Genomic DNA, 57,671 nt, shown 5'->3' on the forward strand with positions numbered 1-57,671 from the left:
ATGCCATTATTAATATTAAAAAAGCCCAGTTTTTAGCCCCTCATGAGATGCGTCATATCGTCAATAAATGCTTGGAAGGTGGCAATGACAAACTGATATTGTGTGAGCGTGGCAGTGCTTTTGGTTATAACAATTTGGTCGTCGATATGCTTGGTTTTGATACGATGAAGCAGATGGATATTCCTGTATTTTTTGATGTGACACATAGTTTGCAACAGCCGGGTGGGCGTAGCGATAGTGCGGGTGGTCGCCGCGAGCAAATCACGACGCTTGCACGTTCAGGTATGGCAGCAGGGTTGGCAGGGTTGTTTTTAGAAGCACACCCAAGCCCAGAAACAGCCAAATGTGACGGTCCTTGTGCACTACGTATGAGCCAGTTAGAGCCGTTTTTACGCCAACTTAAGCAGATTGATGACTTGGTCAAAGGTTTCGAAACGTTAGACACTCATTAGTAGTACTAGCTAATAGGTCAAAGATAGGAGGATAATGTAATGGCGATTCAAACCGCACAAGTAAGTATCGAAAATATCGATGACGCGGCAGGACTAAATAGCGTGATGACGGCATTGAAGAATATCACTGGCGTAACAGCTATTGATTTAGATACCACTCGCCATGTTGCTAGTGTGCGTTATGAAGATACCGATACGAGTATCCATGCTCTGACGGCGGCAATCAGTATGGTTGATTATGTTACTCAGCCGTTTCCTATCGATGCACCACAAAACTCACATCATGATGATTAATCTTTGATATCGGGTATTATTCCTCGAATGATCCTCAGATAGTATCTGCGCATCATTTATTTAAAACAGTATTATATTAATAAATAAAAAAAAGGAGTCTCATATGACAGACCAAACTCGTGTTATAAAAATCGACGGCATGACTTGCGGTGGCTGCGTAGCCAGTATATATAACGCTACTACTGATATTGATGGCCTAGATGATATCAGTATCGAGCTGATAGACAATCAAGCAACCGTTACTTTTGACGATAGTAAAACGAATATAGAAGCCATTGTTTCAGCGATTGATGATGCTGGCTTTGATGCGACTGTCGCTAACTCATAAGTACCGTCTCTCATTTGAAAAAACCAGCTATTATGGCTGGTTTTTTAATGGTTGAAGAGTAGTGATATTAGGTTGCTTCCCAGATGGCTATAAATGAATTGAATTGATTTGAATGGATAGTAATCTGGAATGTTTTTTAATTTAGATTCATCCATCCACTGATATTTTTATGGCTCATCCAATTTTACAAACGCTATAACGAATAAATGCCATACCGAGTTTTCTTTATGAATGATATTACCCGCAGCACTAATGATAAATCCTACGATGTTGAAACTGACGTTCAGTCAAATACATCACTTACGCCGCAGCGTGCGCATCTACAACTGGCGATTGATGGTATGACATGTCAGGCTTGTGCCTCACGAATCGAAAAGGTACTTAACAAAAAGCCATCGGTATACGATGTGAGTGTGAATTTTGCAGGTGAGACTGCCAATGTCGATTATGATCCGACTCAGACCACACCAGAGCAGGTCACAGAATGGGTGAATAAAACTGGTTTTGTGGCTAATTTACAAGTAGGTGAGAGCTTATTTGAGAGAACGGACAAGGATACAGCAACTGAATACCCTTGGCGCTTGATTGGGCTATGGGTTTGCTTAATCCCATTTTTAGTCGGTATGGCAGGCATGCTGACGGGTTTTGGCATGGCGTGGATGCCACCGGTTTGGATACAGTTCCTCATAGCGACGATTGTGCAATTTGGACTGGCACTGCCATTTTATAAGAGTGCGTGGGCATCGATTAGAGGTGGTCTTGCCAATATGGACGTATTGGTCGTTATCGGTACGGTCACCATTTGGGCATACTCGACTTATCTGTGGCTCACGCATGGCGATGGCACTTTAAATAGTTTGCTGCAAGATGCTAACATGGGTGGTCATGGTGCAGGTAATAGCCCAGCCGTGTATTTTGAAGCAGGAGTGATGGTTATTGCTTTTGTTCGTACGGGTAAATACTTAGAGGAACGTACCAAAAAGCATAGTCTCAATAGTATTGATTTATTATTATCACTGACACCTGACCAAGTTGAGCAGCAGCAGTCAAATGGTGATTTTCATAATGTTGCACTCCAAGATGTACAGGTTGGTGATATTTTGCGCGCTAAGCAAGGTAGCCGAGTAGCCACCGATGGCATGGTTATAGGTGGTAGTGGCTGGTGTGTGGAGAGTCATTTAACTGGTGAGTCCGTACCGCTCAAAAAAGAAGAGGGCGATGGTCTATTGGCAGGTGCTCTAGTCGAAAATGGCAGTTTGCTATATCGAGTCAGTGCTAAAGGTAGTGATACCAAGCTAGGTGATATGGTACAAGCACTCAGTGATGCGCAAGGCTCAAAAGCCAATTTAGCGCGTCTTGCTGATAGAGTGACAGCTATTTTTGTTCCCATCGTTGTTACGATTGCATTGGTTACTTTTGTCGTCACGTGGTGGCTGACAGGTATGGTGGATACGGCACTAATGCACGCCGTATCGGTATTGGTCATTGCTTGCCCTTGTGCGCTTGGCTTGGCCACACCAGCGGCAATCATGGCGGGTATGGGTGTTGCTGCTCGTCATGGCGTTTGGTTTAAGGATGCACAAAGCCTTGAAGCAGCAGGCGACATCGATACCGTTGTCTTGGATAAGACGGGCACACTGACCATTGGCAAACCGACTATCGTTGACCATGTCATGGTGGACAAATCGCTTGCTGTTGATGACGTATTGCAGATTGCAGCGAGCGTTGAGGCACATGCTAGTCATCCATTAGCAACTGCTCTGGTCAACACTGCAAAAAACCGCAATTTGCCATTAATGAATGTTACTGATATCAGCGTGATAAAAGGCGCAGGTATACAAGCAAACATTGATGGACTTGGGCTTATTAAGGTTGGTACGGCAGAGTTTGCTAACTTGACGCTGCCAAAGTTTATGCCAAAAGCATGGCAAGTGGCCAGTACGGTTGCAGTTAGTATTAATGACGAACCTTTAGGCGCTTTTGCTTTAGCGGATGACCTAAAAGCGGATACTCCACAAGCGATTACTGCACTACAAAATGCTGGCATTAACGTGATTTTGATGAGTGGTGACAAGCAGTCTGTCGTCGATTATGTCGCAGGAAAGCTGGGTATCAAGGCGGCTTATGGCAAAATGAGCCCGAGAGACAAGGCGAGCCAGATTGCTAAATTACAAACAGCGGGTCATAAAGTTGCCATGGCAGGTGATGGTGTTAATGATGCACCAGCGATGGCAACTGCCGATGCCAGTTTTGCTATGTTTGAAGGGACAGATGTGGCCCAGCACAGTGCTTCTGCACGATTGATGGGTGAGTCATTAATGCATATCGATGCGGCACAAAAAATCGCTCAAGCAACACTGCGTAATATTAAGCAAAATTTGTTTTTTGCCTTCATTTACAATTGCATTGGCATTCCACTCGCTGCTTTTGGGTTTTTAAATCCTATGATTGCAGCTGCTGCCATGGCGCTTAGTTCCATCTCAGTATTAATGAATGCACTGCGATTGACACGATTTCAGACAGAAATTGAGCTGGATAATACAGTCTCAAACACCAATATTAAAGCAGAGCCGCTGTCTAAAGCATAGGCATTCATTCGCTTTTTACATCGTCACCGATAAAACGATTCGATAACGGCTGACATTGCTGCTCATATTTCATTTTATGGGCGCAAGTTGGTGTAAGATAAGGGAAGTTTGGCAAAATTTATGCTATGATGCCAAGCACTATAGCCAGCTATCGATACGCCAAATAAACCTTTAATCGTACTTAGAATTGACCGATTTTACAAATAGGCAAAGCTGTTTTAGGCGCACGTGCTATACGATAATTTGCTTTATCTTTTTTGTATTCTAGTTGCCGTTATTTACCCCATAAACTTGGCATGACCAAAGGAATTAACAGACATTATGTACGCTGAAGAAACCAACAACGTCACCGCAATTAAAGACATTCGCGCTCGTGAGATTTTAGACTCACGCGGTAACCCAACGATTGAAGCCGATGTTATCTTGGCTGATGGTACGATTGGCCGTGCTGCAGCACCAAGTGGCGCGTCGACTGGCTCACGTGAAGCGCTTGAGCTGCGTGATGGCGACAAAGATCGCTACATGGGTAAAGGCGTGAAAAAAGCCGTTGCCAATGTGAATAGCCAAATCCGTAGCGCTTTGATGGATAAAGACGTTACAGAGCAGCAAGGCATTGATGATGCAATGATTGCGCTAGACGGTACAGAAAACAAAGACAGCCTTGGTGCCAACGCTATGCTAGCGGTGTCACTTGCCACTGCTAAAGCGGCTGCCAAATCAAAGAACTTGCCATTACACCAGTATATTGCCAACTTGCGCAATCAGACGTCGCTCACGATGCCTGTGCCAATGATGAATATCTTAAACGGTGGCGAGCATGCGGATAATACTGTAGATATCCAAGAGTTCATGATTGAGCCAGTTGGGTTTACGAGCTTCTCAGAAGCATTGCGTGCTGGTACGGAGATTTTCCACAGCTTAAAATCTGTCCTAAAATCACAAGGCTTGAATACAGCGGTCGGTGATGAAGGTGGTTTTGCACCAAACCTACGTAGCAACGAAGAAGCCATCACTGTCATTATGCAAGCGATTGAGCAAGTCGGCTATAAAGCTGGTGAAGACATTCATCTTGCGTTAGATTGTGCAGCGAGCGAATTCTATAAAGATGGTCAGTATATCTTGGCAGGCGAAGGTAACAAATCTTTTGATAGCCAAGGTTTTTCAGACTATCTAGTTGGTTTGGCACGTCAATATCCTATTATCTCTATCGAAGATGGTCTTGATGAGTCAGATTGGGATGGTTGGAAGTATTTGACTGAGCAAATTGGCGATAAAGTACAATTGGTCGGTGATGATTTATTTGTAACCAATCCTGCTATCTTGCAAGAAGGTATTGATAAGAAAATTGCCAACGCAATTTTGATTAAGTTTAACCAGATTGGTACTTTATCAGAAACGCTAGATGCGATTTATCTGGCGAAGAAAAATGGTTATGCGACGATTATTTCGCATCGTTCAGGTGAAACTGAAGACAGTACTATTGCAGATTTAGCGGTTGGTACTGCTGCTGGTCAGATCAAGACTGGCTCGCTATGCCGCTCAGATCGCGTCGCAAAATACAATCAATTGCTTCGTATCGAGCAGCAAGTACGTGCAAGCTATCGTGGCCGTGAAGAGTTCATCGGTCTACGTGGTTAATAAGTCCAAGTTGATCAGGACTTAACGTTAAAGCTGGGCAGTATGTAATCATTGTTGTGTTTATATATTGCCTAGCTGCTTTAGCTAATTTTTACTATATCTCTGTCGTTTGGCGTTATCCTCTTATGAAATATTTTAGCCAATTTATGTTACTCGCGTTAGCCGTTGCTGTCCTGTTAGGGCTGCAATATCAGTATTGGCTAGGCGAAAATGGTCGTTTCGAGCACAACGAACTGATGACTCAGACAGAAGAGCAGCAGCGCTTGAATGAGAGCCAAGTAGCAGCAAATAATTTATTACGTACCGACGTATATGATTTAAAAAATGGTCTCGAAGCAGTAGAAGAGCATGCTCGTTTAGATTTGGGTTTGATTAAACCAAACGAGACATTTGTGCAAGTGTCCACTGCACCTACCACGCACAGCAGTCAGTAATCATTCTTAGTTTTCTAAAAAGTACTACCTGTTATTATCTAGAATAGATATTCTGTTCACCTCAATCTCTTTACCCCTCTTAGCACTTGCTTTTCCTTAGCCATATTGTCATGGGTCTCAACCATGAGGGCTGCTTGATGAGTATTATCTTATGAATACCACACCTCGTATACATGCCATGATCGTCGCTGCTGGTCGCGGTAGTCGTTTTGGTGCGTCTGTTGCCAAGCAATACACGATGCTACAAGGACGGACACTGCTACAGCATAGCGTGGCAAGGCTCGCCTGTAGTGATTATGTTGATAAGTGCTTGTTGGTCATTGCAGCAGATGACACCACTGCTCAAACACTCGATTTCGCACTTCCTATAGATTATGCCATTGGCGGCGCTGAGCGTTGGCAGTCAGTACAGGCAGGTGTAGGGGCAATCAGTCATTCAGGCGCTGACGATTCAGACTTAGTGTTGATTCATGATGCTGCGCGTCCTGCTGTACCCAGTAATGATATTGATCAAGTGATCGAAGCGGCGATGACAGAGCCTTATGGCGCTATCCTAGCAACACCTGTGGCTGATACACTAAAAGAGTCAAATGTCTATTCTACTGCTCAATCTGAGCTTACGAATGAGATTATTATTAGTAACCATAACCACGCACATTCTTATGCTAAATGCACTATCGACCGCAGTAACATGTGGCAAGCTCAAACCCCACAAGTATTTCGATTAGGTGAGTTGAAGAGGGTATTGGCTTATGTTCTTACCCATAACCTTTTTATCACGGATGAAGCCAGTGCCTTTGAATACTTAGATTTCCCTATTCGTCTAGTGATTGGCAGTCGCCAAAACATAAAGCTCACTTATCCAGACGATGCTATCTTACTTGCAGCTATTCTGACTGCACAATCGTAATTATCCTAAAGTATCTCCAATAGCTATTTCTTATTAGTTTGCTACTACCTGTATCGTATCGAATACGTCTATTTAATAGAGAGGTAGGTGTGCTTATATCTCACATATTTCAGCCAGCACCTATTTTAAAATAAAAACATAGGCTACTTCATTCGTTTAGAGTCTCCTCAATTATGAAGAACAAACAGTATTGTCAAACATAGATTGCTTTGATGACCAAACTAGCCTATGATGTAACCAACTTAATACAATTAATATAAACATTTATAAAATCAATAATATACCAGACCAATTTGATGCTTCTAAAAGTCTTGTCTCTATGTTTTTTCTAAAGTTAGTATGGTTGTTTTAGCTCCATTTATCTAAAAATAGGGAGAATCGAATTGTCAAAAATTAATGATTCGACAAATCCAGTCACAATAGATCTCTGCCAGCTTGTATATATCAGCCAAATCACTTCGACTGGTCTGTCAGGCTCTAGTACGCTTAACGACATTTCAGAGATTTCGATTGAGCAAAACCAAGCCGATAACGTCACAGGTATTCTTTGCTATGGCAATGGTTACTTCTTACAGTGTGTAGAAGGGTCAGAACAAGCGCTCACTAATTTAAAAAATCGATTACTAGTAGATGACCGTCATAAAGAACTAAAAATTCTAGATTTTTCACAAATCTCTCAACGCCGTTTTACGAATTGGTCTCTACGTTCTGTCACACTTGAACGTTGGATGACAAAAGAGCCTGAGCTGAAAAACTTTATGCCGTTCAAGCCTTACGATTGGGATTCTAGTGAATGGCCAAGGTTTGTAGATATCCTACAAGGGTATTATGAAGAACAGGCAAGAACAGGTAATATAGATACGCCACCTATTAAGTACAGTACATTAGGGGTGACCTTAAGTAAGGTGGTCGGTCAGCATCAAGCGTTCTTTTTGATTCAAACCGTACTTGGTGTGATGGTTATCATGACACTGTTATGGTTAATGTTATCAGATAAAATCTGGTAAATTTTATAAAGAAATCGTATTCGATCTAAAAAGCCAACATTCAATGTTGGCTTTTTTGTCAGTAAATTTTCGATAAAACTTTTAATATAGATGCAGCCGAAAATCAAGTTGCGTATTCATAGTACACATTACTAGCTGCATTAAATTAATAGTGATATACATTTGAAGATCTTAGGTATCGTCTTTGTGAGACAGTTAAATGCACGCATAAAAAAAAGCCCAATCACGATGTGATTGGGCTTTTCGATGGTACGCTTGTTAGTCTTAATAGATGCTTTGCGGCAAACTTGCTAACGAGTGACGCCAAATAGTGGCGTCCCCAGGGGGATTCGAACCCCCGTTACCGCCGTGAAAGGGCGGTGTCCTAGGCCTCTAGACGATGGGGACTAGTAACACAACACCTCAGCTGCTTTCACCATTTATGCCGAAGTGGTGCGTATTCTAATGGTGTCTGCGCTTGCTGTCAAGCCTTTTTCTTCGTCTTTTTAAAATTAAGTATCTTTTTTTGATTGCGCGGCGAGGATGTAAGTCTTTACGCTTTAAATGATAGCGAATCCACAAAGAAGTACAAGCGCTAATCGTCAAAGCTAGTAGCATATAGCCTATGATAGTTCCCCATAATTTGAGTTGTGGATCCATGATAAAGTCCCTCCTATCAAGCCTTATAGTATAAGCAATGTCATGCTACAAGGCAGTGTGGGCAACTTAAACCATCTATAGGATACGACAACACCGTTTTAAAGTGCATAATCATAGGTTGTCGACTCGTTTGTTAATTTTGAATGATGGCGATACCATATTCAATAATTAAACGAGAGGCTTGTTTATCATGATATCAATCATATCCCTATTGATTGTAAAATCAAGATGCCAAAGTCATCAAGTGTTAAAAGTAGCACTATTAGGAGACATGGGCAATATAGGATATGTGGCTTATTTATTATCGCCGTCAGGTAATTCATCTGTATTTGCTTCATTATGCATTGCATTAGCCAGCATGGGGTAATGGTTAAGAATATGACAAAACAGCTCGGCAGTCTTTTGCGTATCATATAGCGCTGAGTGAGCGTCTTTACCATCGAAATCTAGCCCTGCTGCCTTACAGGCACGTGCCAGCACCGTCTGACCAAATGCGAGTGCTGATAGCGTGACGGTATCAAAAACTGAAAAGTTATGGAACGGATTGTGGCTCTTGTTATTGGTACGTAGCACAGCTGCATTCAAAAACGCCAAGTCAAAATGGGCATTGTGTCCGATTAATACACATTGACGGCAGTCTTCCTCACGGCGTACTTCTTTTAGACCCTTAAAAATCCGGCGTAGGGCAGTTTTTTCGTCTTCGGCAATGGCTTTACGCAGTGGGTTTTTAGGATCAATCCCTGTAAAGGCGAGGGCACTTGGCTCTAAATTTGCCCCTTCAAAAGGTTCGATATGAGCATTGAAAGCCTCTCCAGGATAAAACACACCTTGTTCATTAAGTAGTACGGGAATACAGGCAATTTCTAGTAAAGCATCAGTTTGCGCATTAAAACCAGCTGTCTCAACATCGACGACCACAGGTAAAAACTTACGAAAGCGATCTTTTAAGCGTATTGGTGCTTGTTCATCTGTCACGGTATTGTCAGGCAAGGTGGCATCGTTTTGAGTGGTCATATCAGGTAAAATCGCTTTTATCAGTCGTAGTGTTATATTAAATGAAAAATAAGTATGTGATGAGATCTGTCACACCGCTTAAGATAGGGATATGACAGATATTATAGAATAAAATATAGAGGGCTTTATATCAGGCATGTCATCAATTGGTTCACTTAGCACTTAGTACCCTTAATTTTTACAATCTAAATGATGACATACCTTAGCGTGCTCTAGTCTCTAAGAGACCATGGTAGCGTCTCACCTGCCATAAGCGGGGTGAGAGAGCTACCATCGAAGTAAGGATAAGCGATAGGCACTTGCATAGGCGTATTGACAAGCGTAATCGTACTCTCATTTAATGGCATGCCGTAGAACTGGGCACCAAAACGACTGGCAAAACCTTCTAGCTTGTCTATTTTACCAACGCTATCAAAAGCCGTGGCATACAGTGGCAAGGCAGTCGCAGCGCTATAACACCCAGCACAGCCACAAGCGGCTTCTTTTTTATCTGTCGCATGTGGAGCAGAGTCAGTACCTAAGAAGAACTTTGGATTGCCGCTGGTCGCGACATCTAATAATACCTTTTGATGGCTTTCACGCTTCAGGATAGGCAAGCAATAAAAGTGCGGTTTGATACCACCGACCAATAGATGATTGCGGTTAAACATCAAATGCTGCGGTGTAATAGTGGCGGCAACGTGATTGCCTTGAGCCAATACAAAGTCTGCGGCGTCACTGGTAGTGATATGCTCGACTACGATTTTCAAGGTAGGGAACTTTACGATAATTTGTGCCAACACTTCATCTAAAAAGCGCTTTTCACGATCGAAAATATCAATATGATCTTGAGTGACTTCACCATGTATTAATAATGGCAAGTCGTATTTTTCTAGTGCTTCGAAGACATCAACACAAGCATTGATATTGGTGACGCCGTCAGCAGAGTTGGTGGTTGCTCCAGCAGGATATAGCTTAACGGCCTGTACGATACCTGATTTTGCTGCCATTTCGATGTCTTGTGCAGTCGTTTTATCCGTCAGGTATAAGGTCATACGGGGGTCGAACGCCGTTTTGCGCTCTGTGCTCAAGCTACTAGCTTCTAGATGTGACATGATACGCGCGCGGTAAGCACGTGCATCGTCGACATTTTTGACGGGCGGTACTAGGTTTGGCATGCAAATCACACGATTAAAGCTATTTGCGGCATGTGGTACTGTCGTACTCAATGCTGTGCTGTCACGTAAGTGGATATGCCAGTCGTCTGGTTGAAGGATGGTCAATTCTCTAATCGAATCAGTCATAATGTCGTAGCGCTCTGTGTCGTCATATATGGGAATAAAACGGAGTGGTGTTATGTGGCTATCATAACAGATTTGCCCACTTGACTAAATATGCGACTAACGCTCTGTACATAATTCATTGGTCGCACTGTAGAAGGTTTTGAGTATTCTGCTAGCATTCTATGGCGAATAATGATTTTTAAATGTATAAAATGGTCTGGTTTATCATGATTAGATAACAATCTCATAGAGATAGCATATATCCATTGGCTCACCATTCAACCAAAAGCTCACTCCTTATGGCCGTGGCACTTTTGCCTATAGTAAATATGATGTACACTGAGTAAGTAGTTTACCTTTCGATTGAATCTTAGCGCTTTTACCAAAATTAAATTCTCATAATAGGAGTTATTCATGGCTCAACTTGATCCGAAAAATATTAATAAAATCGTATTGGCATATTCAGGTGGTCTTGATACCTCAATCATCGCTAAATGGCTGCAAGAGACTTATGATGCAGAGGTTATTACCTTTACCGCAGATATTGGTCAAGGCGAAGAAGTTGAGCCAGCACGCGCTAAAGCAGAAGCCATGGGTATCAAACATATTCATATCGAAGACTTGCGCGAAGAGTTTGCCCGTGACTATGTGTTCCCAATGTTCCGTGCCAATGCTATCTATGAAGGCGAGTATTTGCTCGGTACTTCTATCGCACGCCCACTAATCGCGAAGCGTTTGGTTGAGATTGCTAAAGAACATAATGCTGATGCCATTAGCCATGGTGCTACGGGTAAAGGTAATGACCAAGTACGTTTTGAGCTGGGTGCTGTCGCCTTGTCACCAGATGTAGTCACCATTGCCCCTTGGCGTGAGTGGGACTTGTCTAGCCGTGAAAGCTTGATGGAATATGCGAAAGAGCACAACATTGCGATTGATTATGCGGGTAATAAGAAAAAATCTCCATACTCAATGGATGCTAACCTGCTACATATCTCTTATGAAGGCGGAATCCTAGAAGATCCATATGCTGAAGCAGAAGATGATATGTGGCGCTGGTCAGTCAGCCCAGAAGAAGCGCCTGACGAAGCACAGTATCTAGAGCTAGAGTATCAAAAAGGCGACATCGTTGCTATCGATGGCGAAGCACTTAAGCCTTTCGAAATCATGATCAAGCTCAATGAGATTGGCGGTAAGCATGGTATCGGACGTTTAGATATCGTAGAAAACCGTTATGTTGGCATGAAGTCACGCGGCTGCTATGAGACACCAGCGGGCACGATTATGCTAAAAGCGCATCGCGGTATTGAGTCATTGACCTTAGACCGTGAAGCCGCGCATTTAAAAGATGAGCTAATGCCACGCTATGCTAAAACTATTTACAACGGCTACTGGTTCAGTCCTGAGCGTATGATGTTGCAAGCGTTGATTGACAAATCACAAGAATATGTCAACGGCACGGTTCGCGTGAAGCTATATAAAGGTGCGGTGAGCGTTGTCGGACGTAAGTCTGATGATTCATTATTTGACGAAAAGATCGCAACTTTTGAAGATGACGCAGGCGCTTATGATCAAAAAGATGCAGAAGGCTTTATCCGTCTTAATGGTCTACGTCTAGCTATCGAAGCCAGCCGTGGTCGCGATTTATCTAAGTAAGATTGTCAGATTATTCGTAATCAATTAGAAAATTAAATCGCACAAAAAAGAGGCCTTAGATATAGGGCCTCTTTTTTATTGCTGATAGTTTGTGATTAAATACTTATGACAACAGCCACATTTAAATCACTGCTTTTTTCTACTCAGCTTCAGCTGTTTCTGCAACATCTTCATCGTCTACCATCACGATTGCGACATCCTGCTGCTGACGTTCTTCGAGAGTCTTTTGTTCTAATAGCACTTCTTCTGTTGCCAACATAGCACCGTCAGACTTTTGCATCTGATATTTGAGAGTTGCCAATCCACCCAGTATACTAATGACCAGAATGATAATGATAATGACGGGGTTTTTCCAAAGCGGCGTGGCGGCTTCGTATTCAATCGGTTTTTCACTGATCGTTGCGGGCGTGTTGTCGCTATTGCCACCGATGAGTCCCAAGCTAACCAAAGGTGGCTTGGGCGGGGTAGCAGGTTCAGAATTTACGCGCAGTCGATTGCGACTGAGATAGATGTCTGATATTTTCGCGAGTTGTAATAACCAACGTTGATGTGGCAATGCAATATCATGCATTTCTGCAAACACCAGCATGTCATTGTGGCGCCCTTGTTGCAAGTTATCAGGTGAGCGGCCAATGGCTTTTAGATAGTTACCTGTGGCCATCTGCATGTCTTGCACAGGTTCATAGTTTTCAGGTTTGAATGCCGTCAGTTCGTACCAGTAAGGATCGAAAGGTGGTGGGTTGCTTGATAGCTGTTCAGTACTTAATAAGCCAACCTCTGATGGGTTTTCAGCTCCCGTGTCCACTGTGCTTTCGGCTGCTTCGTTGTTATTAGCCAGTTTAGCAGATAGCGTTTCTGGTTCACTGGCTGCGAAACGCGCTAATGACAGAAACTGTGGTTGTAGCGCAAACCATTTATTAATTTCGTTATTATCAAGTTGACTGTATTCTGCCAATATAGCCAGCTCACGGAGCACAACCACACATAAAGAGGTCAGTAAAATTTGGACTTGTTGCGTCGTTGCGTCAATTTGACTGGCAATACGATCGCTCGCTTTTATGACCCGAGCATTATCAGAGAATATGGCATCTGCCGCATCGTGACGATGATATAACGTCGCACTAATGGTCGCAAAGTTCATAGAGTTGTATTGACGGAGTTCCTTGACAGCACCACGCCCAAACAGTTTTTTACTCACTGACTGACCATCGTAACGCTGTTGGTAAGCGAGAAGGGCACTAATAATTGCCTGCAAACTGGCATCCATTGCTAAGCGGGTTTGTGGTAATGAAAGCTTTGCGGCATCTGCCAATAATGACACCATCGGTATGGTATCTTGATATAGAAAATCATACATCGACACACGTGTCGGTGAAATAGTCGTCATAATCTGCTAGCATCAAAAAGTGTGCCCCTATATTACGGTGCCCAATGCCTTGATACAATCCCTTGATAATAGAAATTTTCAATCATTTTACGAGGACGTGTTGAATAATCCGAATATAGTCACTGTGAGTGACCTAGTTGGAAGTTTAATATGTCCTAATTGCCCTAACGGTATTTTTACGAATTACTGATAGTTGGAAGCATTTATGAAAAACAGCAACAATCTTGATATACAGATAGTTATTAACATCGCTCAGCAATATCTAACGGTACACCAGCAGAATAAAGAAATAGCACGATACTCGATATCGACTGCTAAAAATGGCATTGGCAGTCAGCAAGATAGTGGCTGTACACCGCTTGGCAAACATGTCATTGCCGAAAAAATAGGGGGTAGTGTACCTAGTAACGCTGTGTTTATAGGCCGTGTGCCCACAGGTGAGATATATGATGCGGAACTCGGTAAGTCTCATCCTGAGCGCGATTGGATATTGAGCCGTATCCTTTGGCTCAGCGGTCTGGAAGAAGGCGTGAACAAAGGAGCTAATAGCCAAGGTGGTTGCGATACTTACCAGCGTTATATCTATATACACGGCACATCAGATACCGAGCCAATGGGCGCACCATTTTCGCATGGCTGTATACGTATGCGTAATGCAGATATCATTCAGCTATTTGAACAAGTCAGCGAGGGTACGTTTGTGACTATTACGGCTGAATAGTATAAGTATAGTCAATCCTCTATAAATTGGATACGGTGTCAGTCTCGCTTAGTCTACTATTTGTAGTACTTTCACTCGTCTTCCTTGTATCCAAACTATATTGAACCGACTATGGTATAAGTGGATGAAACAGAATGATAGTACAACTACATTGATTAAATCATCTATCGTAACTTTCTTGAATCAGACATTATAAAAAAGACAGCCCTCATAGAGTGAGCTGTCTTTTTTATTTTACGTTTTTGCTATTTTACGATGAATATTTTACCAAAATATCGAACGATCTCTCACTTTGGCCAAGCATTTGTCGCTGTGTTTCGTGTCATTTTTGAGTACGGCTGCAAACCAGCCTGCACCATATAGTGCATTATTATCTACAGCTGATTTTAACTGATAACGCTGTTGATATTGTGCATAGCTATGATATTTCTCTAATGGTTTTTGCGCTTTGAGCAAACACTTTAGCTGGCGTTCGGTGCGTTTTTTAGACCCTTTCTTACTTAATAGAGGTGCACAAAACTCAGTGATGTAACGCAAATCTTTTAGCTGATGCAATTCAAAGTCTGCTTGGTCATCAGTATCAAGGTTTGAGTTCGTACTTTCTAAATCAACATCTTCTAAATCAATGTCTTCTAAATCCATACTCTCGCTTTCAACATTGTTTCCCTCACCAAGCTCTTCATCGGTATGGAGCAGCTTTTTATATTGTTTGGATAAGACTTTTACAATTTTATCGGTAGCAAGCTTGTTACTTTGAGGCTCAAGGGTTGGATCACTCATAGTAAAGGCAATGAGTTCTAATAAGGTCAGCTGAAAATCAGGGACGCTGATGGCATCAATAGGCTTAGTTTTGAGAGCGTCAATATCCATCGTCCAGTTAGTCTCAGGCGCGCCATATTTTTGCAGCTTAGGGTCGATATGATTTGCTAGGTAATCTAGCTCCTGATAATCGTCAATCAGGGTAGCCGTTTGCTTTAGTATTGGCTGCCAATCAGGATTGATTTCATCAGAGAAGCTCGCAAACGCATTTAGGGCAGCCAGTAAGCGGCGAATACCTATCTGTAACTGCAAGATGTGGTCACTGTCAGTGCTACCAGCCACGATAGCACTGCTGTTCGGTAGTATTTGCAGTAGACAGTTATGTACGGCAGCCCTGACAAAAGCAGGTATGCTAATTTTTTTATTGATGTTTAGCTGGCTAAGATCAGCACTAACTGCTGGGCTATGATTTTGTCCGTTGATGAGCAATCCACCACGTTCAGCTTTGGTCACAGTAGATAGGCACAGCTTATAGCGCTGACACCAATTTTTGGCTGTCATGAATAGAAAGTCTAAATCTCCTGATATCAGCTCGAATTCTATCTCTCGGATGACTTCTCGCTGAGCATCATCATTACCATGAATAATCTCTCCATAATCGTAGGCTATCTCGATGCTATTGTTTACTTGATTATCTATTTGATCGCTACTGTCTTCTACTAGCAATCGAGTGGTGCGCTGCACATCAGTGACATACAATCGTGTCAGTGTTTTTGCCAGTTTTTTGAGCTTAAATTCAGATAATGCAGGGGCGATTGGAGTGTCTTTATAAATGGTCAAATCAGGCATGAGGGAGTTGGCATCGAGCATTGCTTGTACTTGTTCGTTATCTAATACCGCATTGTGCTCTAAGCGCGCGGCAATACCATCGCCGCCAGCTTTGATTGTCTGTACCCACGACTCGCCTTCTTTACGAATACGCAAGCCGATACCTGCTTTCGCTAGTTGTTGGTCAGGCGTATCGTAATAATGGGCAGCCAGTTGCGTCAGCTGTGAGGATTTGACTTGAGCTTGCCGCATCAAGCCTTTTAGCCGTGATTCTGGCACCAAAAACTTCAGTTCTATCTCTTGCATGGTGGCTCCCAATTATTTTAATAAACGTTAAGTGAGTACTTTAGTCAATCTATAGTCGGCTCAATATAATTTGGATACAAGGAAGTCGAGTGAAAGTACTACACATCTGTACTCGGCTACTTGGTACTTTTTTAGATTGAATCAACTCTATCGTATGAAAGCTATCATCTAATAACAAGTAATATTCTATAGAACTGCCTAGAGCGTGTCATCAATTAGCACATTAATACATTTAGTGGCCTTAAAATGGCTAAATTTTGCTAAACATCGTCAGTAATTTTGTCAATATATTCATATTAACGGCAATCCCTTCCTTGTTTATCTACAATTTTTCTCATTTTAAGCCTCACAATCTAATTGATGACACACCCTAGGTGTTCTTTCTATAAAAAATACACTTTTGTTTTATTGTCGTTATAATTGAGAAAATATTGAACAAAAGTATATTTAATATGAGAGAAATCCAGATGATATCTGCAAGCAGTCTTTTGAAAAAACAGGTTGGTTTTGATAGGCAGCACGACTCTATGATGAGTAAGCTTAAAACATCATCACAACCCAATCGTTTGTCATTAGCTATAGCAGCGGCAATGCTCGGGTCTGTATTACTGATGAGTGGCTGTAGTCAATCTGAGGAATATGCAGAAAGTGCCTCAGAGGAGCCAAGTGACTATGCGAATGAACAAGACGTTAGTGCTGATATCAATACCGTGATGTCTGAACAATCAGTTGTTGCAGAGCCAGAGGCTGACAATCAAGCCAATGGACTGACGGTTGAGAGCTTATCAGAGAGTAGTGAGCAGACACTTGCTAGTCAGACCGCTAATATCCAGATACAAGGTAAAGAGCTGCTGATTAATGCCAGTGCAAACTTTACTGTCAAAGACGTGGTCAGGAGTAGTGCTGCCATTGAGACGTTGACACGGCAGCAGGGTGGCTATGTAGCGCTCAGTAATATTAGCAACTATCCACGTAGTGATAGAACCTTTGTCCAAGGTGATAAAAATATTACGATTACAACCTATAATCGCCAAGCTGAAATGACGGTTCGGGTTCCTCGTGTCAACGTCAATAAGTTCTTGGAGCAAATGCAGCAGCAAGTGGCTTTTTTGAATGGTCAGGAGTTCACTGCACAAGACGTTACTTTGGATATTTATCGTGAGCAGCTAGCAAGTCAGCTAAATAGCGATATGGCGGATGAGCTCAGTCAAGAGCGTCTCGATAGCAAAAATGATAAAGATCAGGGTAGTAATGTCGATGCTATCACCGCTACTTATGCAGCACGTCGCCAAAAAGAATTGGCAAAGCTTGAGCAAATGGATATCGCCGATAAAGTCAAATATAGCACCATCAATCTGAGTTTTATGCAGCCAGATGTCAGTTATAAAGAAACCACTCAAAACCTAGATGTTTTGATAGATGCTGAACGTCCGAGTTTTGGCACCGAAGTCAACAAATCATTCAAAGATGGTTGGAGTATGCTCAGGTCATTTGCACTTGGCATTATACAATTGTGGTGGCTAGTGGTGCTTGGTGGTGTTTTTTATCTCATTTATAGAATGATAAAAGCGATCTATCGTAAGTTTTTTAAACACAGCCCTCGTGTAGAACACTTACGACGTAATCTGATGGGTGAAAACCAAGACGTCCATCATTCAGAGGGTATAAAGAGCAATCAGGTAGGTGATAATACCGACAGTGCTAAAGAGACTGATAGCAAGGATGCTAAGCACTAGGGCGTGTTCTCAATTCAAACGAGTGTCCTCTAAAAGAGCTAAAAATAGCTAAATTTTGCCAAACATCGTCAAATAGTTGGTTAATATCCTGATATTATCTGCGCTATTTTCCTCGTTTGACGGCAATTTATCTCATTTTTATCATCATCTTTAAAATGAAGACAGGCCCTAGAATTGAAGCTTAAAAAGCTCACAATAACAGAGTGTCAATAAACAGCCATAAAAAAGCCGCCCTACATTATGTAGGGCGGCTTTTTTAGCAATTACCTATAGATGGTCGGTGATTAGAACTGGTTCATTGTGTTCTTGCCGCCGCCAGCTTTAAGTGCGTTGTCACCAGAGAAGATTTCTTTGTGATCATCGCCTAGGTCAGAACCGGCCATTGCTTGGTGCTTAACACAAGCGATGCCTTCGCGGATTTCTTTACGTTGTACACCAGCTGCATAAGCAAGCATGCCTTCTTCACCGAAGTAGCCTTTAGCAAGTTCATGAACGCTAAGAGCAGTCGTGTGGTAAGTCGGTAGCGTGATTAAGTGATGGAATACACCAGCTTCACGTGACGCATCACGTTGGAAGTTCTTAGCAGCGACATCAGCTGCTGCATCAAGCTCAGTACCGTCATAATCAGCACTCATCAAGTCATCTTTATTGTAGCTAGAGATGTCTTTGCCTTCTTCTTCCCACTGTGCAATGACTTGCTTACGGAAGTTAAGCGTCCAGTTGAATGATGGGCTATTGTTGTATACAAGCTTCGCTTTAGGCTGTTGCTCTTTAATACGGTCAACCATCATTTTGATGTGTTCTACATCTGGAGTTGGTGTTTCAATCCATAGTAGATCGGCACCGTTTTCTAGAGCGGTCACACAGTCAAGTACAACACGGTCAATGTTTGTGTCTTCACGGAACTGATATAGACCGTTTTGCAGACGAACTGGACGTACTAGTTTGCCGTTGTGCTTAAGTAAGCTATCGTTTTCTAGAGCATTTTCTAAAGTAACTTCTTCCATTTCGATGAAGTCGATGTATTTAGAAGCTAGATCGCCTGGCTCATTTGATACTGGAATTTTTTGTGTGAGTGATGCGCCTTCAGAGTCAGTACGAGCAACGATAACACCGTCTTCAACACCAAGCTCTAGGAATGCATAACGGATAGCGTTTAGCTTAGAGATGAAGTCTTCATGCGGTACAGTTACTTTACCAGCCTGGTGACCACATTGCTTAGCATCAGATACTTGGTTTTCAACCTGAATGGCACAAGCACCTGCTTCGATCATTTGCTTAGTCAATAGGTAAGTGGCTTCTTCGTTACCGAAACCTGCATCGATATCAGCAATGATTGGCACAACATGTGAATCAAAGTTTTCGATTTTTTCTACGATAGCTGAAGTATCTTGACCAGCTTCTTCAGCAGCGTTTAGCTCACGGAAGTAATCGTTCAATACTTTAGCATCGGCTTGACGTAGGAACGTGTAGATTTCTTCGATTAGCTTAGGCACTGATGTTTTTTCATGCATAGATTGGTCAGGTAGTGGACCAAACTCAGAGCGTAGAGCTGCAACCATCCAACCTGATAAGTAGATGTAAGTTTTAGAAGTCGTGCCAAAATATTTCTTTTTAGCGTACATAGTTTGCTGTGCAACAAAACCATGCCATGCACCTAGAGACTGTGTGTACTGAGACGTATCATTGTCATAGTCTTCCATGTCTTGACGCATGATTTTTGCAGTATATTTTGCGATATCCAAGCCCGTTTTAAAACGGTTTTGTGACATCATACGTGCCGCATCGGTTTCGCTGATATTCTGCCAGTTACCGTGCTTTTGCTTCAATTCACGTACTAAGTCGATCGCTGATTTATATGCAGTTGACATCTATGTCTCCTTGGTGGGGTGTAAAAACAAATAAGTTAAGTGCTAAAATAATGACGATTGTGTATGACTGAAAAGGTATACATTTAGACTTTATATTAGTGCCATTGACATCTCATAAGGTCAGACAGAATTACAAGCTATCAGTTAAAGCCTTATTTACCCTAAACAAACTTAGTCACTAATACAAGAGAATTACTAGAACTTGGTAGTGAAAAAACAATGGGCAATGTATAAAAGGTTGCTGAGCTTATTCATATATTTCTAAAGCACTTGCGTTCTTTATTGAGTGGCGATGTCATTATCGGCAATAAGAAATGTTACAATAATAAACAGTTTGTGCGATAGATTTGGTCATTGTCTAATGACTATAGCGGTCTTTTAAGCAATCAATTCATCGTATGATGCTACCGATATAGACCATCAATATACTATATAATTGTGTCGGTCAAATGAATGTAGCCAGTCTATAAAACTAAGCTGTATCGTTTGCGTTACAAGTCATCCTATGAGACTTACTATAACTGCCTTACCAAGATTTATCTAATTTATGATTATTATCTTGGGTATTTTCTTAAGTTATAATTCATATATAACAGTACCTTACGTTAGACGGTTTGGGTTATACTTAGCAGATATCGCATAAAATCAGATAAAAAGTAGCAGAATTACACTGTTATAGACCATAAATTGTTAGAACAGCACCAAAAATGCCAAGCTTATAACGGCACTTATCCAAAGGCCAAGAGAACTATATATGAATTTGCAGCGGGTAGATTTAAACTTATTGGTACATCTAGATGTGTTGTTACGAGAGAAAAATGTCACTCGTGCAGCTGAGCAGCTTGGCATTACCCAACCTGCGATGAGCAACATTTTGCGCCGTCTGCGCAAGTTGTTTAACGATCCGTTACTGGTACGTTCTTCTGAGGGTATGACGCCAACGGAGCGGGCTTTAGAATTGCAACCTCGTATTCGTGAGATACTGGCAGATTTGACGCAAGTGTTAGAGCCACGTACTGAGTTCCGTCCTTATAGCACCTCTCGCGTCTTCCGTATCATGACGTCAGACTATGCGGAAGCGACGCTAGTTCCTAAACTGGTCAAAGCTTTACGCTCTGAAGCACCCAATGTTATCTTGGATTTCTTGACACCATCAGACGTCTCTTATCGGGATATGGAGCAGGGACGCGTTGATCTGGCAATTAACCGCTTTAACGAGATACCACAGAGCTTTCACCAAGTGTTGGTGTGGCGTGATACTTTTAGTTGTCTGTTGTCTTCTGACAGCCCTTATGCCAATCGTTTCAACTTAAAAAACTATCTGAAAGCACAGCATGTTTGGGTCTCTAAAACCGGCATGGGTGTCGGCTTTGGGGTAAATCCTGAAAAATCAGGTGGTTTGGGGTCTATCGATCAAGCGCTACAACGCCTCGGTCAAAAACGTCAAATCAGTGTTTTTACTCGTCATTATCAGATGCCAGCCATGCTTGCTGCTAATAAAGATTTGGTAGCAACTTTGCCAACTCGTGTGGCAAAAATGCAGGCAAATAACGACAGTATTAAAATGGAAGAGCCGCCATTCTTCATTCCTGAGTTTGAGCTAACGATGGCGTGGTCACCGTTATTGCAACATCATCCAGCTCATCGTTGGTTACGCCAACTTATCATGCATGTGGCGCGTCAAATCGTTGATGAGGAAGAAAACCCACCGCAGGAGATACCTGTGATGAACCATCTATTTTAAATTGATTGTTTTTTAAGACAGATAAATTTTTTATTAAACCAGCCGTAGGGCTGGTTTTTTACTGGTCTAATTTTACTCAAATACCTCATCTATAACTCAAACTGCTTACAACTTAAGCGTAATTAATAAGATAGCCACACTCTTAACATCTTATGCACACTTCTTCATATCTTGTAAACCTATCATCCAAATTACCTTGTTATGATGGCCACAGATAGAAAGCAGTGCACCAACAAGCTGATACCTATTTGAGTGATTGGTTGCTATAAGAGCTTATGACACAACAAGAACTTATTGCATAGCGTTTAGCGAGTATGCTGAGCCACAAAACAGTAACCAATGCTTATTCTATAAACTGAAAATACTAAACATAAAATAAAATATAACAAGGACAATAACATGTCAGATATCACTACTATCAACCCAACTACGGGTGAAGAGATTAAAAATTACGATTACATGAGCGTAGACGAAGTTAATAAAATTGTTGATACTTCACATGAAGCATTTTTAGCATGGCGCACTGTTAGTCACGAAGAACGTGGCCGAGCGATTAAATCTATTGGTGATAAGCTAATCGAGTACAAAGAAGAGTTGGCTAAACTGATGACAGAAGAGCGCGGTAAGCTATATAGCCAAAGCTTGCAAGAGATTGATCTGTGTAAGGCAATCTGTGATTATACTGCTGAAAACGGTGTTGAATCATTGGCTGACGATGTACGTGATATCGAAGGCATGAGAAAAGGATTGGTCAGCTATCAACCTATCGGTATCATTTATGGTATGCAGCCTTGGAACTTCCCAGCGTATCAGGTATTCCGTTATACCATTGCCAACTTGATGGCAGGTAATAGTATCCTGTTAAAACATGCTTCTAACGTAACAGGCTCTGGTTTATTAATTGAAAAAATACTTCATGAGTCTGAATTGCCAAATGATCTTTTCCGTACCATTATCATCGGTCACGACCAGTCAGAAGAATTAATCAACAACGACAAAGTACGCGGTGTGACGCTCACAGGTAGCGATAAAGCAGGTGTCATCGTTGGTCAACAAGCAGCAAAAGCTATCAAAAAAGCGGTATTAGAGCTTGGCTCAAACGATGCTTTCATCGTGTTAGAGGATGCTGATTTAGACATAGCAGTAGAAACTTGTACACAAGCACGCCTGATCAATAACGGTGAAACTTGTGTCGCCGCAAAACGCTTCATTGTAGTAGATAGCGTATACGACGAATTCCGCAAGCGTATTGTTGAGAAGTTTGAAGGTGCGAAATATGGCGATCCTATGGATGATAGCTCAGACATCGGACCATTGGCTCGCAAAGATCTACAAGAACAGTTACATGAGCAAGTAGAGCAAAGTGTGGCTAAAGGTGCAACGATTGCTGTTGGTGGTAAAGTTCCTGATAGCAAAGGCAGTTTTTATCCAGCCACTATCTTAGAAAACGTTGAAAAAGGTCAACCTGCCTATGATGATGAGTTGTTTGGCCCTGTGGCTTCGCTCATTCGCGCAAAAGACCAGGACGATGCCTTACGTATCGCTAACGACAGCCGTTATGGTTTAGGTGGTGCAATCTTCTCAAAAGATACAGACAAAGCAGTACGTCTAGCACGTGAGGAGTTTGATACGGGTATGGTCTATATCAATGGTTACGGTCTAGCCAACCCTGCATTACCATTTGGTGGTGTAAAAAATTCAGGTTATGGTCGTGAGCATGGTGGCTTTGGTATCAAAGAGTTCGTTAATATCAAAGCGGTTCATGTATTTTAAGAATCTAGATAGTTAAATAGCTAGACAGTTTCAGCAGATAACCATTTATGATTTCAAATTGTAGAGGGTTATTGAAATAAAAAAGCCCAGTCGCTCACTACGAGTTAACTGGGCTTTTTCATGTAAAAATGTTATACGTGCCAAAACTAGGTTCGAGCTAACTTATCATGCTCTAATGCCAATCTAAGCGTTCATAAAAAGCTGTAATGGCAAGGCTGGCAAGTAATTTGCCTTAGTTTTATTACAGGTTTCATTACTAGTATCAAGTGACAATACTTTATTTGCCAATAGCAAAATTGTCCAAGGTAGCAATTTATGCTCAAGTTCTTGTACACGTGCTTGTAGGCTATCAGCCGTCTCTGTTTGATTGACCTCTAACAGCGCTTGAGTCAAAACAGCGCCCGCATCGAGCTCAGCAGTGACGACATGAATACTACAACCATGGTGACGCTCACCTGCTTGTATAACTCGCTGATGGGTATCAAGCCCCTTGTAAACAGGCAATAGAGAAGGGTGCAAGTTAATCATAGGCGCTGGCGCATTATCGATAAATGAGCCACTTAATACACGCATAAAACCAGCTAACACTATTAAATCAGGTTGCCATTCAACAAGCTGTGCATTTGCATGAGTTTCAAAAGTTTTGATACCCATGCGTTTGCCGTTAGCAACGTGTGACAGTACCGCGACTGGAATGGCAGCATCATTGGCACGCGTGATGGCATAAGCGTCATCACGATTGCTGATGACACCTACTATTTCAATCGGTAGTGCGCCAGCTTGCATGGCATCGATCAATACTTGCAAATTGCTCCCACTGCCTGATACCAAAACGGCAATACGCAATGGCTTGTTGGCGTGACTGGTATTATTGGCTAGCATTAACGGTACACCACTGCATCCGCTTCACGACTGACCATTTCGCCTAACTGCCATGCCTTTTCGCCAGCGTCATTCAATATATTGATAGCCGCTTCAGCTTTATCTTTAGGCACGACAATTACAAAGCCAACACCGCAGTTAAAGGTGCGGTACATTTCACTCTGCTCGATGTTACCTTGGGTTTGTAACCAAGTGAATAGCTCTGAGAACTGCCAGCTATTGGTATCGATGCTAGCGGCTAGTGTTTCAGGCAATACACGCGGTAAGTTATCTGTTAAGCCACCACCTGTGATATGTGACATCGCATGAAGGGCTGAACTACCAAGAGTGTCTTGCAAAGCTTTGATAGCTTTAACATAGATACGAGTAGGGGCCATGAGTGCGTCTTGGATAGGCTGACCGTCTAATTGTGCATCGCTAGTAGTGACATCAACGCCACTTACTTCGATAACTTTACGAACCAATGAATAGCCGTTTGAATGCGCGCCACTTGAGCCAAGGGCTATCAATACATCACCTTCCGCGACATTTTCACCAGTGATTACTTCGGCTTCTTCAACCACACCCACACAGAATCCAGCTAGGTCGTAATCGTCATCTTGATACATGCCTGGCATTTCAGCTGTCTCGCCACCGATGAGCGCACAGTTTGATAATTTACAACCTTCGCCAATACCAGTGACGACAGTCGCTGCTACGTCAACATCGAGCTTGCCTGTTGCGTAGTAATCTAAGAAGAATAATGGCTCAGCACCGCAAACCAATAGGTCATTGACGCACATAGCGACCAAATCAATACCGATAGTGTCATGACGATTCAGTTGCAAGGCCAGTTTAAGCTTGGTGCCTACGCCGTCAGTGCCCGAAACCAATAAAGGTGAGGTGTAACCGGTCGGAATACGACAAAGCGCGCCAAAACCGCCAAGTCCGCCCACAACCTCAGGACGAGAGGTGGCTTTTGCCACTGATTTAATACGTTGAACCAACGCATCGCCTGCATCAATATCAACGCCGGCATCTTTGTAGCTTAAAGAAGGCTTGTTACTCATGGTCATCTCACAAATTTTATAGGGAATGAAGGTCTATCGGTAGAAAAGCGAGTTGGTCGTGTAAATTCTGAATATAGTGGGCGCATTATACCCAAAAACGACCCACACTCGCAAAGCAACTTGCCGATATTTGACTGATATTTAGTGAAGACTTGCTTTAAGTGGCAAATAAAGCATCAAGAAACAAAAAATGACTGATTTTTAACGGTACTCTGCGATAATGGGAATCTAAATCTACTGTCAATAACTGTTTGCTATTAAGATGTTGTTACTCAATAACACCTATTTAAAAGCAATCATATCGCAACCTTAAATCAGCCTAAGCCTAGGATAACTTGTTATGATGAACCAACCAATCGACCTCTTTTTTCGACGCTTATTTATCGTCGTTGCTATGGTGGTGGTTGTCTTTTTATTGTATTTAATGATGCCTGTCATTATACCGTTTGTCTTTGCTTTCGTACTCGCTTACTTATTCAATCCGCTGGTCAAACGCCTATCGAAATATATCAAACGCTGGATAGCGATTATCATTGTCTATTCGACCATTACGTTAGGAATGGTGCTGCTGCTATGGTGGTTGATACCGACACTTTGGAATCAGTTGCAAGCGGCGTGGGACTACTTACCCAAAGTGTTGAACTGGTATAACCAAGTGGTGCGAGAATGGTTTGTTAATAACAGCCGTATTAGTTTGCCAGAGCTGGAGTCAAAAGGGTTTTCTGAGACGTTGGTCGATTACATGCAAACGAATTATAAATTCGAAGATGCCAGCACGATGATGAGCCATATCATTGCCTCAAGTATGAGCTTTATTAATAATGCGGGACTCATCGTATTAGTGCCTATTCTGACATTTTATTTCTTATTTAATTGGGATCAGCGTTTGCATACGTGGAAAATGGCGGTTCCAGCGGCTTATAATGAAAAGTTTGTTCAGATTGCCAGAGAGTGTGATCGTGCATTGATGGCTTTTATTAAAGGTCAGTTATTGGTAATGGTGCTGTTGGGCATGATTTATGCGGTGCAGTTGCAGCTCATTGGTCTTGAACTTGGACTTATCATTGGTATGGTTGCGGGGGTTGCTAGCTTTGTTCCTTATTTGGGGTTTGGTATCGGTTTCATCGCTGCCATTACTGCATGCCTCTTCCAGTTTGGACTAGACTGGACTTATCTGTCATTAATCGCTGGTGCATTTTTGGTTGGGCAGGCCGCTGAGGGTTATGTACTGCAGCCGTTGCTATTAGGTGATAAGATTGGTCTGTCACCGCTATGGGTTATCTTTTCGGTATTGGCAGGAGCCAGCTTGTTAGGCTTCGTCGGTATGCTGATAGCCTTGCCTGTCTCAGCGGTGCTTAATGTATTGTTCCGCCATTTATACGCTTACTATCGTTCGACTGATTTTTATAAAGGCCGTAAGCAACTGGCTCTGTTTGAAAAGAATTAGATGGTTTACTGTCAAATTAACGTGTTTATCATAAATTGGCGGTAGAATTATGAGAGAGATAAAGGGCGGTTGATAAGGCTTAATAGGTAAAAGACTTGTCAGTCATTTTGCAAATATGTTATATATAGGCGCAGTGTTAGTAGTATCAGTGGTTATTCGTTGGCAAGAGCCATTTTTATAATGGTAGTCCTACGATATGTCCATAGCCAAGAACACGGCAGACCAACGCCACAAGTTTATATCAAGTCGTATTGAACACAGTAAAGTCAGTTCTACGACCGTTATGCCTCCTATTTTCCATTGTGTTACGTAAAACGAGTTGATGATTCATGGCAGAAGCACAGCTAAGTCTCAATCTGGACATTAAGCATGATGCAAGTCTAAGCGACTTTGCCGGTCCTGGTTGGATGTCGATTATTGATGCAGTGCGGCAGTTACATGTCGGCCTGATAGGACAGCTGTATCTATTTGGTAGTCCTGCTACTGGTAAGTCTCATTTGCTATCAGCAATCTGTGAGTCGTTTATTGAGATGGACAAATCTGCTATCTGTTTGTCACTCAACGAGTTGATTCATGCCGATGTCCACGTGCTTTCATCTTTAGAGAACTTTGATCTGATCGCAATCGACGATTTAGAAGTCCTTGAGCAAAGCAGTCAGTGGCAAGAAGCTTTATTCCATTTGATTAATCGTAGTCGGGAAGGTCAGCGTCAGTTATTGTTTGCAGCCAATAAACCTGCTGATGATTTACCTTTTCAGCTGAGAGATTTATTGACCCGTTTGGCACAAGCACCTACGTTTAAAGTACCGAATGGTCATGATCTGGCAGATCGTCAGGCATTATTGCAGTCTATCCTGCGTCGACGAGGCTGGCAGTTTGACGATAGGATTATTGACTATTTGCTTACGGAAGGCCCGCACCGTATCGGGGCGATGATGGACGTGCTCAACTATATTCAACCGATGTTTTCTAATCTTGGCCGCAACAATATATCCAAAGCAGTCATAAGTGATGCGTTACGTACTATTGATGAACAGACACTAGCGGCAGAGCTTGCTGATATTGCGCAAGAGACGCAAGTAGATCATGACTCTGCAGATCAAGATCAACATACTATGCCATTCGACTTTTAGCCCTAAAAATACGAATATTTTTATCCAAAACGTTTTTACTATTAATGGAATCACTTATGAAACTCAATGCTTCTTTGCTAAAAAAAATGACTATCGGTACGTTACTTATTGGTGCAAGCTCTGTCTCTATGTTGTCGCAAGCAGAGGTCACTCTGTTGGTTGATGACCATATCAAGGTCACTGCTATTAATGGGCAAGAACTTCAACAGAGTGCTTTTCAACCTCTAGTGAAAAAATTCACGCTTGAACCTGGACAACATGCCATCACTGCTAAGTATGACCGCTTGTATAACCTGCCTCGTGATGAGCATGATTACTTGCGTTCAGGTAACGTCAGTGTGACCGCACAATTGGCTGATAATCAAACCTATCGTTTGACTATGCCAAGTCAACCAGAAGAGTATAAAGCGGCTAGAGAATATGCCAAACGTCCAACGTTAGCTGTGCAGCAGGATAATACTGTGATCGCTAGCCAGCAAAGTATGGCGAATAACCAAGGCGGATTATTTTCAGGTTTGGGTAACGTAATAGGCGGTGTGTTTGGTGGCTCGGGTGATGCTGAGATGCAAAACCAACGTGTTATTGCATCATTAGACAAGCCAGCGGTTGCGAATCAAAACACTGTACAGCAAACGACAAGCGTTAATTCATCTAACAGTAATTTAGATCAGTTTATGCAAATCTGGCTACAAGCAACACCTGCTGAGCGTGAAAAAATGAGTCAATGGATTCAAAAATAAATTACCGTCTTTGTAAATATTTAACAATAAAAAAGCACCTATGTTAGGTGCTTTTTTTATTTGTACATTATAGCTTTTATCTCATTTTAGTCTGGCTACTATTAACCCAAAAAGGCGTTGTACATCCATACTAACTTTTCTTGCTCTTGTACATATGCATCGACAAGATCAGCTGACCCTTGGTCTTCGCTATCCGCTGCTAGAGTAGATACTTGACGCTGTTCTTCGATAAGCTCTTGTAAGCCTTTGACCACGCCTTTAACACAAGTCGTGCCGTCTTTAACGTTCTTATCTTCACTAATGCTTGTGTGCTGAGCAAAGTCGCTATAAGCATGGAGTGGTGTACCACCTAACGTTAGAATACGTTCAGCGATTTCATCAATTTGTATTTGTAGTGAGGTATACAGCTCTTCAAACTTTGGATGTAGAGTGAAGAAGTGCTCACCTTTAACGTTCCAGTGATAGCCACGTACATTAATATAAAACATATGGTAGCTTGATAATAGGCCATTTAACTTAGCAATGACTTCGCTCATGTCTGCTCTTTCTAGACCGATTTGGTTAGTCTCATTATTACTCATGATATTATCCTTATAGTGTGAGTGTTGATGTAAAAATTAAATGAAGAAAGTTATAACTTTAACTTATTTATATAATCCAGCGCTTCTACTACCTTTCTTCTGATGCCTATTATAATAACAAAGCATCATCGACAAGTTAAGTTTAATAAATACAATAATGCGATTGGTTTATCAAAAGAGCTAAACCCTTTATCGTTCAATGAATGAGCAATAAAGAGCTATCTAATGCTTTATGCTGGTGGTTGTAAGTTCTCAGGGTTTAATCCTTTAACAGCAATGAATTCCTCTAAATGCTGACGCACTGTGTCGATTGGGAATTTCTGTGCTTGCAGGCGTTTAGGTACAATTTGGCTGCCTTGCTGACCTTTCATCTCAAACATGATAAAAATGTAGTCATCAGTCTCATCCCAGCTTTTGACCGCAGACCATGGGATAACCGCTTGTTGAGTATTGCTCGCGCGCATTTGCATACCACGCATTTGCGAGTTTTTCATCAAATCAGGTTGATTGACGGGCATTGCCATCACTAAGCCATGCTTTTGTACACCCAGTTTCATCTGACGCATCTCATCTGGCATTTCTTGGTCGGCGACTTGTTTTTCGAATTCTCTTTTGACATACCATTTAAAACCAAGGGTACGAACCAGTAAGTAAACCACCACTGAAACCAACATCAACCAAAAAATAATGGTTGAGTAGCCTGTGACAAAGACCAACCCTGCAATCGCTAGTACCACGACTACTGCCATAATGATCCACTCTTTCATTTTGATGCTTTTTAGACCAAAAGAAGGGCTGGCACTAGAAAATAGCTCGTATTGTGCTTGGTGAAATTCTGCCTCAGTTAGGTTTAAGGCGACAGGTTGCAGCGTGTAGGGGTACAGGGCCATAAAGGTTTCTCAAATACTTGTGTTAAAAGTGTTGGGTTTAAATCACCAAAGTGAAGCAGCTACGCGGCACTTGGCTGAAAGTGAAAAAAGGTATGCACTTATCTTACCGAAAAGCGCTCTCAAATGAAACATATAAGCAGCACTGTTCACGGATAGACGCGATATTATAGCGATTAATTAATACGGATGATGATTATGGGGGCTTATGAATGCCCAAAGCATATTATCAAGTTAAAAATCGCATGCCATTAATCATCAAAGCGATGAATGAAAGTATCGCCAAAACATGGTCAAATGAGATGGGTCTTGGTATTATAGCGGCTACCACTTATTTTGATAAAATCAGCACCTTTAAAAACAGTACCTTTAAAAACAAAACCTTTAAACCTCTTATTCACTTCTAGCGTTACAGGCAACTATTATGATTGATCCGAAACTCTTACGCGGCGATTTAATCGACTTACAACAGCAGTTGGCCACTCGTGGTTATGCACTTGACATGGATTTTTGGCAAACAGTTGAGTCAGAACGTAAATCTTTGCAGATCAAAACTGAAGAGTTGCAGTCACGCCGTAATGCTGGTGCTAAGCAAGTAGGTGCGCTAAAAAAATCAGGCGAAGACGCCAGTGAGCTATTGGCTGAGATGCAAAGTGTCAGTGGTGAGATTAAAGCGGCTGAAGATGAATTGCGCACTTTGCAAGAGCGTATCACCAAAGCTGGCATGCAAATCCCTAATATTCCAGCAGCCGATGTGCCAGTGGGTACGTCAGAAGATGACAATGTAGAAGTACGCAAGTGGGGCACGCCGCGTACATTTGATTTTGAGATTCAAGATCACACTTATATTGGCGAGACACTTGGTATGTTAGACTTTGAAGCGGCGACCAAGCTGACTGGCAGTCGCTTTAATGTGCTAAAAGGACAATTGGCGCAGATGCATCGCGCACTGATTCAATTCATGCTCAATACCCATACTATGAAGTACGGCTATCTTGAGACCTATGTGCCTTATATTGTGAATTCAGACAGCCTCAAAGGTACAGGGCAGCTGCCAAAGTTTGAAGATGATTTATTTAAATTGAAAAATCATACTAATAACGAAGATATGGACTTTTATTTGATTCCAACCGCTGAAGTACCCATGACCAACTTGGTACGTGGTGAGCGTTTGGATATTAGCGAGCTGCCACTTAAGTTTACCGCGCATACGCCTTGTTTCCGTAGTGAAGCGGGCTCTCATGGTCGTGATACTCGTGGTCTGATCCGTCAGCATCAGTTTGAAAAAGTTGAGATGGTCAATATTGCCACGGCTGAGCAGTCTGATGAATTGTTAGAAGCAATGACAGGACAAGCTGAATATATCTTGCAGCAGTTGAACCTACCGTACCGCACTGTGCAGCTATGTACGAGTGATATGGGTTTCGCAGCGCAAAAGACTTATGACATCGAAGTATGGTTACCGAGCCAAGACACCTATCGTGAAATCTCAAGCTGCTCTAACTGCGGTGATTTCCAAGCGCGCCGTATGGGTACGCGTGTCAAAGATGGCAAACAAACCAGCTTGGCTCATACTTTGAATGGTTCAGGCTTGGCCGTTGGTCGTACGCTACTGGCAGTCATGGAAAATCATCAAAACGCTGATGGTAGCATCACTATTCCAGAAGTATTGCGTCCGTTTATGGGCGGTGCTGAGACGATTTCAGTTTAATATAGGATTCACTATATAGTTGAATAAGGATAAGTAGTGGCATTATACGCAGATGGTTCAGGTCAATATCAGAGTGAGTATGACGCTCTGTGGCAAAGCCTTGTGCCGAAAAGTGGTCGTGCCGCTACACTTCAAGGTGAGCTCGTTCGCTTGATCGGTCGGTTGGCTAGCGAGTATTACCGAAATGGTAATATGAATTGGAGTGATGATTTTAACGGCATGGCTAAGTGCCTTGAGGCTGAACTAAGACATCATTTCGATGAACCGTCAGACCAACAAGCCATTCAAGTGTATTTGTATCAGATAATTAAAAATGGCGAGACAGGTATCTGCTATTACCTAGATGGTGAAGATATATACGATAAAATAACGGATTATGTTGTGATGTTCTGCCGACAGAACAAGTCGGCTGTGCTTAATCACTGCCTAGAGACTTATCATTACTCGTACTAATTCAGGCGACTCTTCTATTAGGTGATACTTCTATGACGCAGTTTTATTTAAGAACCGCAAATGATGAGTTGGCAACATTCGATTGGGTATCCATAAAGCGTTATATTATGGACTTGCCTTATTCAAATGAAGAGCATATCGTCTTAGGTAGCTTGCTTGATGATAATAGTTATACCCAGACTCGTATTAATATAGAAACCTATCGTACAGATGGGCTGTATGATTTAGAAGTGCGAATTCCTATAGCGAGTGGGTTTAAGCACTATCAGCGCTATACTAACGATACGTGCCAAGTGATAGATAGTTTTTATCTGTTTTACACCAACCAGCCAGTAGATATCAGCTTGTATCAAGATATAACGGCTGAATTTGATTTGTATTGATTTAAAGCTCATGTCATAAATCCCAAATTACTGACCAGTATTATTCATGATATGTATGAAGTCTGAGCAGTAATAAACTTGGCTGTCATGCCATTTTTTGGCGTGACTTGCATCAAATATGTTAATATTGCACTTTGATTTTATAGCCAACACGGTAAGGGCGCATTTTGCGTCCTTATTTTATTACCCTTTGAGTAAACTCTCCTCTTATCAGCCATACCCCTCATTTGAATATTAGGACACTCTATGCCAGCTCCAATTAGCGAACGTAAATTAGCCAATGCCATTCGTGTACTGTCGTTTGACGCGGTACAAAAAGCCAACTCTGGTCATCCAGGTGCTCCGATGGGCATGGCTGATATTGCTGAAGTTCTGTGGCGCAAGTTTTTGAAGCACAACCCAACCGATCCACAGTGGCATAACCGTGACCGCTTTGTCTTATCGAACGGCCATGGCTCAATGCTTATTTACTCATTGCTGCATTTATCTGGTTATGATTTGAGCATCGATGATCTGAAAGGTTTCCGCCAATTGCATTCAAAAACGCCAGGTCACCCTGAGCTTGGCTACACACCAGGTGTTGAGACAACTACTGGTCCACTAGGTCAAGGTATTGCTAATGCCGTTGGTTTTGCTATCGCTGAAAAAACTTTAGCGGCACAGTTCAATCGTGATGGCCATAACATCGTTGACCATAACACCTACGCGTTTTTAGGTGATGGTTGCTTGATGGAAGGTATCAGTCATGAAGTGTGCTCACTGGCTGGCACGTTAGGTCTTGGCAAGCTGGTCTTCTTCTATGATGACAACGGTATCTCAATCGATGGTAATGTTGAAGGTTGGTTCACTGATGATACGCAAGCGCGTTTTGAGTCTTATGGTTGGCAAGTTATCAAGGTCGATGGTCATGATGCTGATGCTATTACTCAAGCCACTGAACAAGCGCTTAAAGAGACTGCTAAACCAAGTCTTCTGATTTGCAAAACCACGATCGGTGCTGGTAGCCCGAACAAACAAGGTCTAGCAGCCAGTCATGGCGCACCATTGGGTGATGACGAAATCGCCTTGACTCGTGATGCACTGTCTTGGAAGCATGCTCCATTTGAATTAGATGATGAAATCTATGAAGCGTGGGATGCTAAAGCCAAAGGTGACGTACAACAGAAAAACTGGGATGCGGACTTTGACGCTTATAAGAAAGCCTATCCTGAACTGGCATCTGAGTTGTTACGCCGTCTAAATGGTGATTTGCCTGCTGACTTTGATAGCCAAGCACAAGCCTATATTCAGCAAACGCAAGAAGCGGGCGGCGATGTTGCTAGCCGTAAAGCCAGTCAAAACGCTATCAATACCTTACAGCCATTATTACCAGAATTGCTAGGCGGCTCAGCGGATCTAGCTGGCTCGAACCTGACACTATTCAAAGGCGCTAAAGGCATCGAAAAAGACGCTGACGGCAACTATATCTATTATGGTGTACGTGAGTTCGGTATGACCGCGATTGCCAATGGTATCGCATTACATGGTGGCTTTATCCCTTACGTAGCGACGTTCCTGATGTTTATGGAATACGCACGTAACGCGGTACGCATGGGCGCATTGATGAAGCAGCGCGTCATCCATGTCTATACGCATGACTCTATCGGTCTGGGTGAAGATGGCCCAACGCATCAGCCAGTTGAGCAATTGACTAGCTTACGTACCACGCCAAATCTACGCACATGGCGCCCGTGTGATGCGACTGAATCTGCAAGTGCTTGGGTAGAAGCTATTAAGTCTGAAAACAACCCATCAGCATTGATCTTTAGTCGTCAAAGCTTGCCACATCAAGCACGTGACAGCGAGCAAGTAGCGAACATCACCAAAGGTGGTTATGTACTTGCGAAAGAGCAGGGTGAGCTACAAGCTATCATCATCGCCACTGGTTCAGAAGTTGGCCTAGCGATGGAAGCATATGAAGCGTTGAGCGCAAATGGCGTTGGCGTCCGTGTGGTGTCTATGCCATGTGCTGAGATTTTCGTTGAGCAAGATGCTAGCTATCGTGACGCTGTATTGCCTGCCAATATCCGTGCCCGCGTAGCAGTCGAAGCGGCGCATGTAGATTACTGGTATAAGTTCGTTGGTCTAGATGGCAAAGTCATTGGCATGACCACTTACGGCGAATCTGCTCCTGCTAGCGACTTGTATAAAGAGTTCGGTATTACAACTGACGCTGTGATTGAAGCGGTAAATAGTTTGGTGTAGTTAAGGCTTGATTTTTAAGTTTGCAAAAAAGCTGCTGGAATTATCTAGCAGCTTTTTTTTATGTCTGGTATATTTTTTTGGAGCTGATTCCTGCTTTACGCTATTATCTGCTTCGTCAATAACGTGCGGACTATCGTGTCTGAATGCGTTCCATCATCCGAGCGACCACCTCCAGCCACAGTCCGCAACGCCATTGTCATCAGCAGGATAACCGCTGCAATCAGGGCTAAAACGCTTTCCAGAGCTACCATTAATATCTTAGTCAAATTTGGTTATAGCATGAAATGTAGTGTAAGATTTATCTATAGACATTATAAATAATAATAAAACGAATGTTTTATATTGAAGGAAAAAGCTGATGTTAGTTAAGCCTGATTGGGACGTGTTTAAAGCTAAATTCCATAGTAATCCTCAAGAATATTTTGAGTGGTTTAGTTATCTACTATTCTGTAGAGAGTTTGACTTAGACAAAGGTTGGCATGGATATAAAGATCAACCTGCAGTTGAAAAAGAACCTATTAATGTGGGTAGTGAGGTTATAGGCTTTCAAGCTAAATTTTACCAAGCTGAATTAAGTAAGAAAAAGTCAGAAATAGTTAAAATGCTTGAAGATGCTAGACGTCATTACCCTCACTTAACTAAAATAGTACTTTATACTAACCAGACATGGACTTTGAATTATCCCGAAAAAGTCAAAAATATTACTCAAACTGAAAAGGATATTGAAGCTTTAGCATTGAGTTTAAATATAGAGATTGACTGGCGTACTAATGAATCCTTTTTTCACTCACCTTTTGTATGTGTAACTAACAATGATTTAGCTAGATATTTTTTCGATGATAACGATCATAAAGGTTGGAAACGATTTGGTGACTGGTCAAGTAAAAGTACTGACATAGAAGCAGAGTATTACATAGATAAAGATGTCAAAATAATCTCACCAAATCACAACAATATGAAATCAATAACTGTAGTCGAAGGCTTAAATGAGATTAGAGCTAAATTAGTTCAACCAAGTTCATCTGTCCGCTTGGTAGGCTTATCTGGGGTCGGCAAGACTCGCTTTGCCCAAGCTTTGTTTGATAAACGAATATGTGAAAGTGCACTTGATATTAGAAACGTCTGGTATTGTGACTTAGGTGATTCACCTGATCCAATTCCTCAGCACTTTATAGAACAATTAGAGAAGCAAAATAAATCCGCTATTGTTGTCGTCGATAATTGTGGTCAAGAGCTACATACTAGCTTGACCAAAGCTATAAATAATAGCCAGCATATATCGCTATTAACCGTTGAATACGATGTAAATCTTGGTTTGCCTGAAGAAACCAGCGTCTATAGGATGCAACCTACGACATCTGAAATCCTTAAGAAAGTCATAAATAAACACTACTCTAAGATAAGTAATATTAGTGTAGATAAAATTGCTGAATTTTCAGGAGGCAATTATCGTCTAGCATTAGCTATTGCCTCAAATATGGGCAAGGGAGATAATCTATCAGTTTTAACTGATGATGAACTGTTTAAACGTTTATTTTATCAGCAGGATCAGCAGGATCAGCAGGATCAGCAGGATCAGCAGGATCAGCAGGATCAGCTTGATGCCCAATCTTTGAGGGTTGGGCAAATATTTTCTCTAGTATTTTCATTTAACATTGAAGATGCTAAGAAAGTTAATTCTGAAATTGATATTTTAGCAGAATTAGCTGAAATATCATCAAAGCAAGCTTATAGAATAATTGAAAGCTTAAGAAACAAAGATATCGTACAGAAGCGTGGTGATTTTCGAGCTATCTTACCTCATGCTTTAGCTAATAATTTAGCAAAGCAAGCAATATCGGGTCTTTCAAACTCAGAACTCAACCAGCTATTAACAGATACACCTGAAAGGCTTCAAACATCGTTTCTAAAACGCCTTAGTTATTTGCATGATAATGATAAAGTTAAGAGCCTTGTTAAAGGCTGGCTAGCACCTGAGGGTTACTTTGGCTCAAAAATATTAGATGAGCAGTTAACAGAAATAGATTTAAGGAACATCTCTTTACTTACTTCAATATGCCCAGATGAATTACTCGACATCCTAAAATCAAAATATGAAAAAGACAGTAATTTTCTATCAGTCTCAAATCCGAGTCATTATAATTTAGCTAAATTACTGCGTAATCTAGCGTATTTTGATAGAAATTTTAAAAAGGCTTTTTGGTTACTGCTTGAAATAACTAATACTGACAGTAGCGAATTAGATGACACTTCTTCAAGCGACCGCTTAAGTTCTCTTTTCCATTATTACTTATCACGAACCGAAGCAACACTAGTTACTAAAAAAAGTGTTATTGAGAAGCTTTACGAGGTTGATGAGTATCACGAGTACCTTTTAAGCATTATAGATAATGGTCTAGGATCACGAAACCGTAATATCATCATATATGATATGGATGATAGTAACGGTCTAATTCAATCATATGGCTACCAACCCGAATCTTATTGCGAGATTTGGGACTGGTTTGAGTTTCTATTAAATAAATTATATTTGTTAGATGATGACTATCCAAAGCAATGCCGTAAAATACTTTCAAATAATATTGAAGATATTATTCGGACTTGTGGTAGAAACAATGAAGTAATCAAATATCTCAAGCTATTTCATAACAAGCAACCATATCCTTCGGCATTGTTGGCCATTAAAGAACTTACTACCTACCGAAAAGAGATGTTCGAAAAAGCTCCAGATAAACTAGCTGAGTTAATGGTTTTAAGTGATTATCTAGAGCCAAAAAAACAAGATATATCAGATCTCATTACTACTTATTTATTATCAAGCAACTCTTGGACATTCAAACGTAGAACGAGCCTCAATGAAGAATATGTATTAGGTTTAGGTGATTTCACTAACTACGAAGAGCTAATTGAGTTTATTTCTAATAATTTAGACAAAGTTATTATTAATAAATTTTTGAAAGATTTATTGATATCAAATAACTCCGAAGTTCGTCAGCTTGGTTATTCATTCATAAATAAATACCCTGATATTGATAACTTTGTTGCTGAATTAAATAAAATTCAGAGCATCACAGAAGTTAAGTACAATCGCTTTTTTCTCTCAGGAGTAGCAAAGAAATTAGTAGAATCGAATTGGGATAATTATCAAACACTTATTAATTACTTACTTTCTGACAAGGATTTTTCGAGTGTTGCTACTCAAGTTATAGCAGAAGTTAGTAGAACTCAAGAGGATTACGAATTTGCTATTGCAAAAATAATTGAGCATCCTAAGACAGATTTTACCTGTCTAGGTTTTGATTTAGTATTCAACAGACATCATAGCAATATAGATAATGAAATATTTGAAAATGTATTGGATAAATTAATAGATATTAGCCAAGACAAAATCGTCGATGAAATACTAGTAAAAGCATGTCTTTTTGATAAAGGTGTCAACCAAAAGTATCATGGCAAGCTTTTAGAATTACTACCTACAATACTGAACAATAAAAATTATCATGACTACACGCATGCCTTAAAATTTTTATTGAATCATTCTCAAGATAGTCGTCAAAAGGTTTTTGCTATAGTCGAACACGAAATTAGCAATACTAGCCTCCTTCTCAATTTATACAAGCGACCCGTTGTTGATATTTTAATAACTATGGTAAAAAGCAGCACAACTGATTTTATGAATTTGATTTACAACAATGCTATCTTTGAGCCTATGTATTACTATGAAGAGTTTCAAAATATTTTAACTAAGGCTGACGAATTAGAAGTATTAGCTTGGATTGATAATGATCAAGATAAGATGGACTTTTGGTTTGCTTACTCAAGTTTTTATCAAATTAATGAACAAGGTATTATTGAGTGGCGAAATATACTGCATGGACTCTTATCTACTAGTCAAAATGCTGATGCTAGCCTAGCAATACTTATTGATCAAAAAATATTTCAAGTCATGAGTTGGGAAGGCTCTTTATCACAAGAGATGAATAGACGGTTACTGATAGTTGAAAGTTTAAATCAGTTTCTTAGGCAACATAACCTTGAAGATTTTATTCCATTAATAGAACAGAAAAAGGCTGACTTTCAAGAGCGTATTAACAAAGTCCATGAGAATGAATCTAAAGAATCAAAAAAGCAACAGGGTTTTGATTGGTAAATAAATGAACGTAGGCTGAGTAGAACTTGTGACAGCCAAATAAACCAAGTAAGACTTTGACTATTTGTAATGTCTGGCTCTTGCCGAGGGACGAGGCGTGAGCAAAACCTTTAAAGAAAACCGACCCATGACTCGCATATTTCCCCACATTTAAAGCACTCATATCTAGAGGCTAATCTTCTTGTTTTTTGTCTTCTTATTTTTAATTTTTTTAAAACAACCAAACTCTAAAACAAAAAAAGAGCCACTGAATAATTCAGCAGATTTTCTACATTATTAAATACAACGATTATTTTAAACCTCTAAAATAGGTACGTTTTTTGCTACTGAAAATGTAACTCTTCCTTTTATAATTAAATAATTAGTAGTGAATTAACAATGTCCCTAAAATCCAGCTTTAAAGGTTTCCTAGGTGAAACCGTCATCAACGTCGTCATGTAGCTAAAGCTTGAAAAAGACACCTATAATCCGAAATCCGAAATTATAAAGGCTAGATGCGAAGATGAATATCGTGCATCAAAAAGTAGCTATCTATAACAATAAAATTAAAGAAAGTGCTGAGTTAATATTTGATGTGAGTGCCAATATCCGTGCTCGCGTAGCAGTCGAAGCCGCGCATGTAGATTACTGGTATAAGTTTGTTGGTCTAGATGGCAAAGTTATCGGTATGACCACTTATGGCGAATCTGCCCCTGCAGATCAGTTATACAAAGAGTTTGGTATTACGACTGATGCTGTGGTCGAAGCGGTAAATAGTTTGGTGTAATAAACCCTGACTTAGTTATTGTTAAAAAAAGAGCTGCTGGAGAAATCTGGTGGCTCTTTTTAGGACTTAATCTTTAGCTTGTCTTTTGATCTGCTTTCATCAATATAGTTATAGGTAAAATAACGGCTGCAATCAGTATTAAATTCTGTGCTTCAATATAATGATTTAGTGGTAAATTAGAATAGATTGATTGCTCACAAAGTTATATTCTACTTATTGTGCAGCTCTCATATAAAAATAAATTATATGACTATAGAATTGGAAAAATTAGATGGATAGTATCGAACTGGCAAATGTTATTACATGGCTAAAACAGATTGCACTAAGTGAAGGCTTGATAGCAGCCTGCATAATCGGAATATTTGGACTATGTGGTATTCTCATTACTCAGAAATCTAAACGCAAAAGGGAGTATGAAGCCTTTTTGAGAATGAAGTTTGAGGAAGTGGCTTTTAGACTGGTTGATTTTGCAGCCATTATTCAGGAAATTCAATCCAAAAGTTTTTCAAGCGATAACGATGAAGCTTTAGATGTGGATGAATTTTACAGAGAAGGTGGCAAGATAGAAATCTTGATAGCTTTATATTTTCCAGAGCTTGAGAAAAAATATGAGTTGTTTTTAAATACAGGTGGAAACCTGATAAATGCACAGCATGAATATGAAACCAATCCTAGCGATAGTACTTTAGAGGTACTTAAACAGTTTGATGAAGAGTATGATCGGGTCTATAAGAGTTTTTATAAACATATCAGATCATACTCTTCTCATTATGCTAAGTCTTTAAAGCGTCATAAGAGAGTGCTAATTAATTAAATTTAAAGAGTTTCGTTAGTACGCCTAGCACATTCTATAACCATTCTAAAGATCGCTATTATGTCTCTAAAATCCAGCTTTAAAGGTTTCCTAGGTGAAACCGTCATCAACGTCGCCATGTGGCTAAAATTAGAAAAAAACGTCTATCACCGATTAAACGGTATCACCTTGCCAAGAGCTAACGGTGGCAGTACGCAAATCGACCATATTATTGTCTCCGTATACGGTATCTTTGTCATTGAAACCAAAAATTATACAGGCTGGATATATGGTAGCGAAAAGCAAAAGCAGTGGACGAAAGTTTTCCCGAATGGCAGTAAATTCAAATTCCAGAACCCATTACATCAGAATTATCTGCACATCAAGACGCTCGCAGATTTATTGGGCTTGGAGCTGGGCTATTTTTATTCGATGATTGCTTTCATCGGTGAGTGTGAGTTAAAAACCCGTGATGAGCTACCCGAACACGTATTGACGAGTGGGATGGTGTCTTATGTAAAGAAAAAGCAGGATGAGATACTGACTGAAGACGAGGTTAAGTCCATCGTTGAGCAGATTAATAGCAACAGGTTTAGTAAGTCATGGCGCACCAACCGAGAGCATAAAGCCTATCTAAAAGACAAGCATAGCCCGTCAAAAAATCGGCTTAGCGGTAACGCCAATGATAAACCAGTTGCCAAAATATCTAATAAACCTACATCAGAGCCGATAGTAAAAGAAACCGCTAAACGAGTTACGCTGAAAAGTAGAGAAGTGCTGCGATGGTCGGGTCAGACTGAGATTGAATCTAGCGAGTTACTAATTGACAGTCTGAATACTCAGCAGACAAGTACACCATATGATATGGCTAACAAAGTGTTTCTTACACCGTTTGAAGTTGTAGAGCTTGAGCCAAAAGTGAATAAACCCGTTACAGTTGAGATGGCAAACAATACAGACAATCTCATTCAAACACCGAACTGCCCAAGATGCAACGGCGAGATGATCAAACGTGTTGCAAAAAAAGGCGTACATCTTGGTCAGACATTTTACGGTTGTAGTCAATTTCCTAAGTGCCGAGGTGTGGTCAATATCCATTAGCTACTTCATGATAAAAGCCACATCAAAATCATGGGTTGGCACAAAGTTACTTTCTTTAATCTCAAACGTCATTGTTCCAATCTTTTTGACTTTACCCTTACCTTTCCAGCAGAACGAGACCAGCTCGTTAGGGTCGCGTTTTACAGTCAGTTTAAAGTTGGTGATAGGTTTGGCCCAGTTTGCTCCCGTAGTCAGGATATAGCTTAAGGCATGATATGGACGACCACTATTCTTGTTAAACCCTTTCTGAGTTGAAGCATCTACGCAAAAATTGCCATATTGTCCACTGTCTAAATCTACAGAGCCACCCACTAACGGTTTATACGTGTGTTTGACCTTGGTGATAGTATTGGCTTTAAAGGTTTGCTCCCAACTATAAATCACTTGCGAGTCCCAAAAGATATCGAGATCTTCTCTATCATCGATAAACCTATCGAGTGCCTTGCTATTACAGTCCAAAAGCCGTTGATTGATATCATCGGTATCAAACTTATAGGTCCAAGGTGACATCATTTGAGCATCACTAATACCGCACGCCTTAAAAATATTGGTGGTATCAATAGCTTTTTCCACATAGTTTTTCTCACCATTTTTGATGATGATCGGGTACATAAAAGTGCGGACATGCTGATCAGGAGTGATAGGCTTGCCATTGGCCCAAACTTTAAAGTTACCATAAGTGGCACTGGTATCAGCGTAATCTGAGTCTATAAAGCTGGGCACAGCTGGCATCGGAAAAAGAACCGTCTCAGTAATGTCTTTATTACTGAGATTTTTGAACTCATAATTAACGCGCACTTCCTCTTTTGAGATGTATAAGTCTTCACTATGCATGCTTATGTTCTTATTTTTAAGATATTCAACACCGCCTGTGCCGACGTAGCCCGTAGAGTCGTTCGCTTGGGCAGCCGTCATCGCTAGCAGCACAGCGTAAGCTAATGTACCACTAAACACAAAATGTCGCTTATCCATATATTTCTTCTAAACGCAAACAAGCCACCAATCGACCATCCCATTCGCGCAGTTGTGGCTCTACTTCGCTGCATTGCTGCTTGGCGTATGGACAACGTTTATGTAGAGCGCAGCCACTTGGTGGATTAAGCGGGCTTGGTAGCTCACCTTGTAGGGTCAAATCGTTTTTATGGCCATTTACCGTTGGTGCAGCAGCCAGTAGCGCGATGGTATAAGGATGTTTTGGCGCGTTATAAATCGCTTCTTTGGGGCCGTGTTCGACGGCCTGACCTAAATACATGACCATCACATCATCAGCGACGTGGCGTACGACCGATAAGTTATGCGAGATAAAAACGTAAGCGGTACGATACTCATCCTGCAAATCCATAAATAGATTTAAGACTTGCGCCTGAATCGAGACATCAAGGGCGGAAGTCGGCTCATCAGCGACGACAATTTTAGGGTTGAGCATCATCGCGCGGGCGAGGGCAATCCGTTGGCGTTGACCACCCGAAAACATGTGTGGATAGCGGCCAGCATGTTCGGGACGTAGACCAACATTTCTCATCATCTCGTTGATTTTGTCACGCTTTTCTTCTTTAGAGAGTTTGGTATGGATATCCAATGGTTCCGTCAATTGATAGCCAATAGTATGGCGCGGGTTGAGGCTACCATAAGGGTTTTGGAAGACCATTTGAATTTCGGTACGCAACTCTTTCAGCGCTTTTCTGCTATAGCCAGTTGTTGCTTCATTGTTGATAAATAGCTCGCCATGAGTGGGCGCTTCGATCAGCGTCAGCTGGCGGGCAAGCGTGGATTTACCACAGCCTGACTCACCAACGACGGCCAGTGTCTTGCCAGCCTCAAGCTCGAACGAGATACCATTGAGTGCTTTGACATACGCTTTTGCTTTGCCCAGACCTTGTGATACGGGATAGTGCTTGTGTAGGTTGTCTGCTTTTAAGACCACTTTATTACTCATACTTGTGTCTCCAAAGTAGCAGCGTGAGAGGGGCGAGAGGTAATATTAGAGTCAATACAACGTACCTTGCCAGTAGGTGTATCTAAAATAGGTGGTGGAACTTCGCAAGCGGGCTCCTTATATGGGCAACGCGGAGACAATAGGCAGCCGCTTGGACGATCGTATTGACTGGGCACGATACCGGGTAAGCTGTTTAGACGGTCTTGACCGATAGCCAGCTCTGGGATGGCTTGCAGTAATGCTTCAGTATAAGGGTGTGCAGGATGTTGAAAAATCTCTGGCACCGTACTGGTTTCAACCACTTGTCCGGCATACATGACCGCGACATCACGTGAGTTCTGTGCGACCAGTCCCAAGTCATGAGTGATCAATACCATCGCCATTTGCTTTTCGCGTTGCAATCGGCTCAGCAAGTCCATGATTTGCGCTTGTACGGTGACATCCAGAGCCGTAGTCGGTTCATCGGCTATCAGTAGTTTTGGCTCACAAGCAATCGCCATCGCAATCATAACCCGTTGGCTCATACCACCTGATAGCTGATGCGGATATACCTTGAGACGATTCTTTGCATCGGGCATCTCGACCAATTCTAGCAGTTCTAATATGCGCGTCTGTACTGCGGCGCCTCGCAAACCAAGATGTTTACGTAGCACTTCGCCCAGTTGCATCTCAACGGTGAAGCTTGGATTTAGGCAAGACATCGCATTTTGAAAAATCATAGAGATGTCTTTGCCAATGATGCCGCGCTTCTCTTTGGCTGGCATGCTAAGCATGTCTTTATTGTCAAACACCACTCGCTGAGCGCGCACGGTTGCAGAGGGTGGCAACAGTCCCATTAGCGCCATCATAGTGACGGATTTGCCGGAGCCAGATTCACCGACGACGGCGATGACTTCACCTTGTGCGATTTTCAATGACACATCGTCTACCGCACGGAAAGCACGTATCCCTTGACCGAACGTAACCGAAAGATTTTCGATATCTAATAGTAATGGTGATTCTTTTGCTGATACATCATTCATAGAGGTATGGTTGGTTGGCGTTTTAATTAATGGTTCATTCATCTTAGGTTACCTGCTTCAATTTGGGATCTAGCGCATCGCGTAAGCCATCACCAGTCAAGTTAATCGACAGAGCAGCCAAGAAAATAGCGACACCCGGCCAAATAGCGAGCCAAACATTACTCTGAATATATTGACGTGCCGTACCTAGCATCGCGCCCCATTCTGCATCAGGTGGCTGTACGCCAAAGCCTAAGAAACCAATTGCACCTGCTTCTAAAATAGCAGAAGAGAAAATCATTGTTGCCTGTACGATAAGCGGTGCCATACAGTTGGGCAAAATAGTGATAAACAATAAGCGCAGCACGCCAGCCCCCATTACTTGTGAAGCGATAAAGTACTCACGTTGTAGCTCTACCATCGCCGTAGCACGAGTCAGACGAATGAAAGGCGGTGTACAGACCAGTGCTATGGTAATGATCGTATTGGTCATAGAAGGCCCTAAGATAGCGGCAATGATGATGGCCAATAGCAAGCTCGGATAGGACATCAAGATATCATTGACTAACATGACGGCCTTGCCCCAGACTTTTGGCCAAAACGCAGCACTCAGCCCTAACGAAATACCAACCAACATCGCAAGCGTCGTGGCGCTCAGACCGATAAATAGTGAATAACGCGCACCATACATCACCCGAGACAGCGTATCTCGACCCGCATCATCAGTGCCGAGCCAAAACATGGTGTTGCCGCCATCTAGAAAGGCCGGTGGTAACTGCTCTTGACCAGTAAACAACTCGTAAGGGTCATGGGGAGCAATAGTAGGCGCAAGTATGGCGATAAGCACCATCAAAGCCAGTACAATAAAACCAAGTACCGCGCCTTTATTGCGACAAAACGTCGATAAAAATAGCTGCCAAGACGAGGGCGGCGTGAGTGCCGCAAGCTTAAGATCAGAGGGAATAGCAGAAGGCTTCATGAGCATTTCCTATAGTGGCTAACGCGTTGCAAATATGTAGAGTCCCATTTCTAGCAATCATTCCTAGCAATCATTCAGGAATGTGCTGAAAACTACTCAAAACCATACAATCGCTATTCGTCACTACTTATAATATGAGTATTTATCAATGTTAGATTAAGAAGTATGTCGAATACGTGGGTTGATAAGACCATACAAAATATCAATAAATAAACTAACCAAAATCAAGGCAGTCGCGACCAGTAAGATACCGTTCTGTACAATCGGATAATCACGAGTGAAAAACCCATCAAGTAGCCAATTCCCAACGCCTGGCCAGCTAAAGATGGTCTCGGTAATAATCGCACCAGCCAATAATGTTGCCATCTGTAGACCAACGACAGTGACTACTGTAATTAAGGCATTACGCATCACGTGCACCATGATTACGCGGCTTGGTGATAGACCTTTGGCGCGCGCGGTACGCACGTAATCTTCATCCAGCACTTCTAGCATCGCCGAGCGCGTCATCCGTGCAATCATCGCTAGGGGAATGGTCGATAATGCAATAGAGGGCAAGATAAAGTGTTTGACCACATTCCAGAATGCGCCAGGTTCTCCCGATGTGAGAGAGCCGAGTAACCATGAGCCATATAACGGCTGTACATCTAAGAACTGCGCGACAGATATCACTCCGGCAACAGGTAGTAAGCCTAAGTAGTGAGCGAATATCCCTGTGAGGATAGGCCCCAATAAATAGATGGGCATAGAGTAACCTGCCAGCGCACCTGACATCAGCGTGTAGTCAATCCATGTACCACGTCGCAGCGCGGCAAAGATGCCCAAGCTCACGCCAATGACACTAGCAATGACAATGGCGCATAGAGCCAACTCTAAGGTGGGCACAAAATGGGCAAAGAAATCTTGTAATACGGGGGTACGAGTACGAAAAGACTCGCCAAAATCACCCGTCAAGATTCCAGTCAGATAATCCCAATATTGGGCTACAAGAGGTTTGTCTAACCCCAGTCGCTCTAGGGCGCGAGCGTGTAGCTCTGGATCGACCATACGCTCGCCCATCATAATCTCAACCGCATCTCCAGGGACGAGACGAATCAGAGTGAAGGTCGATAGGGTCAAGCCAAGGTAGACAGGAATGAGGATAGCGATTCGACGCAGAATATAAAGTAGCATGGGCTGCTCAATAGTTGTGATTCAATGATAAGAGTGTTTGCGATGGTAAGAGGGTCCGCGACAAAGCGTTTAATGCAGATGAATACGGCTGGTGCAGGAAGTCTGACTCAGCCGTATATAAATTAAACCATTATGTATGTCGTATCGGATCTAATCAGTGAAGATTATTCAACTTTCACACCATCAAAACGTATTGAGCCAAGTGGGCTGATTTTGTAATCGACCACATTTGGTGCGGTGAATACCGTCACAACAGAGTGTGCCATCGTTGTCCAAGGTAGTTGCTCTTTGAATATCTGCTGCGCTTGTACATATTCATTCACGCGCTCATCTTGATTATTAATCTGACGAGCATTGGTGACTAAATTATCGAAGTCTTTGTTACACCAGCGCGAGTAGTTATTTCCGCCGACAGCGTCACAAGACAATAACGAACCTAGCCAGTTATCTGGATCTCCATTGTCGCCAGTCCAACCCGCTAGAATGACATCAGGCTCACCTTTAGCTGCGCGTTTTAGGTACTCACCCCATTCGTAAGTTACAAGTTTGGTATCAACACCAATCTTGGCCCAATCTGCTTGTAGCATTTCAGCCATCAGTTTGGCGTTAGGGTTATATGGTCGTTGAACTGGCATATACCACAGGTTGATAGAAAGGTTGTCCGCACCCGCTTCTTTGATAAGGGCTTTTGCTTTCTCAACGTCATAAGGTGCATCTTTGAGAGATTCGTCATAACCCCACTGCGTTGGTGGCATTGGATTGGTCGCTTTTAATCCTTCGCTTTGATAAACCGCATTGATAATGGCATCTTTGTTGATGGCCATGTCCAATGCTTGACGCACTTTAAGGTCACCTAGCTTAGGCTTCTCAACGTTATAGCCGACATAGCCAACGTTGAAACCTGATTGGTCTAGTACCGTCGCCTTACCAGAGTTTTTGACTGCTTCAATCTCAGCAGGCTTTGGATAGGCGGATACATGACATTCGCCTGCTTGAACTTTTTGGGCACGAACGGCTGAATCTTTTGTGATGACAAAGACGAGATTGTCGATATAAATATCGTCTTTGTTCCAATAGTCTGGGTTTTTGGTATAACGAATTTGCGCGTCTTTTTGATAGGAGGTAAAGACGAAAGGTCCGGTACCCACTGGCTTGGTATTGATATCAGCGGCATTGCCATCAGCCATCAATTTGTTGGCGTATTCAGCAGAGTTGATATAAGCGAAAGGCATCGCTAGGTTTTGTAAAAACGGGGCGTTGGTCTCGCTGAGCGTGACTTTTACCGTATAGTCATCTACTTTTTCGATGTTAGAGATAATATCAGGTAATCCCATACCAACCGAATACGGGAATTCAGCAGGATAGGCTTTGTTAAATTCAAACTCTGGGTTGGTGATACGCTCTAGGGTAAAGAGAATGTCATCTGCGTTAAAATCTCGAGTCGCAGTAAAGTAATCAGTTGTACCGAATTTGACCCCTTTACGCAGATTAAAGGTATAAGTCTTACCATCTTCGCTCACATCCCAACTTTCGGCCAGTCCTGGTTGAATTTCGGTACCCGCTCTTTTGAATTCTACCAAGCCATTATAGATAGGGAAGGCGCTTGCATCAAAATCAGTACCCGAAGTGTATTGTGCTGGATCAAAACCTGCAGGGCTACCTTCTGAACAATAAAGCAATGTTTTAGCCGCTTTAGCATCTGAGCTAGCAGCAGAATCGTCGGTGGTCTTATTGTCGCCGCCACAGGCACTAATACCTAAGATAAGTGTCGTCAGCATGGTAAGTTTAAAGAGGGATTTTTGCATTATTACATCCTATGTAGTGATAGGTAGCTGCTCGTATATCTACATGTTCGTACTCGATCATGAATATAATGAGCAAGCATTTAATAACCTTGAAAATATCTATGTATGTGATTTTCCATATATACAAAAAGAAACATATTAAAGGTTGTTATAACTTTAATTTATATCTATAGAAACTATTAATATAAACAACTCGTTCGAATATACTCTCTTAATCTGCAATAACGCAAGATATAATTAAACTAATTTCGATAAAAAATACATTAATATGCCGATCACAGCACGAATTTAATGGAATGTGCGGAATTTTACTATTTTATCTATTTATTTAAGGTAGGAAGTTAGATGGTTACGAAATCACTTGAGTATGGTTTTATAACGAATTACAGACGAAAAGAAATAATCTGGTTACGTGTACTTGACGTAACCAGTTATAAAATGCTTTTATGATGGTTATTTATGTGACAGTGTTTTCGACATGGTTATGAGTTGCCTTGATAATATCTGCCAGTTTTTCAGCAATCATAATCGTCGGCGCATTAGTATTGGCGCTAATCAGCGTTGGCATGATTGACGCATCAATGACTCGCAGTCCGCTCACGCCGCGTACCTTTAACTCTAAATCCACTACAGAGCGTTCATCTGAACCCATGCGGCAAGTACCGACAGGATGATAGATGGTATCGGATTTATTGCGAATATAGCCGAGCATACCGTCTTTTTCTATGTAAGGGGCAGGGTAGTCTTCCGTAATGTATTCGGCGAGAGGAGATTCTTGCATGATAGCTCTGGTACGTTCGGCACCGGCCACCATGCACTCTACATCTTTTGGATGAGATAGGTAGTTTGGGTCAATCAAGACGGCATCAGAGGGGTCGGCTGAGTCCAGTCTAACGGTACCGCGACTCTCAGGACGCAGGTAGCAGCTATGGCAAGAGATGGCAAAGCCACGTCTGAGATCGCGACCGTGTTCGATTACACGAGATATGACGAAGTGTAGCTGCGTGTTTGGCCACTCTTTTGGGGCATCACCGACACTGAAGAACGCACCTGCTTCGGCATAGTTGGTAGACAGCAATCCCGTGCCATCCTTTCTCCATTGTCGAATGCTTTTGGTCAAACGGGAAATCGTTGCCATACCAATGCCAATGACATCAGTGGTATTTACTTCGTAATCAAAGACCACGTCTAGGTGATCTTGCAGGTTGCCACCGACATCAGGTGCATCTACCACGACCTCGATACCGTGAGATTGCAAGTGTTCTGCTGGGCCAATACCTGATAGCATCAACACTTTAGGCGAGCCAAAAGCACCACCTGATAGGATGACTTCACGATGTGCCATGACGGTATGTTTGACACCATCCTTTTCGTAGACCACGCCAGTCGCCTGTTTATCTTCAATGATAACGTGGTTGGCTTGCGCGTGAGTAATGACAGTTAGGTTTGGGCGGCTTTGGACAGGATGTAGATAGGCCGCAGCGGCAGAGCAACGTTGACCTTGTTTTTCCCCATGAAAATGGGTGACCTGATACAGCCCTGTACCGTCTTGCTTTTCGCTATTAAAGTCTGTGTTATGGTCGAGACCGTTGGCAATCGCGGCTTCTACGAAGGCTTTTGAGATATCGCGTGGACTGAGCAAATCGCTAACGTGCAGCGGTCCACTATCGCCATGTAGCTCACTACTGCCATGAACGTTGTTTTCAGCTTTGATAAAGTAGGGCAGAACATCGTCAAATCCCCAACCATCACAGCCTTCCTCTACCCAGCGCTCATAGTCTAGCGCACTGCCACGTGTATAAATCATGGCGTTGATAGCGGATGAGCCGCCTAAGCATTGCCCACGTGGTTGGAAGCCGCGTCGGTTATTTAAGTGTTTTTGCGGGGTAGTGTGAAAGCACCAGTTATTTAACTTTAGTGGTTTGCCGGGTACCATCAGAATCAGTCCGGCAGGTACACGAATGGCAAGGTCTTTGCCTTCGCCGCCAAACTCTAATAAGCAGACACTGATTTCTGGATTTTCGGTGAGGCGGCTAGCAAGTACACAGCCGGCAGAGCCGCCGCCCACGATGACGTAATCAAACGTTCTATCAAATTCCATTTTATCTTCCTTATAGCATCCATGCTAATCAAAACGAGCTTTTCAAAGTAAGCTACTCTTTACAATATCTATTATTTTGCCAGAATAATAAAATAAAAATGACTAGAGCGTGTAGATAGAGAAAATAGACTATCAATAGGCTCCTATTGATAGGTTTTTTGAGGATATTTAGCAGTATTTATCACCACTTAGAAATAAGGGCACGCTCTAACAGCCATTTATATTGAGCAAATTTCTGAACGTACAATAAAACGTTTGCCTTCAGGAATTTCTAGCGAAAAGCTGGCGCCACGCCCGTCAACCACATCAATGGTCAAATCCGTATTTTGCCATAATTTGTGCTGCGCTTTGCCCATATAGAATGGACAACCAGCAATCTCACCGACCAATACATCTTGGCCGCCTACCTTAAACTCACCTAGCGGATAACACATGGGGGAGCTACCATCACAGCAGCCACCAGACTGATGAAACATCAGCTCACCGTGCTTGGATTTAAGTAGTTCGATTAGGTCTATGCAGGACTCTGTCGCTTTGACTTTCATGATGATTTCCTTATCATAAGAATGTGATTGTAGAAAACGTCTCATTAGCTATGAGCGTCTTATTAAGTATAAGTGTCATACTGGATGAGAATATAAAAAGCCGTATCGTTTTCACTCACATCATTTATAGCATGTGAATGAAGACGATACGACTGATGGTTTGTGATTAAATGTGTGAAGCATTAAGACAATATCAAAATCTCACAAGCAATATAGTCAATCCTCTATAAAAGAGTTACAGCGTTAACCTCACTTGAGGTATCACATATACATCTGCGCTCGGTTGCCTTTTATCTCTTTTAAACTGAATCAACTATAACTACATACTGTAGTCAATCACAATGCGACCTTCGATTTTGCCGTTACGCATACGCTCAAAGATATCGTTAATGTTTTCCAACGGCTCAGCGCTAACAGTGGCTTTTACTTTACCTGCTGCTGCCATGTCCAACGACTCTTGTAAGTCGAGACGCGTACCGACGATAGAGCCGCGAATGGTAATACCGTTGAGCACCGTATCAAAAATAGAGACAGGGAAGTCACCGGTTGGTAAGCCGTTAAAGACCACCGTGCCACCACGTCGAACCATGCTTAACGCTTGATCGAACGCGATAGCAGATACGGCTGTTACTAGCACACCATGGGCACCGCCAATTTCTTCTTTTAGATACTCGCCAGGATCGGTGTTTTTTGCATTAACGGTAATGGTCGCGCCCAGTTTTTTGGCAAATGCGAGCTTTTCGTCATCGATATCGACTGCCGCAACGTTGAGTCCCATGGCAATGGCGTATTGTACCGCCATATGACCGAGACCACCGATACCAGAAATAACAACCCAATCGCCAGGCTTGGTGTCGGTCATTTTAAGACCTTTGTACACGGTGACGCCTGCGCATAGAACGGGTGCAATTTCAATCGAGTCAACACTTTCAGGGATGATACCGACGTAGTTGGCATTGGCCAGTACGTATTCTGAAAAGCTGCCATTGACTGAATAGCCTGCGTTTTGTTGACGCTCGCATAAGGTTTCCCAGCCGCCTAAACAATGGGTACAGTGACCACAAGCAGAGTAGAGCCAAGGCACACCAACGCGATCACCTTCCTTCACATGGGTCACACCTGCGCCAACGGCCGTAATCAGACCAACGCCTTCATGTCCAGGGATAAATGGCGGACTGGGTTTGACTGGCCAATCGCCTTCAATGGCATGCAAGTCGGTATGACAGACACCGGAGGCTTGCATTTTAACCACAATCTCACCCGCGCCTGGCGTTGGAATATCAACTTCTTCGATCTGTAATGGTTGATTAAACTCATGTAATACGGCGGCTTTCATCTTATTGCTCATATAGTTCTGCCTTGTTAGATTTTTTGCATAAAAATAATCTGTGAATATACCTAACACACTTTGCAACCTTGATTACAAAGTGCTTCGAACTTTGGCTTAAAAGAACCCCATTTTTTTAGGATCGTAAGACACCAGCATGTTTTTGGTTTGCTGATAATGATCCAGCATCATCAAATGGTTCTCACGGCCGATACCAGATTGCTTATAACCACCGAATGCAGAATGCGACGGATAGATGTGATAGCAGTTCGTCCATACGCGACCTGCCTGAATACCTCGTCCGAAGCGATACGCCTTATGCACACTACGCGTCCAAATACCAGCGCCTAAACCATATAACGTATCGTTGGCAATTCTCATCGCATCTTCGTCATCTTTAAAAGTCGTTACCGCAAGCACCGGTCCAAAGATTTCCTCTTGGAACACCCGCATATCGTTTGTGCCCTCAAAGATAGTCGGCTGCACATAGTAGCCATCACCAAGATCACCATCGTGTGTGGCTCTCTCGCCACCGACTAATACTTTAGCGCCTTCTTGCTTACCGATATCTAGATAAGACAGAATCTTCTCTAGCTGATCTGAGCTTGCTTGTGCCCCAATCATCGTCTCCGTATCTAATGGATTGCCCATTTTGATGGCTTCAACACGAGCGATGCAGCGTTTGATAAACTCATCATAGATACTCTCATGTACCAGTGCACGCGATGGGCAGGTACAGACTTCACCTTGGTTGAGTGCAAACATCACTAGACCTTCAACGGCTTTGTCTAAGAAGTCATCGTCTTCGTCCATGATATCGGCGAAGAAGATGTTTGGACTCTTACCGCCCAACTCCAAGGTCACAGGAATGATGTTTTCACTGGCATACTGCATGATGAGGCGACCGGTTGTGGTCTCACCTGTAAAGGCCACTTTATTAATACGAGGGTTAGAAGCTAACGGCTTACCCGCTTCGACACCAAAACCATTGACGACATTTAACACGCCTTTAGGTAACAGGTCAGCGGCACCGATAAGCTCTAGCATGTAGAGAATAGACGCAGGGGTTTGCTCAGCAGGTTTAAGAACGACACAGTTACCAGCGGCTAGTGCAGGTGCCAGCTTCCAGACAGCCATTAGGATAGGGAAGTTCCAAGGGATAATCTGACCGACCACACCCAGTGGCTCATGGAAGTGATAGGCAACGGTATCGTCATCAATCTGACTGATGCCGCCTTCTTGAGCGCGAATGGCACTGGCGAAATAACGGAAATGATCAACGGCTAGCGGGATGTCTGCTGCAAGTGTCTCACGCACTGGTTTGCCGTTTTCATAACATTCAGCAATGGCAATAGACTCAAGATTGGCTTCCATTTTGTCAGCGATTTTGAGGAGGATGTTGGCGCGTTCGGTTACACTGGTTTTGCCCCACGCATCTTTGGCAGCGTGAGCGGCATCTAGGGCTTTTTCGATATCAGCTTCTTTTGAGCGAGCAACTTGGCAGATGACTTTGCCATCTATCGGACTGGTGTTGTCAAAGTATTCACCATCAACGGGTGCAACCCACTCGCCATTGATAAAGTTGTCATATTTTTCTCGGAATTGGACTTGGCTTTTTTCTGTATTTGGATAGGGATATAACATTAACTACTCCTTGTTGTTTTATGTATGAGGCAAGTCATATATAAGCAATTATTTATTACATCATCGTGTAAAATAAATGCCTATCTCATCGCCTCCGAACCTTCCTGGTTGAGTTCTCACTTCATACTACTCAACTTTTGAGCAGAGTTATACTCACTTTTAATAATAACTAATCAATAGACTCATGAAATTTAGTTATGGAAAATGTGTCAGTTAAAAGGGTTCGTAAAGCTGATGTAGCTGTTATAATTATTGCCAATATTTTAAGCCACGGCATTTATAAAATTGCTGATGGCTGCTCTCTTTTCTTTTTCTTCTAAGTTATTGGTTGGTTTGAATATATGCGTCAATCTTCTGCTCTTGATATCCTAAAAACAGGTCAAAATGTCTTTTTGACTGGCTCAGCAGGTTCAGGTAAGACCTATACACTCAATCAATACATCGATTATCTACGCGCACGCCGTGTGCCAGTGGCGGTCACTGCCAGTACGGGAATTGCTGCCACGCATATGAATGGTACGACCATTCATAGCTGGTCGGGTATCGGTATCAAAGATGAGCTAAGTGACCGAGACCTCACCACGCTGTCACGCAAACAGTTTTTAGCAGATAGATTAAAGGACACGGCAGTACTCATCATTGATGAGATATCGATGCTGCATGCCAAGCAGATTAATTTGGTGAGTCAGGTACTCAAACATATTCGCAAAAACGACAAAGCATTTGGCGGTATTCAGGTCGTGGTGGCAGGGGACTTTTTTCAGTTACCGCCAATTGGTAGTAAGGGCGAAAGCAACCGTGAGAAGTTTGCTTTTATGTCTGAGGCGTGGCTTGATGCCAAGTTCCATATTTGCTACTTGTCTGAGCAGCATCGACAAGTGAGCGAGGCGGCCAACGGTGGTCTTGATTTGGACGATATTTTGAACCAAATTCGCCGTCAAGAAGTCACTTTTGATGCGATTGCTGCGCTAGAAGCTACCTTTGACCAAAACGTCGATATCAAGCGTACCCGTCTGTATACGCATAATCTCAACGTCAATAAAATCAATGATAAAGAATTGGCCGCATTATCTGGTGAGATGATGCGCTTTGAGGCAATGTCTACGGGTGATAGTAAGCTGGTTGAGACACTCAAAAAGACAGTACGTACTCAAGATGATTTAGTGCTCAAAGTTGGCTCAAAGGTGATGTTTATCAAAAACAACACCGAGCTTGGTGTCTCTAACGGTACGATGGGTGAGCTGATAGGTTTTGCTGCGGTGAAAATCGACGATAGCAAAGATACCAGTGAGGCTTTGATTGAAGATGTCGATGTCGATGTCGACAGTGATGAAGCGTCTGCCAAAAGTACAAAGAGTAAAACCAAAAAAGACAAAGAAAAACCAAAAGCTAAAAAACCAACGACACAGAAAATGCCAGTGGTTAGGCTTAACTCAGGGCGTGAAGTTATCGCTGAGCCCGAAGAGTGGATCATCGAAGATGAAACAGGTGAGGTGCTAGCGAGCTATGAGCAAGTGCCGCTTTGTCTGGCATGGGCAATTACTATTCACAAGTCACAAGGTATGACACTGGACGCTGCTGAGATAGATTTGTCGCGTACCTTTGAATTAGGACAAGGCTATGTAGCATTATCAAGGCTCAAGTCGCTAGCAGGGTTACAATTGCTAGGCATGAACGACATGAGCCTGCAGCTAGATCCATTAGCTCGTGGTGCAGACAAGCGCTTTTTAGTGCTATCTGAAGAAGCTGATGCCAACTATGCCATGCTCGATGAAGAGAGTATGACGCAGGCACATGAGAAGTTCGTTTTAAAATCAGGCGGCACACTGAGTAAGTCAGTGATTGATGGCTATGCCAATCTACAAAAGAAGCGCCGCGAGCAACAGCAGGCGCAGCTAGATAAAAAGCAAAAAATGGGCAATCAGGTGTCTGATAAGTCGGACAGTACATTGCTAGCGACCAGAATATTATTAGAAGAGAGCTTGTCTATTGCAGAAATCTCTCAAGCCCGTCAGCTGTCACAGTCCACCATCATGCGCCATATCGGCGAGTTAAAATCTCAAGACCCAAGTTTGGCTTGTGATCATCTGCGTCCAGAAGATGAGGTGATGACTGCCGTTGGTAATGCCTATGTAGTGATTAAAGTTGCCAATAACCCAAACGATTTTAATGATGATGGTAGTATTAAGCTACGTCCGATATTTGACCATCTGAAGCAAAGCATTGACTACAATACCATTCGATTGGCACTTATCTTTATAACACCTTAGCGCTTGTTGGGCACTCGACTATGGCAATCAGCAGTGCCTAATTGTGTGACTACTTGTGTGACTACTTGTGTGCCTACTTGTGAATGGGCAACGTGCCCTAATATCCAACCTGTTGTTAAAACCATTAAAGCGCATGGTTTTTGTTCCATTGTAGTGCTGAAATTGCAGTGCTCAATTTTATATCTCTCTTTATAGCGATAACTTGTTATGCCTGATTTTTCTAGCACCACCTATCAATTAACATCTGACCCTGTAGCAGCAGCGCTTTATGCCACTGGTGAGCACACACAGCCACTGAGAGTAGCTATTAATGGTTTTGGACGTATAGGGCGCAATGTGTTGCGTGCATTGTTAGAGCGCTTTGAAGTGTTAGGTCGGGCGATTCATGTGGTGGCGATTAATGATTTAGCGCCAGCGGATATCTTGCTGCATTTATTGAAGTTTGATAGTACACATGGGCGTTTGAGCCGACTGGGCGTTAGTGCCGAGATTGTAGAGAGTGGTGCCGACGATACCAGCAAGACTCAGCTCTGTCTGACGAAGAGCAATCTAACCTACTGTATTAATATGCTGTCGGAGGCAGACCCGAAAAACCTACCTTGGGAGGCGCTGGGTATCGATGTGGTACTAGAATGTACAGGTCATTTCCGCTCTTATGAGCAATCTCAGCTGCATAGAGCGGCTGGCGCTCAGCAAGTGATTATTGGCGCGGCACCTTTTGATGATGTAGATGCCTGTATCGTTATGGGCGTCAACACGGATGAGTTAACGCGTGAGCTGCCGATTATCTCAAGTGTTTCTTGTACCACGCAAGCATTGGTACCCTTGATTGCGACCCTCGATACCGCATTTGGTGTTAAATCAGCCATGATGACGGAGATTCACGCAGTCACGGCCGACCAAACGGTACTCGATCAGGCGCATCGAGATCCGAGACGCGCGCGGGCTTCTGGTTATAATATTATCCCGACCACTTCTAGCAGTATCGCTGCGACAGAGCGGGTGCTACCAGCGATGATAGGCAAAATAAATGGGCACTCAATACGTGTACCAACTATCGATGTTGCCGCCATTGATGTGACTTTTGTGTTTGATGCGCCTAATGTGAGTGTCGATGATATTCGTGACGTGCTGAAATCGGCTAGTCAAGGTGGCTTAATTGATATTATGGCTTATACCGAGGAGCCATTGGTCTCCAGTGATTTTATTCATCAGACAGAGTCGCT

The 57,671-nt window shown here is 42.3% G+C and carries 45 protein-coding genes, 1 tRNA gene and 1 pseudogene (2 of these 47 cut by a window edge); 27 read left to right on the top strand and 20 right to left on the bottom strand.

The window, feature by feature from the left end:
- The 8 genes from kdsA to I6E84_RS05785 form a co-directional block, all read left to right on the top strand.
- Positions 1 to 452: the 3' portion of a 3-deoxy-8-phosphooctulonate synthase gene (gene kdsA, locus I6E84_RS05750; RefSeq protein ID WP_197216737.1), read on the top strand. The gene continues 424 nt to the left of window position 1, outside the view; 452 of the gene's 876 nt are visible here — the last part of the coding sequence; the start codon falls outside the window, past its left edge; it ends in the stop codon at positions 450 to 452.
- A gap of 39 nt (positions 453 to 491) precedes the next feature.
- Complete coding sequence (locus I6E84_RS05755; protein WP_197216738.1) at positions 492 to 746, top strand: heavy-metal-associated domain-containing protein; 255 nt, start codon at positions 492 to 494, stop codon at positions 744 to 746.
- Between the two features lie 103 nt (positions 747 to 849).
- Entirely contained in the window at positions 850 to 1,074 is a 225-nt protein-coding gene (locus I6E84_RS05760; RefSeq protein WP_197216739.1) for a heavy-metal-associated domain-containing protein, read from the top strand.
- Positions 1,075 to 1,301: 227 nt separating this feature from the next.
- Positions 1,302 to 3,662: a heavy metal translocating P-type ATPase gene (locus I6E84_RS05765; protein ID WP_197216740.1), complete on the top strand. Its 2,361-nt coding sequence runs from the start codon at positions 1,302 to 1,304 to the stop codon at positions 3,660 to 3,662.
- A 321-nt stretch (positions 3,663 to 3,983) separates the two neighbouring features.
- Complete coding sequence (gene eno / locus I6E84_RS05770; RefSeq protein ID WP_110923143.1) at positions 3,984 to 5,300, top strand: phosphopyruvate hydratase; 1,317 nt, start codon at positions 3,984 to 3,986, stop codon at positions 5,298 to 5,300.
- 125 nt (positions 5,301 to 5,425) lie between these two features.
- Positions 5,426 to 5,734, top strand: a complete 309-nt coding sequence (locus I6E84_RS05775) for an FtsB family cell division protein (protein ID WP_110923142.1) — start codon at positions 5,426 to 5,428, stop codon at positions 5,732 to 5,734.
- Between the two features lie 151 nt (positions 5,735 to 5,885).
- Positions 5,886 to 6,644, top strand: a complete 759-nt coding sequence (gene ispD / locus I6E84_RS05780) for a 2-C-methyl-D-erythritol 4-phosphate cytidylyltransferase (RefSeq protein WP_197216741.1) — start codon at positions 5,886 to 5,888, stop codon at positions 6,642 to 6,644.
- 383 nt (positions 6,645 to 7,027) lie between these two features.
- Positions 7,028 to 7,651, top strand: coding sequence for a BLUF domain-containing protein (locus tag I6E84_RS05785; RefSeq protein WP_197216742.1), 624 nt, complete (start codon positions 7,028 to 7,030; stop codon positions 7,649 to 7,651).
- A gap of 311 nt (positions 7,652 to 7,962) precedes the next feature.
- Here the strand turns inward: I6E84_RS05785 and I6E84_RS05790 are convergent.
- From I6E84_RS05790 to pyrC, 3 genes are all read right to left on the bottom strand, one after another.
- Positions 7,963 to 8,038, bottom strand: a tRNA-Glu gene (locus I6E84_RS05790).
- 546 nt (positions 8,039 to 8,584) lie between these two features.
- Positions 8,585 to 9,304 carry a ribonuclease T gene (gene rnt, locus I6E84_RS05795; protein ID WP_197216744.1) on the bottom strand — a complete coding sequence of 240 codons (720 nt, stop codon included), beginning with the start codon at positions 9,302 to 9,304 and terminating at the stop codon, positions 8,585 to 8,587.
- Between the two features lie 212 nt (positions 9,305 to 9,516).
- The gene (gene pyrC / locus I6E84_RS05800; RefSeq protein WP_197216746.1) at positions 9,517 to 10,587 is read right to left on the bottom strand and encodes a dihydroorotase; all 1,071 of its coding nucleotides are present in this window, start codon (positions 10,585 to 10,587) and stop codon (positions 9,517 to 9,519) included.
- 393 nt (positions 10,588 to 10,980) lie between these two features.
- On the opposite strand from pyrC, the gene I6E84_RS05805 reads away from it, so the two are divergent.
- On the top strand, positions 10,981 to 12,219 hold the full coding sequence (locus tag I6E84_RS05805; RefSeq protein ID WP_110923137.1) for an argininosuccinate synthase: 1,239 nt from the start codon (positions 10,981 to 10,983) through the stop codon (positions 12,217 to 12,219).
- Positions 12,220 to 12,358: 139 nt separating this feature from the next.
- Here I6E84_RS05805 and I6E84_RS05810 read toward each other — a convergent pair whose 3' ends face one another.
- Positions 12,359 to 13,606, bottom strand: a complete 1,248-nt coding sequence (locus I6E84_RS05810; RefSeq protein ID WP_197216748.1) for a hypothetical protein — start codon at positions 13,604 to 13,606, stop codon at positions 12,359 to 12,361.
- A gap of 205 nt (positions 13,607 to 13,811) precedes the next feature.
- Between I6E84_RS05810 and I6E84_RS05815 the strand changes: the two genes are divergently transcribed.
- Complete coding sequence (locus tag I6E84_RS05815; protein WP_197216750.1) at positions 13,812 to 14,327, top strand: L,D-transpeptidase; 516 nt, start codon at positions 13,812 to 13,814, stop codon at positions 14,325 to 14,327.
- Positions 14,328 to 14,591: 264 nt separating this feature from the next.
- Here the strand turns inward: I6E84_RS05815 and I6E84_RS05820 are convergent, their stop codons facing one another.
- Positions 14,592 to 16,220, bottom strand: a complete 1,629-nt coding sequence (locus tag I6E84_RS05820) for a CYTH and CHAD domain-containing protein (RefSeq protein WP_197216751.1) — start codon at positions 16,218 to 16,220, stop codon at positions 14,592 to 14,594.
- Between the two features lie 452 nt (positions 16,221 to 16,672).
- Between I6E84_RS05820 and I6E84_RS05825 the strand changes: the two genes are divergently transcribed.
- Complete coding sequence (locus I6E84_RS05825; protein WP_197216752.1) at positions 16,673 to 17,956, top strand: DUF4349 domain-containing protein; 1,284 nt, start codon at positions 16,673 to 16,675, stop codon at positions 17,954 to 17,956.
- A 284-nt stretch (positions 17,957 to 18,240) separates the two neighbouring features.
- On the opposite strand, the gene I6E84_RS05830 is transcribed toward I6E84_RS05825, so the two are convergent.
- Positions 18,241 to 19,827, bottom strand: a complete 1,587-nt coding sequence (locus tag I6E84_RS05830; protein ID WP_197216753.1) for an isocitrate lyase — start codon at positions 19,825 to 19,827, stop codon at positions 18,241 to 18,243.
- A 754-nt stretch (positions 19,828 to 20,581) separates the two neighbouring features.
- On the opposite strand from I6E84_RS05830, the gene I6E84_RS05835 reads away from it, so the two are divergent.
- Complete coding sequence (locus I6E84_RS05835; RefSeq protein WP_110923131.1) at positions 20,582 to 21,571, top strand: LysR family transcriptional regulator; 990 nt, start codon at positions 20,582 to 20,584, stop codon at positions 21,569 to 21,571.
- Positions 21,572 to 21,970: 399 nt separating this feature from the next.
- On the top strand, positions 21,971 to 23,344 hold the full coding sequence (locus I6E84_RS05840) for an NAD-dependent succinate-semialdehyde dehydrogenase (protein WP_197216754.1): 1,374 nt from the start codon (positions 21,971 to 21,973) through the stop codon (positions 23,342 to 23,344).
- Positions 23,345 to 23,527: 183 nt separating this feature from the next.
- Here I6E84_RS05840 and purN read toward each other — a convergent pair whose 3' ends face one another.
- Both purN and purM read right to left on the bottom strand, forming a co-directional pair.
- Entirely contained in the window at positions 23,528 to 24,226 is a 699-nt protein-coding gene (gene purN, locus I6E84_RS05845; RefSeq protein ID WP_197216755.1) for a phosphoribosylglycinamide formyltransferase, read from the bottom strand.
- The gene (gene purM, locus I6E84_RS05850; protein WP_197216756.1) at positions 24,226 to 25,275 is read right to left on the bottom strand and encodes a phosphoribosylformylglycinamidine cyclo-ligase; all 1,050 of its coding nucleotides are present in this window, start codon (positions 25,273 to 25,275) and stop codon (positions 24,226 to 24,228) included. Before purM ends, purN begins: the two co-directional genes overlap by 1 nt.
- Before the next feature lie 340 nt (positions 25,276 to 25,615).
- On the opposite strand from purM, the gene I6E84_RS05855 reads away from it, so the two are divergent.
- The 3 genes from I6E84_RS05855 to I6E84_RS05865 all read left to right on the top strand — a co-directional run bounded on the left by I6E84_RS05855 (position 25,616) and on the right by I6E84_RS05865 (position 28,595).
- Positions 25,616 to 26,722 (top strand): AI-2E family transporter, encoded by a 1,107-nt coding sequence (locus I6E84_RS05855; RefSeq protein WP_197216758.1) that lies wholly within the window; start codon positions 25,616 to 25,618, stop codon positions 26,720 to 26,722.
- Positions 26,723 to 27,051: 329 nt separating this feature from the next.
- The gene (gene hda / locus I6E84_RS05860) at positions 27,052 to 27,855 is read left to right on the top strand and encodes a DnaA regulatory inactivator Hda (protein WP_197216760.1); all 804 of its coding nucleotides are present in this window, start codon (positions 27,052 to 27,054) and stop codon (positions 27,853 to 27,855) included.
- 56 nt (positions 27,856 to 27,911) lie between these two features.
- Positions 27,912 to 28,595 (top strand): DUF2057 family protein, encoded by a 684-nt coding sequence (locus tag I6E84_RS05865; RefSeq protein ID WP_197216762.1) that lies wholly within the window; start codon positions 27,912 to 27,914, stop codon positions 28,593 to 28,595.
- 101 nt (positions 28,596 to 28,696) lie between these two features.
- Here the strand turns inward: I6E84_RS05865 and I6E84_RS05870 are convergent, their stop codons facing one another.
- Both I6E84_RS05870 and I6E84_RS05875 read right to left on the bottom strand, forming a co-directional pair.
- Positions 28,697 to 29,176, bottom strand: a complete 480-nt coding sequence (locus I6E84_RS05870) for a Dps family protein (protein WP_110923124.1) — start codon at positions 29,174 to 29,176, stop codon at positions 28,697 to 28,699.
- A gap of 230 nt (positions 29,177 to 29,406) precedes the next feature.
- Positions 29,407 to 30,066 (bottom strand): YcxB family protein, encoded by a 660-nt coding sequence (locus I6E84_RS05875; RefSeq protein ID WP_197216764.1) that lies wholly within the window; start codon positions 30,064 to 30,066, stop codon positions 29,407 to 29,409.
- A gap of 209 nt (positions 30,067 to 30,275) precedes the next feature.
- Between I6E84_RS05875 and I6E84_RS05880 the strand changes: the two genes are divergently transcribed.
- From I6E84_RS05880 to I6E84_RS05920, 9 genes and pseudogenes are all read left to right on the top strand, one after another.
- Positions 30,276 to 30,470, top strand: a complete 195-nt coding sequence (locus I6E84_RS05880) for a hypothetical protein (RefSeq protein ID WP_197216766.1) — start codon at positions 30,276 to 30,278, stop codon at positions 30,468 to 30,470.
- A 17-nt stretch (positions 30,471 to 30,487) separates the two neighbouring features.
- On the top strand, positions 30,488 to 31,774 hold the full coding sequence (gene serS, locus I6E84_RS05885) for a serine--tRNA ligase (RefSeq protein WP_197216768.1): 1,287 nt from the start codon (positions 30,488 to 30,490) through the stop codon (positions 31,772 to 31,774).
- Between the two features lie 36 nt (positions 31,775 to 31,810).
- Positions 31,811 to 32,227, top strand: a complete 417-nt coding sequence (locus I6E84_RS05890; protein ID WP_197216770.1) for a hypothetical protein — start codon at positions 31,811 to 31,813, stop codon at positions 32,225 to 32,227.
- A 32-nt stretch (positions 32,228 to 32,259) separates the two neighbouring features.
- Positions 32,260 to 32,610, top strand: coding sequence for a hypothetical protein (locus tag I6E84_RS05895; protein WP_197216772.1), 351 nt, complete (start codon positions 32,260 to 32,262; stop codon positions 32,608 to 32,610).
- Positions 32,611 to 32,856: 246 nt separating this feature from the next.
- Positions 32,857 to 34,854, top strand: a complete 1,998-nt coding sequence (gene tkt / locus I6E84_RS05900) for a transketolase (RefSeq protein ID WP_197216774.1) — start codon at positions 32,857 to 32,859, stop codon at positions 34,852 to 34,854.
- A 358-nt stretch (positions 34,855 to 35,212) separates the two neighbouring features.
- The gene (locus I6E84_RS05905) at positions 35,213 to 39,004 is read left to right on the top strand and encodes a hypothetical protein (RefSeq protein WP_197216776.1); all 3,792 of its coding nucleotides are present in this window, start codon (positions 35,213 to 35,215) and stop codon (positions 39,002 to 39,004) included.
- Positions 39,005 to 39,584: 580 nt separating this feature from the next.
- Positions 39,585 to 39,770, top strand: a pseudogene (locus I6E84_RS05910) (transketolase-like TK C-terminal-containing protein); the annotation flags it as partial.
- 271 nt (positions 39,771 to 40,041) lie between these two features.
- Positions 40,042 to 40,584, top strand: a complete 543-nt coding sequence (locus I6E84_RS05915) for a hypothetical protein (protein ID WP_197216778.1) — start codon at positions 40,042 to 40,044, stop codon at positions 40,582 to 40,584.
- 60 nt (positions 40,585 to 40,644) lie between these two features.
- Positions 40,645 to 41,664, top strand: coding sequence for an NERD domain-containing protein (locus tag I6E84_RS05920; RefSeq protein ID WP_197216780.1), 1,020 nt, complete (start codon positions 40,645 to 40,647; stop codon positions 41,662 to 41,664).
- On the opposite strand, the gene I6E84_RS05925 is transcribed toward I6E84_RS05920, so the two are convergent.
- From I6E84_RS05925 to I6E84_RS05970, 10 genes are all read right to left on the bottom strand, one after another.
- Positions 41,665 to 42,636 carry a DUF4424 family protein gene (locus tag I6E84_RS05925; RefSeq protein ID WP_197216782.1) on the bottom strand — a complete coding sequence of 324 codons (972 nt, stop codon included), beginning with the start codon at positions 42,634 to 42,636 and terminating at the stop codon, positions 41,665 to 41,667.
- Positions 42,629 to 43,600, bottom strand: a complete 972-nt coding sequence (locus I6E84_RS05930; protein ID WP_197216784.1) for a peptide ABC transporter ATP-binding protein — start codon at positions 43,598 to 43,600, stop codon at positions 42,629 to 42,631. The genes I6E84_RS05925 and I6E84_RS05930 overlap by 8 nt, the downstream gene beginning before the upstream one ends.
- On the bottom strand, positions 43,597 to 44,664 hold the full coding sequence (locus tag I6E84_RS05935) for an ABC transporter ATP-binding protein (RefSeq protein ID WP_265090850.1): 1,068 nt from the start codon (positions 44,662 to 44,664) through the stop codon (positions 43,597 to 43,599). Before I6E84_RS05935 ends, I6E84_RS05930 begins: the two co-directional genes overlap by 4 nt.
- 1 nt (position 44,665) lies before the next feature.
- Positions 44,666 to 45,580 (bottom strand): ABC transporter permease, encoded by a 915-nt coding sequence (locus tag I6E84_RS05940; protein WP_197216786.1) that lies wholly within the window; start codon positions 45,578 to 45,580, stop codon positions 44,666 to 44,668.
- A 156-nt stretch (positions 45,581 to 45,736) separates the two neighbouring features.
- Positions 45,737 to 46,753 carry an ABC transporter permease gene (locus tag I6E84_RS05945; protein WP_110923113.1) on the bottom strand — a complete coding sequence of 339 codons (1,017 nt, stop codon included), beginning with the start codon at positions 46,751 to 46,753 and terminating at the stop codon, positions 45,737 to 45,739.
- A gap of 164 nt (positions 46,754 to 46,917) precedes the next feature.
- Positions 46,918 to 48,558 carry an ABC transporter substrate-binding protein gene (locus I6E84_RS05950; protein WP_197216787.1) on the bottom strand — a complete coding sequence of 547 codons (1,641 nt, stop codon included), beginning with the start codon at positions 48,556 to 48,558 and terminating at the stop codon, positions 46,918 to 46,920.
- A gap of 457 nt (positions 48,559 to 49,015) precedes the next feature.
- Entirely contained in the window at positions 49,016 to 50,659 is a 1,644-nt protein-coding gene (locus tag I6E84_RS05955) for a GMC family oxidoreductase (RefSeq protein WP_197216789.1), read from the bottom strand.
- A 218-nt stretch (positions 50,660 to 50,877) separates the two neighbouring features.
- Positions 50,878 to 51,204 (bottom strand): DUF779 domain-containing protein, encoded by a 327-nt coding sequence (locus I6E84_RS05960; protein WP_110923110.1) that lies wholly within the window; start codon positions 51,202 to 51,204, stop codon positions 50,878 to 50,880.
- A 319-nt stretch (positions 51,205 to 51,523) separates the two neighbouring features.
- Positions 51,524 to 52,552, bottom strand: a complete 1,029-nt coding sequence (adhP, locus tag I6E84_RS05965; protein ID WP_197216791.1) for an alcohol dehydrogenase AdhP — start codon at positions 52,550 to 52,552, stop codon at positions 51,524 to 51,526.
- A 96-nt stretch (positions 52,553 to 52,648) separates the two neighbouring features.
- Positions 52,649 to 54,175: an aldehyde dehydrogenase family protein gene (locus I6E84_RS05970; protein WP_197216793.1), complete on the bottom strand. Its 1,527-nt coding sequence runs from the start codon at positions 54,173 to 54,175 to the stop codon at positions 52,649 to 52,651.
- 341 nt (positions 54,176 to 54,516) lie between these two features.
- Between I6E84_RS05970 and I6E84_RS05975 the strand changes: the two genes are divergently transcribed.
- Entirely contained in the window at positions 54,517 to 56,445 is a 1,929-nt protein-coding gene (locus I6E84_RS05975; protein WP_197216795.1) for an AAA family ATPase, read from the top strand.
- 207 nt (positions 56,446 to 56,652) lie between these two features.
- A protein-coding gene (locus tag I6E84_RS05980; protein WP_197216797.1) for a type I glyceraldehyde-3-phosphate dehydrogenase crosses the window boundary here: on the top strand, positions 56,653 to 57,671 show its 5' portion. 145 nt of this gene lie beyond the right edge of the window; the window shows 1,019 of its 1,164 coding nt (coding positions 1-1,019); it begins with the start codon at positions 56,653 to 56,655; the stop codon falls past the right edge of the window.

Source organism: Psychrobacter sp. SCQQ22 (genome assembly GCF_015864605.1).
GTDB classification, from domain to species: Bacteria; Pseudomonadota; Gammaproteobacteria; order Pseudomonadales; family Moraxellaceae; genus Psychrobacter; species Psychrobacter fozii.

Coding starts and splice junctions, on each gene's coding strand:
- I6E84_RS05755 (WP_197216738.1), top strand. CDS start 492: ATGGCGATTCAAACCGCACAAGTAAGTATCGAAAATATCGATGACGCG.
- I6E84_RS05760 (WP_197216739.1), top strand. CDS start 850: ATGACAGACCAAACTCGTGTTATAAAAATCGACGGCATGACTTGCGGT.
- I6E84_RS05765 (WP_197216740.1), top strand. CDS start 1,302: ATGAATGATATTACCCGCAGCACTAATGATAAATCCTACGATGTTGAA.
- eno (WP_110923143.1), top strand. CDS start 3,984: ATGTACGCTGAAGAAACCAACAACGTCACCGCAATTAAAGACATTCGC.
- I6E84_RS05775 (WP_110923142.1), top strand. CDS start 5,426: ATGAAATATTTTAGCCAATTTATGTTACTCGCGTTAGCCGTTGCTGTC.
- ispD (WP_197216741.1), top strand. CDS start 5,886: ATGAATACCACACCTCGTATACATGCCATGATCGTCGCTGCTGGTCGC.
- rnt (WP_197216744.1), bottom strand. CDS start 9,304: ATGACCACTCAAAACGATGCCACCTTGCCTGACAATACCGTGACAGAT.
- pyrC (WP_197216746.1), bottom strand. CDS start 10,587: ATGACTGATTCGATTAGAGAATTGACCATCCTTCAACCAGACGACTGG.
- I6E84_RS05805 (WP_110923137.1), top strand. CDS start 10,981: ATGGCTCAACTTGATCCGAAAAATATTAATAAAATCGTATTGGCATAT.
- I6E84_RS05810 (WP_197216748.1), bottom strand. CDS start 13,606: ATGACGACTATTTCACCGACACGTGTGTCGATGTATGATTTTCTATAT.
- I6E84_RS05815 (WP_197216750.1), top strand. CDS start 13,812: ATGAAAAACAGCAACAATCTTGATATACAGATAGTTATTAACATCGCT.
- I6E84_RS05820 (WP_197216751.1), bottom strand. CDS start 16,220: ATGCAAGAGATAGAACTGAAGTTTTTGGTGCCAGAATCACGGCTAAAA.
- I6E84_RS05825 (WP_197216752.1), top strand. CDS start 16,673: ATGAGAGAAATCCAGATGATATCTGCAAGCAGTCTTTTGAAAAAACAG.
- I6E84_RS05830 (WP_197216753.1), bottom strand. CDS start 19,827: ATGTCAACTGCATATAAATCAGCGATCGACTTAGTACGTGAATTGAAG.
- I6E84_RS05835 (WP_110923131.1), top strand. CDS start 20,582: ATGAATTTGCAGCGGGTAGATTTAAACTTATTGGTACATCTAGATGTG.
- I6E84_RS05840 (WP_197216754.1), top strand. CDS start 21,971: ATGTCAGATATCACTACTATCAACCCAACTACGGGTGAAGAGATTAAA.
- purN (WP_197216755.1), bottom strand. CDS start 24,226: ATGCTAGCCAATAATACCAGTCACGCCAACAAGCCATTGCGTATTGCC.
- purM (WP_197216756.1), bottom strand. CDS start 25,275: ATGAGTAACAAGCCTTCTTTAAGCTACAAAGATGCCGGCGTTGATATT.
- I6E84_RS05855 (WP_197216758.1), top strand. CDS start 25,616: ATGATGAACCAACCAATCGACCTCTTTTTTCGACGCTTATTTATCGTC.
- hda (WP_197216760.1), top strand. CDS start 27,052: ATGGCAGAAGCACAGCTAAGTCTCAATCTGGACATTAAGCATGATGCA.
- I6E84_RS05865 (WP_197216762.1), top strand. CDS start 27,912: ATGAAACTCAATGCTTCTTTGCTAAAAAAAATGACTATCGGTACGTTA.
- I6E84_RS05870 (WP_110923124.1), bottom strand. CDS start 29,176: ATGAGTAATAATGAGACTAACCAAATCGGTCTAGAAAGAGCAGACATG.
- I6E84_RS05875 (WP_197216764.1), bottom strand. CDS start 30,066: ATGGCCCTGTACCCCTACACGCTGCAACCTGTCGCCTTAAACCTAACT.
- I6E84_RS05880 (WP_197216766.1), top strand. CDS start 30,276: ATGCCCAAAGCATATTATCAAGTTAAAAATCGCATGCCATTAATCATC.
- serS (WP_197216768.1), top strand. CDS start 30,488: ATGATTGATCCGAAACTCTTACGCGGCGATTTAATCGACTTACAACAG.
- I6E84_RS05895 (WP_197216772.1), top strand. CDS start 32,260: ATGACGCAGTTTTATTTAAGAACCGCAAATGATGAGTTGGCAACATTC.
- tkt (WP_197216774.1), top strand. CDS start 32,857: ATGCCAGCTCCAATTAGCGAACGTAAATTAGCCAATGCCATTCGTGTA.
- I6E84_RS05905 (WP_197216776.1), top strand. CDS start 35,213: ATGTTAGTTAAGCCTGATTGGGACGTGTTTAAAGCTAAATTCCATAGT.
- I6E84_RS05915 (WP_197216778.1), top strand. CDS start 40,042: ATGGATAGTATCGAACTGGCAAATGTTATTACATGGCTAAAACAGATT.
- I6E84_RS05920 (WP_197216780.1), top strand. CDS start 40,645: ATGTCTCTAAAATCCAGCTTTAAAGGTTTCCTAGGTGAAACCGTCATC.
- I6E84_RS05925 (WP_197216782.1), bottom strand. CDS start 42,636: ATGGATAAGCGACATTTTGTGTTTAGTGGTACATTAGCTTACGCTGTG.
- I6E84_RS05930 (WP_197216784.1), bottom strand. CDS start 43,600: ATGAGTAATAAAGTGGTCTTAAAAGCAGACAACCTACACAAGCACTAT.
- I6E84_RS05935 (WP_265090850.1), bottom strand. CDS start 44,664: ATGAATGAACCATTAATTAAAACGCCAACCAACCATACCTCTATGAAT.
- I6E84_RS05940 (WP_197216786.1), bottom strand. CDS start 45,580: ATGAAGCCTTCTGCTATTCCCTCTGATCTTAAGCTTGCGGCACTCACG.
- I6E84_RS05945 (WP_110923113.1), bottom strand. CDS start 46,753: ATGCTACTTTATATTCTGCGTCGAATCGCTATCCTCATTCCTGTCTAC.
- I6E84_RS05950 (WP_197216787.1), bottom strand. CDS start 48,558: ATGCAAAAATCCCTCTTTAAACTTACCATGCTGACGACACTTATCTTA.
- I6E84_RS05955 (WP_197216789.1), bottom strand. CDS start 50,659: ATGGAATTTGATAGAACGTTTGATTACGTCATCGTGGGCGGCGGCTCT.
- I6E84_RS05960 (WP_110923110.1), bottom strand. CDS start 51,204: ATGAAAGTCAAAGCGACAGAGTCCTGCATAGACCTAATCGAACTACTT.
- adhP (WP_197216791.1), bottom strand. CDS start 52,552: ATGAGCAATAAGATGAAAGCCGCCGTATTACATGAGTTTAATCAACCA.
- I6E84_RS05970 (WP_197216793.1), bottom strand. CDS start 54,175: ATGTTATATCCCTATCCAAATACAGAAAAAAGCCAAGTCCAATTCCGA.
- I6E84_RS05975 (WP_197216795.1), top strand. CDS start 54,517: ATGCGTCAATCTTCTGCTCTTGATATCCTAAAAACAGGTCAAAATGTC.